45 protein-coding genes and 2 pseudogenes are annotated in these 56,908 nt (G+C 71.8%); 24 read left to right on the top strand and 23 right to left on the bottom strand.

From position 1 onward, the window contains the following. Nucleotides 1-55 precede the first annotated feature (55 nt). Complete coding sequence (locus tag ABTZ54_RS33095) at nt 56-1,087, bottom strand: hypothetical protein (protein ID WP_351670653.1); 1,032 nt, start codon at nt 1,085-1,087, stop codon at nt 56-58. Between the two features lie 317 nt (nt 1,088-1,404). On the opposite strand from ABTZ54_RS33095, the gene ABTZ54_RS33090 reads away from it, so the two are divergent. From ABTZ54_RS33090 to ABTZ54_RS33045, 10 genes are all read left to right on the top strand, one after another. Then, nucleotides 1,405-4,776 carry an ALF repeat-containing protein gene (locus ABTZ54_RS33090; protein ID WP_351670650.1) on the top strand — a complete coding sequence of 1,124 codons (3,372 nt, stop codon included), beginning with the start codon at nt 1,405-1,407 and terminating at the stop codon, nt 4,774-4,776. 100 nt (nt 4,777-4,876) lie between these two features. Further along, nucleotides 4,877-5,257, top strand: coding sequence for a hypothetical protein (locus ABTZ54_RS33085; protein ID WP_351670648.1), 381 nt, complete (start codon nt 4,877-4,879; stop codon nt 5,255-5,257). 65 nt (nt 5,258-5,322) lie between these two features. Continuing rightward, nucleotides 5,323-5,823: a hypothetical protein gene (locus ABTZ54_RS33080; protein ID WP_351670646.1), complete on the top strand. Its 501-nt coding sequence runs from the start codon at nt 5,323-5,325 to the stop codon at nt 5,821-5,823. Between the two features lie 70 nt (nt 5,824-5,893). Then, the gene (locus ABTZ54_RS33075) at nt 5,894-7,405 is read left to right on the top strand and encodes an FG-GAP-like repeat-containing protein (RefSeq protein ID WP_351670643.1); all 1,512 of its coding nucleotides are present in this window, start codon (nt 5,894-5,896) and stop codon (nt 7,403-7,405) included. A gap of 213 nt (nt 7,406-7,618) precedes the next feature. Continuing rightward, nucleotides 7,619-8,950, top strand: coding sequence for a serine hydrolase domain-containing protein (locus ABTZ54_RS33070; RefSeq protein ID WP_351670640.1), 1,332 nt, complete (start codon nt 7,619-7,621; stop codon nt 8,948-8,950). A gap of 74 nt (nt 8,951-9,024) precedes the next feature. After that, nucleotides 9,025-10,650 (top strand): PucR family transcriptional regulator, encoded by a 1,626-nt coding sequence (locus tag ABTZ54_RS33065; RefSeq protein WP_351670638.1) that lies wholly within the window; start codon nt 9,025-9,027, stop codon nt 10,648-10,650. 161 nt (nt 10,651-10,811) lie between these two features. Then, a complete protein-coding gene (locus ABTZ54_RS33060) occupies nt 10,812-12,386 on the top strand; it encodes an ABC transporter substrate-binding protein (protein ID WP_351670635.1) in 1,575 nt (524 codons plus the stop codon). Between the two features lie 4 nt (nt 12,387-12,390). Further along, nucleotides 12,391-13,401 carry an ABC transporter permease gene (locus ABTZ54_RS33055; protein ID WP_351670632.1) on the top strand — a complete coding sequence of 337 codons (1,011 nt, stop codon included), beginning with the start codon at nt 12,391-12,393 and terminating at the stop codon, nt 13,399-13,401. Further along, nucleotides 13,398-15,260 carry a dipeptide/oligopeptide/nickel ABC transporter permease/ATP-binding protein gene (locus ABTZ54_RS33050; protein WP_351670629.1) on the top strand — a complete coding sequence of 621 codons (1,863 nt, stop codon included), beginning with the start codon at nt 13,398-13,400 and terminating at the stop codon, nt 15,258-15,260. Before ABTZ54_RS33055 ends, ABTZ54_RS33050 begins: the two co-directional genes overlap by 4 nt. Further along, complete coding sequence (locus tag ABTZ54_RS33045; protein ID WP_351670626.1) at nt 15,257-15,955, top strand: ABC transporter ATP-binding protein; 699 nt, start codon at nt 15,257-15,259, stop codon at nt 15,953-15,955. Before ABTZ54_RS33050 ends, ABTZ54_RS33045 begins: the two co-directional genes overlap by 4 nt. Nucleotides 15,956-16,025: 70 nt before the next feature. Here ABTZ54_RS33045 and menC (ABTZ54_RS33040) read toward each other — a convergent pair whose 3' ends face one another. The 3 genes from menC (ABTZ54_RS33040) to ABTZ54_RS33030 are packed head-to-tail and all read right to left on the bottom strand — an operon-like array spanning nt 16,026 to nt 19,068. Next, the gene (gene menC, locus ABTZ54_RS33040; RefSeq protein ID WP_351670623.1) at nt 16,026-17,126 is read right to left on the bottom strand and encodes an o-succinylbenzoate synthase; all 1,101 of its coding nucleotides are present in this window, start codon (nt 17,124-17,126) and stop codon (nt 16,026-16,028) included. Next, nucleotides 17,123-18,034 (bottom strand): GNAT family N-acetyltransferase, encoded by a 912-nt coding sequence (locus tag ABTZ54_RS33035; RefSeq protein ID WP_351670620.1) that lies wholly within the window; start codon nt 18,032-18,034, stop codon nt 17,123-17,125. The genes menC (ABTZ54_RS33040) and ABTZ54_RS33035 overlap by 4 nt, the downstream gene beginning before the upstream one ends. After that, entirely contained in the window at nt 18,031-19,068 is a 1,038-nt protein-coding gene (locus ABTZ54_RS33030; RefSeq protein WP_351670617.1) for a dipeptidase, read from the bottom strand. Before ABTZ54_RS33030 ends, ABTZ54_RS33035 begins: the two co-directional genes overlap by 4 nt. A 286-nt stretch (nt 19,069-19,354) precedes the next feature. On the opposite strand from ABTZ54_RS33030, the pseudogene ABTZ54_RS33025 reads away from it, so the two are divergent. The 7 genes and pseudogenes from ABTZ54_RS33025 to ABTZ54_RS32995 all read left to right on the top strand — a co-directional run. Then, a pseudogene (locus tag ABTZ54_RS33025) lies at nt 19,355-19,738 on the top strand (ATP-binding cassette domain-containing protein); the annotation flags it as partial. Then, on the top strand, nt 19,735-20,949 hold the full coding sequence (locus tag ABTZ54_RS33020) for a M20 family metallopeptidase (RefSeq protein WP_351670614.1): 1,215 nt from the start codon (nt 19,735-19,737) through the stop codon (nt 20,947-20,949). The pseudogene ABTZ54_RS33025 and the gene ABTZ54_RS33020, both read left to right, overlap by 4 nt. 105 nt (nt 20,950-21,054) lie before the next feature. Then, complete coding sequence (locus ABTZ54_RS33015; protein ID WP_351670611.1) at nt 21,055-21,927, top strand: MurR/RpiR family transcriptional regulator; 873 nt, start codon at nt 21,055-21,057, stop codon at nt 21,925-21,927. A 196-nt stretch (nt 21,928-22,123) separates the two neighbouring features. Next, nucleotides 22,124-22,393: a hypothetical protein gene (locus ABTZ54_RS33010; RefSeq protein WP_351670609.1), complete on the top strand. Its 270-nt coding sequence runs from the start codon at nt 22,124-22,126 to the stop codon at nt 22,391-22,393. Nucleotides 22,394-22,592: 199 nt separating this feature from the next. Next, the gene (locus ABTZ54_RS33005; protein WP_351670606.1) at nt 22,593-23,219 is read left to right on the top strand and encodes a 2OG-Fe(II) oxygenase; all 627 of its coding nucleotides are present in this window, start codon (nt 22,593-22,595) and stop codon (nt 23,217-23,219) included. Continuing rightward, a complete protein-coding gene (locus ABTZ54_RS33000; protein ID WP_351670603.1) occupies nt 23,216-23,956 on the top strand; it encodes a hypothetical protein in 741 nt (246 codons plus the stop codon). Before ABTZ54_RS33005 ends, ABTZ54_RS33000 begins: the two co-directional genes overlap by 4 nt. After that, entirely contained in the window at nt 23,953-24,873 is a 921-nt protein-coding gene (locus ABTZ54_RS32995) for a glycosyltransferase family 2 protein (RefSeq protein ID WP_351670600.1), read from the top strand. Before ABTZ54_RS33000 ends, ABTZ54_RS32995 begins: the two co-directional genes overlap by 4 nt. 17 nt (nt 24,874-24,890) lie before the next feature. Here ABTZ54_RS32995 and ABTZ54_RS32990 read toward each other — a convergent pair whose 3' ends face one another. From ABTZ54_RS32990 to ABTZ54_RS35760, 15 genes and pseudogenes are all read right to left on the bottom strand, one after another. Beyond that, complete coding sequence (locus ABTZ54_RS32990; protein WP_351670597.1) at nt 24,891-26,570, bottom strand: PucR family transcriptional regulator; 1,680 nt, start codon at nt 26,568-26,570, stop codon at nt 24,891-24,893. Then, on the bottom strand, nt 26,567-27,484 hold the full coding sequence (locus ABTZ54_RS32985; RefSeq protein WP_351670594.1) for a serine hydrolase: 918 nt from the start codon (nt 27,482-27,484) through the stop codon (nt 26,567-26,569). The genes ABTZ54_RS32990 and ABTZ54_RS32985 overlap by 4 nt, the downstream gene beginning before the upstream one ends. Beyond that, on the bottom strand, nt 27,481-28,587 hold the full coding sequence (menC, locus tag ABTZ54_RS32980) for an o-succinylbenzoate synthase (protein WP_351670591.1): 1,107 nt from the start codon (nt 28,585-28,587) through the stop codon (nt 27,481-27,483). Before menC (ABTZ54_RS32980) ends, ABTZ54_RS32985 begins: the two co-directional genes overlap by 4 nt. Further along, on the bottom strand, nt 28,584-29,459 hold the full coding sequence (locus ABTZ54_RS32975; RefSeq protein WP_351670588.1) for a GNAT family N-acetyltransferase: 876 nt from the start codon (nt 29,457-29,459) through the stop codon (nt 28,584-28,586). The genes menC (ABTZ54_RS32980) and ABTZ54_RS32975 overlap by 4 nt, the downstream gene beginning before the upstream one ends. Next, a complete protein-coding gene (locus tag ABTZ54_RS32970) occupies nt 29,459-30,535 on the bottom strand; it encodes a M20 family metallopeptidase (RefSeq protein ID WP_351670656.1) in 1,077 nt (358 codons plus the stop codon). The genes ABTZ54_RS32975 and ABTZ54_RS32970 overlap by 1 nt, the downstream gene beginning before the upstream one ends. 94 nt (nt 30,536-30,629) lie before the next feature. After that, nucleotides 30,630-32,006, bottom strand: a complete 1,377-nt coding sequence (locus ABTZ54_RS32965) for a serine hydrolase domain-containing protein (protein WP_351670585.1) — start codon at nt 32,004-32,006, stop codon at nt 30,630-30,632. A gap of 208 nt (nt 32,007-32,214) precedes the next feature. Next, the gene (locus ABTZ54_RS32960) at nt 32,215-34,242 is read right to left on the bottom strand and encodes a S9 family peptidase (RefSeq protein ID WP_351670583.1); all 2,028 of its coding nucleotides are present in this window, start codon (nt 34,240-34,242) and stop codon (nt 32,215-32,217) included. Continuing rightward, complete coding sequence (locus ABTZ54_RS32955; protein ID WP_351670580.1) at nt 34,239-34,997, bottom strand: ABC transporter ATP-binding protein; 759 nt, start codon at nt 34,995-34,997, stop codon at nt 34,239-34,241. Before ABTZ54_RS32955 ends, ABTZ54_RS32960 begins: the two co-directional genes overlap by 4 nt. After that, nucleotides 34,994-36,892: a dipeptide/oligopeptide/nickel ABC transporter permease/ATP-binding protein gene (locus tag ABTZ54_RS32950; RefSeq protein ID WP_351670577.1), complete on the bottom strand. Its 1,899-nt coding sequence runs from the start codon at nt 36,890-36,892 to the stop codon at nt 34,994-34,996. Before ABTZ54_RS32950 ends, ABTZ54_RS32955 begins: the two co-directional genes overlap by 4 nt. 2 nt (nt 36,893-36,894) lie before the next feature. Beyond that, nucleotides 36,895-37,980 (bottom strand): ABC transporter permease, encoded by a 1,086-nt coding sequence (locus ABTZ54_RS32945; RefSeq protein WP_351670574.1) that lies wholly within the window; start codon nt 37,978-37,980, stop codon nt 36,895-36,897. Nucleotides 37,981-37,984: 4 nt separating this feature from the next. Further along, a complete protein-coding gene (locus ABTZ54_RS32940; protein ID WP_351670571.1) occupies nt 37,985-39,574 on the bottom strand; it encodes an ABC transporter substrate-binding protein in 1,590 nt (529 codons plus the stop codon). 126 nt (nt 39,575-39,700) lie between these two features. After that, entirely contained in the window at nt 39,701-41,062 is a 1,362-nt protein-coding gene (locus tag ABTZ54_RS32935; protein ID WP_351670569.1) for a serine hydrolase domain-containing protein, read from the bottom strand. Between the two features lie 231 nt (nt 41,063-41,293). Then, a complete protein-coding gene (locus ABTZ54_RS32930) occupies nt 41,294-41,575 on the bottom strand; it encodes a hypothetical protein (protein WP_351670566.1) in 282 nt (93 codons plus the stop codon). A 1,167-nt stretch (nt 41,576-42,742) separates the two neighbouring features. Beyond that, a pseudogene (locus tag ABTZ54_RS32925) lies at nt 42,743-43,072 on the bottom strand (IS256 family transposase); the annotation flags it as partial. Between the two features lie 581 nt (nt 43,073-43,653). Continuing rightward, the gene (locus ABTZ54_RS35760; protein WP_502997356.1) at nt 43,654-44,850 is read right to left on the bottom strand and encodes an eCIS core domain-containing protein; all 1,197 of its coding nucleotides are present in this window, start codon (nt 44,848-44,850) and stop codon (nt 43,654-43,656) included. Between the two features lie 2,510 nt (nt 44,851-47,360). Between ABTZ54_RS35760 and ABTZ54_RS32910 the strand changes: the two genes are divergently transcribed. After that, nucleotides 47,361-48,641, top strand: a complete 1,281-nt coding sequence (locus tag ABTZ54_RS32910; protein WP_351670563.1) for a helix-turn-helix domain-containing protein — start codon at nt 47,361-47,363, stop codon at nt 48,639-48,641. Between the two features lie 45 nt (nt 48,642-48,686). Here the strand turns inward: ABTZ54_RS32910 and ABTZ54_RS32905 are convergent, their stop codons facing one another. Next, nucleotides 48,687-49,013 carry an NUDIX domain-containing protein gene (locus ABTZ54_RS32905; protein WP_351670561.1) on the bottom strand — a complete coding sequence of 109 codons (327 nt, stop codon included), beginning with the start codon at nt 49,011-49,013 and terminating at the stop codon, nt 48,687-48,689. A gap of 442 nt (nt 49,014-49,455) precedes the next feature. On the opposite strand from ABTZ54_RS32905, the gene ABTZ54_RS32900 reads away from it, so the two are divergent. From ABTZ54_RS32900 to ABTZ54_RS32890, 3 genes are all read left to right on the top strand, one after another. Beyond that, nucleotides 49,456-50,166, top strand: coding sequence for a hypothetical protein (locus ABTZ54_RS32900; protein ID WP_351670558.1), 711 nt, complete (start codon nt 49,456-49,458; stop codon nt 50,164-50,166). Between the two features lie 526 nt (nt 50,167-50,692). Then, the gene (locus ABTZ54_RS32895) at nt 50,693-50,830 is read left to right on the top strand and encodes a hypothetical protein (RefSeq protein WP_351670555.1); all 138 of its coding nucleotides are present in this window, start codon (nt 50,693-50,695) and stop codon (nt 50,828-50,830) included. A 263-nt stretch (nt 50,831-51,093) separates the two neighbouring features. After that, the gene (locus ABTZ54_RS32890; RefSeq protein ID WP_351670552.1) at nt 51,094-51,726 is read left to right on the top strand and encodes a hypothetical protein; all 633 of its coding nucleotides are present in this window, start codon (nt 51,094-51,096) and stop codon (nt 51,724-51,726) included. Between the two features lie 551 nt (nt 51,727-52,277). Here ABTZ54_RS32890 and ABTZ54_RS32885 read toward each other — a convergent pair. Together ABTZ54_RS32885 and ABTZ54_RS32880 are read right to left on the bottom strand one after the other, a co-directional pair. Then, nucleotides 52,278-52,823 (bottom strand): hypothetical protein, encoded by a 546-nt coding sequence (locus ABTZ54_RS32885; RefSeq protein ID WP_351670549.1) that lies wholly within the window; start codon nt 52,821-52,823, stop codon nt 52,278-52,280. Next, entirely contained in the window at nt 52,823-53,371 is a 549-nt protein-coding gene (locus ABTZ54_RS32880) for a zinc metalloprotease (protein ID WP_351670546.1), read from the bottom strand. Before ABTZ54_RS32880 ends, ABTZ54_RS32885 begins: the two co-directional genes overlap by 1 nt. 1,055 nt (nt 53,372-54,426) lie before the next feature. Between ABTZ54_RS32880 and ABTZ54_RS32875 the strand changes: the two genes are divergently transcribed. The 3 genes from ABTZ54_RS32875 (at nt 54,427) to ABTZ54_RS32865 (ending at nt 56,347) form a co-directional block, all read left to right on the top strand. Continuing rightward, nucleotides 54,427-54,768 carry a hypothetical protein gene (locus tag ABTZ54_RS32875; RefSeq protein WP_351670543.1) on the top strand — a complete coding sequence of 114 codons (342 nt, stop codon included), beginning with the start codon at nt 54,427-54,429 and terminating at the stop codon, nt 54,766-54,768. Nucleotides 54,769-55,169: 401 nt separating this feature from the next. Continuing rightward, the gene (locus tag ABTZ54_RS32870; protein ID WP_351670540.1) at nt 55,170-55,727 is read left to right on the top strand and encodes a zinc metalloprotease; all 558 of its coding nucleotides are present in this window, start codon (nt 55,170-55,172) and stop codon (nt 55,725-55,727) included. A 2-nt stretch (nt 55,728-55,729) separates the two neighbouring features. Further along, on the top strand, nt 55,730-56,347 hold the full coding sequence (locus ABTZ54_RS32865; protein WP_351670537.1) for a hypothetical protein: 618 nt from the start codon (nt 55,730-55,732) through the stop codon (nt 56,345-56,347). Here the strand turns inward: ABTZ54_RS32865 and ABTZ54_RS32860 are convergent. Next, on the bottom strand, nt 56,242-56,703 hold the full coding sequence (locus ABTZ54_RS32860) for a hypothetical protein (protein ID WP_351670534.1): 462 nt from the start codon (nt 56,701-56,703) through the stop codon (nt 56,242-56,244). The genes ABTZ54_RS32865 and ABTZ54_RS32860 overlap by 106 nt on opposite strands. Nucleotides 56,704-56,908: the final 205 nt, after the last annotated feature.

Genomic DNA, 56,908 nt, shown 5'->3' with positions numbered 1-56,908 from the left:
GCGAGCTCGCGGGGACCCACCGGTTCCGCATCCTCAAGATGCGGCGCGCCGCCGCCTACTGGATGCTCCACCGGTGCGGGTGGCCGGGCTCCTGGGGGCAGGCGAAGACATTGAGTTCGCCCCACCGCCCCACCGTGACCTCGGTGGGCCGGGCGAACAGGTGCGTGGGCAGCCCCAGTTCTTCCACCGGCTTCCAACTGCCGCTACCGCCGTCCCACTCCGAGCTGTCGACGGTCAGCAGCAGACGCATGGGCGTGGAGCAGTCCAGGCAGTTCATGGCGTACGGATCGGTGGCATGCCACGAGGCGAAGCCGCCGGCGCGCCACCCCGGCGGGATGGACAGGTCGTACTGATAGGCCACCGAGGCGCCGCCGTCCTCGTCCTCCGACTCCTCGGCTTCCTCCTCCAGCTCCTCCTCCCAGGCGTCGATCCGGGCGCACAGGTCCTCCGGGAGGAGCCCGGCGAACGGATAGGTGGTCACCTGCTCCGGATGCAGCACGCACGGCTCGGGCACGTACCCCTCGTAGCCGACGACCTGCGGCTCCGGGGGAGCGGTCATCACCTCGGCGACCTCCCACGACCGGCGCCAGCGCAGGTCGAGCAGCATGCCGTGGCCGGTCGGGCCGTGGGCGTCGAAAGGACACCAGAACACCTGGAGTAGATCGCAGTCGTCCGGCCCGGCCGGCAGGTCGGGAACGTCCCTGCGATACAGCTGGGCAAGCCCGATCAACGGCAGAGGACCATCCGCGGCAGCCTCCGGGACACGGTGCTTCCGCCCCAGCCGCTCCAGCAGCTCCCGCTCCTCATCGGTAGGACCGGGGTCGGACTCACGAGACCACGCCGCAGCGAGCACCTGCCGCTGCCGATGGACATCCGCCGGGCGCACGCCACGCGTGGCGCCGTGGGCCTCGGTGCACACCGGCCACGCTTCGCCGGCCGGCCACAGCAACGGACCACCCACGGAACTCTCCGCCACGCCGGGGCGGCCCGGGCGCGGATGGAGCCGGGTGGTGGTGCCCCGGTAGGCAGCCAGATCCGGGAAGAGCGCCTCGACATCGAGCGGGCGCGGCGGCGTGGTCCTCGACATGCCCCGACCCTAAGACACCCCCCCGACCACCGTGACGCACCCCCTCGTGAGCCCGCTCGGTCGCGCAGTCGGCGCAGACATCCCCGTGGCGTCGAAAGTCCTGTTGTTGGCGTGGCCGGTCCTTGGCCGTGTGGTGGTCGACTGCGTAGTTTCTTGATCGTTCTCGGGTCGGCCGGATCGGGATGGTCGGGACCGGCCGGAACAAGGTGCTCCGCCGCGCCATCCGCCCGTCTTCCGGAGCGATGCGACGCCGCGGCGGATCCGTAGCCCTGAGCCGTTCTGCATGTCTTGCTTGGCCTATTCCTGTGGGGGGAATCATGAGAGAGTCACCGCCGTCGTTCTGGAGCCGGCGCCGGATGGTCACCGCGCTGGCCGGAGCGGCAGCCGCCCCGGCCCTGCCGTCGGTCCTCGGCTGGGGAGCCGCGCCCGCGCACGCCGCCGAGGGGAGCGCGACGAGCACGGGCAGCCTGCCCGAGACCGACCGCGGCAAGGCCGTATGGGCGTACAAGACCGGTGGCCGTGCCGTGCGTGAGGCCGCGGCCGCCGCGCTCGTCGGTTCGCCCGCGGCGGTGTCGAAGTTCCTGACCACCGACCTGCCGGTCGCGAAGGCGGACGACAACCGCTTCGCCCTCATCGCCGCCCTCCCGTTCGCGGACAAGTCGGTCCGTGAGTCGGCGAGCAACGCCCTCTCCGCCGGTGACGACGCGATCGCCGCCTTCGTGCGCGACGGATTCGTCCAGCCGGTCGCGACGGACCTGCGCGCCGCGGTGTTCACCATCTTGAACAACAGCGGTCCCGGGGTGAAGCGCGAGGCCCAGCGGGCCCTGGACGCGGGCACCGACGCGGCGCTGCGGAAGTTCCTCGACCAGACCCAGGTCACCGCTCAGCAGGAGGACGAGCGCGTTGCCGTGTTCACGATCCTGGGTACCGCGTCGCCCGAGGTGAAGAAGTACGCCGAGCGGGCGCTGAGCGACGGGTCGCCCGCCGCGATCCACCAGTTCCTCGTGTCCGGGCAGTTCATCGCCCGTGCGCGGGACGAGGAGAGCGCCACGATCGACCAGCTGGTCGCGATCGTGGAACGGGAGGGCAAGCGGGCCAAGCTCCAGACGGAGCAGGCCGTGGTGGCGTCCAACCGCGCGAAGGAGGCCGCCGAGCGGGCGAAGGCGGCGGCGGTGAAGGCGGCGGCGGAGGCGGCCGCGGCGCAGAACGACGTGGCCAAGTCGGCGCAGGCCGCGAACGATGCCGCGAGCGCGGCTCAGGGCGCCGCCGACGCGGCCAACACCGCCATATCCGCGTCCCGTACGGCGCAGTCGGCGTCGAGCCGGGCCGCGCAGGCTTCGCAGGCGGCGGCAGCGGCGGCGGCTTCGGCGGGCAGCGCCGCGTCGCGTGCCTACAACGCCGCCATCGCCGCCTCGAAGGACGCCTCCAAGGCCTCCGCGGCGAAGCAGGCGGCGCAGGGCGCCAGGGACGCGGCCGGCCGTGCCCGTACGGCCGCCGCGGCCGCCGACCAGGCGGCCATCGCCTCCCAGGAGGCGTCCTCGGCCGGCTCAGCCGCCGCGAGCGCGGCCCAGAACGCCGCCGCGGCCGCGAACGCGGCGGCCTCCGCCGCTGCCTCCGCCGGTGTGGCCAAGACCCAGTCGGCGCGGGCGAAGCAGGCGGCCGCCGAGGCCGACGCCGCCGCGGCGCGGGCCACAAAGGCCGCGGGCACCGCCAGGACGCTCGCGGACCGGGCCGCGAGCGCCGCCCGGCTGGCGAGGGACGCGGCCAACAGCGCGGCCACGCACGCGGAGAAGGCAGCCGACGCCGCGGACGACGCGGCCGCGAACGCGGGCAAGGCCATCGAGTACGCGAAGCGGTCCACCGCCTACGCGGAGGCCGCCGTGCAGGCCGCGACGACGGCCTCCGACGCCGTCAAGGAAGCGCAGGCCGTGGAACAGGCGGCCCGTGCGGCGGAGACGGCCCGGATCGCCGAGGACACCGAGCTCGGTGTCCAGGAGGCCCGCCGTCAGGCCCAGTCGGAGGCGGAGGAGCTCAGCCGGGCCGCCAGGGAGCGCACGCAGGCCGACAGGACCGGCAGCGAGATCAAGGACCTGATCGCCGCCGCCGGTGTGGCCCTGCGGGACGGGGACACGGCCACGGCGGTGACGAAGGGCCGTGCGGCGGCCATCGGACTGCTCACCTCGCAGGGCACGTGGTCCCGGCAGGCCGCCGAGTTCGCCCTGGCCGGCACGGACCACGACGTCGTCAACTGGGTCGACGCCGATCGTCTGCTGGCCGAGCGCCAGGACGACCGGGAGACCGTCCTGGCGCTCGCGAAGGCGGGCACGGCCGACATCGCCGAAGCCGCCCACGCGACGCTGGCGAGCGACGCCCCCGACGCGGCACGCGACTTCCTCACCACCGGTGTCATCGAGGCCGCCGCCACGCAGAACCGTGTCGCGGTGTTCGCGATCCTGAACCAGTCGCCGGGCAAGGCCGTGAAGGCCAAGGCGGACGCGGCCCTGGCCGACGGCAGCGCCATGGCGCTGCACCGCTTCCTCACGCTGGATCTGGCGGAGGCGGTGAAGGAGGACGACCGCACCGAGGTGTTCACCCTCCTCGACGCGGGCGGCCCCTACATGAAGTCGGCCGCGCAGATCGTCCTGGAGGGCACCGCCTTCATGCGGCGGAACTTCGTCATCCGCGACAAGTTCAACGTCGCCCGGCTGGACGAGGACCACGCCACCCACGTGGCCGCCATACGCGCCGCCATCGCCCACGCGGCCAGGGTCGCGTCGCGGGCGCTGGTGGACGCGGCGCTCGCCTCCAAGGCCGCCGCCGACGCCCGCCAGGCCGCCGCCGACGCGTCGTACTGGGCGGCGAAGGCGGACGGATACGCGCAGGACGCGGCGGACTCCGCCACCCTGGCCAAGCAGCACGCCGACGCGGCGGACGCCTCGGCGGCCGCGGCGGCCCAGTCGGCCGCGAAGGCCGCCAAGGCGGCGTCCGTCGCGCAGGGGGCGGCCCGCTCGGCGAACTACTCGATGCGCCAGGCGATGTCCTCCGCGGTGCAGGCGGTCTCCTCCGCGACGTCCGCGCAGTCCTCGGCCAGCAAGGCGCAGGCCTCGGCCGCCCAGGCCGGGCAGGACGCGCAGGCGGCGGCGGCCGCGGCGAGCGGCGCGCAGCAGATCGCCGTGGCCAAGCGCAAGGCGGAACTGATCGCGGCCGCACTGCAGGCGGCGCAGCAGGCCCGCAAGGACCAGTCGAGCGGCACCTGCCCTTCGCAGACGCCCGAGAGCGACAAGCCCTGGTACGTGGACTGGGGCCTGTGGCCCGGGGACACTTCCAGCGACGCCGACTGGGCGTCGGTCACCGGTCACTGGAGCACGCTCGCCGGTTCGGCCTCGATCGCTCTCGGGGCCGCGGCACTGGTCCCGTCGCCCGCCTCCCCTGTCCTGGGGACGGGGGCGGTCGTCTTCGGCGGTGCCTCCGTCGCCCTCCAGGGGACGAGCGCGTACTTCACGGGGCAGGCCTACGGCTGGGACGACCAGCGGTTCCACACCGCGCTCGGCCTCACGGTCCTCGGCGGGGCGTTCTTCGGAAAGGGCCGGCTGCTCAACAAGTTCGGCCTCGCCGAAACCGTCGGAGCCAAGGTCTCCGGCCTGGCCGAGGACATCACGACCACGGTCATCGGCTGGGTGACCTGGTAGCACGGACGCGCGCCGCGCGAGGCGGAGCCGCACGGGGGGCTCCGCCTCGCCGGCCGGGCCTCGCGGCCTGGCGGCGGCCCCGAACAACTGTGAGGTCCCCATGCTGACTTCCTCCCTCCCGGTCGAGGGCTGGTGGGCGGTCGCCGTACTCTCCGGCACCGCGCTCGGCATCGCCGCCGCCTCGCTGACCGTGACCTGGAAGCACAGGATCGCTTCGCTGGCCGTCCCCGTGGCGACCGCGGCAGGCATGGCCGGACAGGCCGCCGCACGTGGCTACGAGGCCAAGGAAGCCCTCTTCCTCTTCACGCTCCTGTCCCTGACGCTCACGGTCATGCGGCTCGTCTTCGCCCCGTGGATCACACGCCAACGGGCGCTGCAACGGGCCGGCGTCCAGCCCGACGGCAACGTCAGGAAGCAGACGGCCGTCTTCCTCGCCACCTTCGTCGCCGTCCTGATCGCCGTGGGCTTCCTCCTCGGCTGACGGCGACCCCGTCCGGCTGCCTCCAGCCCCCCTTCTCGTATTCATTCTCGTAAGGAAGAAAAGAAATGAAGCTCATTCATCGCGTCATGGCCATGGGTGCGGTGGCCGCCGCATGCATCACCGGCGCCGTCACCGTGGCCCACGCCACGGAGCGGACGGATTCCGTCGCCGCCGTCGCCGTCGACGTACCGCCCAGCGCCGTGGAGAACTTCGGCTACCCGGACGCCGCGAGGATCGAGACCGAGCTCGGCATCGTCCTCAAGAGCGGCGACGGGCACATCACGCTCGCCGACTGCTCGTCCGCCACCGGCCTGCTCGAGGTGTACTCGCGGACCAAGGGCAAGATCTGCTTCAGCACGGTCGGGTCCGAGGGCCGCCTCGTCCTGGAGATCCCCACGGTGTACGGGATGAAGGGCAGCTCCTCCCACCAGGCGCAGGTCTCCCTGACGGCCGACAACAGCCGGCAGGACATCACCGTGGCGGCGGACGAGTGGAAGGCCGTGGGCGAGAGCGCGGACCCGCAGCGCCGCGACCACGTGCTCGTCGGCATCACCACCTCCCGGTAGCGACACGCCGCCGCGGCCCGGCCGCCGGCACCACGTCGCAGCCACCCCGACATCTTCCGAAGGAACATCCATGACCACCAAGCGTTCGCGCTCGATGTGGGCCCTCGGCGCCGTCGCCGTGCTCGCCAGCACCGCGGCCATCGCACCCGCCAGCGCCCTCAACGGAACCGACGCCCCGGCGCAGCTCAACTTCACCGCCAAGATCAACGTCGGTGACGACGTCGCCTGCACCGGCGTCCTCGTCTCCCAGCGCTGGGTGCTGACCGCCGCCACCTGCTTCGCCGCCGACGGCAAGCCCGCGGCGGGCAAGCCCGCCGTGGCCACGACGGTGACGGTCGGACGCACCGACCTGACCCAGACCACCGCCGGTGGCACCCGAACCGCCGTCGAGCTCGTCCCCCACGCAAGCCGGGACCTGGTCCTGGTGAAGCTGAACACCGGCATCGCCGGCGTGAAGCCGGTCGCCCTCGCCGCCACCCCGGTCACCGCCGGCGAGAACGTCCAGGCGGCCGGATTCGGCCGGACCAGGACCACCTGGGTACCCGACACCCTGCACACCGGCGCCTTCACCGCCGACGGCGACACCACGGCGAACGTCTCCCTCACCGCCTCCGGCGACGCCCTCGTCTGCCAGGGCGACGCCGGCGGGCCCGTCCTGCGCACCACCGGCCAGACCACCGAACTGGTCGCCGTCACCAGCAGGTCCTGGCAGGGCGGCTGCCTCGGCACCCCGGCCACCGAGACCCGCACCGGCGCCGTCGCCACCAGGACCGACGACGTGAGGGCCTGGATCACGAGCACGGCGACCCCCGTGCCGGGCGACATGAACGGCGACAACAAGCCCGACCTCGTCGCGATCGAGGACACCGGCAAGCTGTGGCTGTACCCGGGCACCGGCACCGGCGCGCTGGGGGCGCGGGTGCAGATCGGCAGCGGCGGATGGAGCGGCGCGTCGGTGACGCACCGCGGCGACTGGACCGGTGACGGTGTCGAGGACGTCGTCGCCGTCGTCGCCGGTGAACTGCGCGTCTACCCCAACCGCGGCGACGGCACGCTCGCGGCACCGATCAAGATCGGCACCATGTCCACCGCCGCCAGGATCGTCGGCGTCGGCGACACCGACCGCGACGGACAGCCCGACCTCGTGGCCACCTACGACGACAAGCTGTACCGGTACAAGGGCACCCGCGGCCCCGCGCCGGCCGTGGCCGCCCCGGTCCTCATCGGCACCGGCGGCTGGAGCCAGATGACCCTGACCGCCCCCGGCGACGCCGACAAGGACGGCACGGTCGACCTGCTCGCCCGCGACACCACGGACGGCGTCGTACGCCACTACATGGGCCAGACGAACGGAACGTTCGCCAGCTGGACCGAGTACGGCCACGGCTACACGACCACCACCCGCCCCCTGATCGCAGGCGCCGCCGACGCCAACCGCGACGGCATCGCCGACATGTGGGCCACCACCGACGAGGGCACCCTGAGGTTCTACAAGGGCGGCTCCTCGATCCACGGCCCCATCGACGGCCCGAGCGTCGAGGTCGGCACCGGCGGCTGGGGCACCATCAAGTCCATCAGCTGACACAACCTGCCGCCCCGCCGCCGCGCCCCGGTCCTCCCGAGGCGCGGCGGCACCGCGAGAGCCAGGGATCGGCCCCCGGGGCGCGGCCGGACCGAAGCGCTTCGTCCGGCGGCACGAACGGGGCAGGTCCGCTTCGTCGTCGCGGCCGGATCCAGGGCCTGATCGGCTGCCTAGGCTGGTCGTACGCTCAGCCGACGACCAAGGACGGTTTCCATGACGGCAGCAGTCGAACCCGCGCGTTGGCACCATCTGCTCAGCGCGTCAGCGGCCAAGTACGGCGTCCCCGGCGCGTCGCTCGCCTTCTTCCACGACGGCAAGATGCACGAGTTCGCCACCGGTGTACTCAACCGGGACACCCAGGCCCCCGTCCGCACCGACTCGCTCTTCCAGATCGGCTCGGTCACCAAGGTGTGGACGGCCACGCAGATCATGCTGCTTGTGGAGGCGGGCCGGCTGACCCTCGACACTCCTGTCGTCGAGGTCCTCCCGGACTTCCGGGTGGCGGACGCGACCCTCACCAAGTCCGTGACCGTACGGCATCTGCTCTCGCACACCTCCGGCATCGACGGCGATCTCTTCCTCGACACCGGCCGGGGTGACGACACCCTGGAGAAGTACGCCGAGGCGTGTCGCGAGCTCACCGCGATCCACCCGCTGGGCGCGACCCAGTCGTACTGCAACTCGGGCTTCTCGGTGCTCGGCAGGATCATCGAGCAGCTGACCGGCAAGGTCTGGGACACGGCACTGCGCACGCAGATCATCGAGCCGCTGGGGCTCACCCACACCGTGACACTCCCGGAGGAGGCACTCCGCCACAGCGCCGCCATGGGACACGAGCAGGACGGTTCCGTGGCCCCGGTGTGGGGTCTGATGCGTTCCGTGGGACCCGCCGGGCTGATCTGCGCGCGGGCATCCGATGTGGTCAGGTTCGGACAGGCCCATCTCACCGACGGGCTGCTCCGCCGACCCGAGGCGATGTGGGACGCGCAGGTCACCGTGCCGTGCCCGATGCCGTTCGCAGCCGCCTGGGGTCTCGGCTGGATGCTGGACACCCTGTCCGGTCACAGGGTCGTCTCGCACGGAGGGAACACGATCGGCCAGTCGGCCATCCTCTGGGTCGTACCGGAGCGGGACTTCGTCGCCTGTGTCCTGATGAACGGCGGAGACTCCTCGGGGATGCAGCACGCGATGGCGACCGGACTCTTCGGCGAACTGCTCGGCATCGAGGTCCCCGCCGCCCGCCGGCCCCCGGCCACCCCGGTCGCCGTCGACACCGCGCGGTACACCGGGGTGTACGAGAGCGTGGGCAGCAGGGTCACGGTGAGCGCGGCCGGCAGCGGCGGGCTGCGTCTGCGGATGGAGGCCAAGGGGGCTCTCGCCGGTGTGACGCCGGTCAGGGAGTGCGATCTGGTCGCCGTGGGCGAGGGAACCATGATCGCCCAAATGCTCGACGGGGGGCCCTGGATGCCCATGGCCTTCTACGAACTGGCCGACGGCTCGCCCTACCTCCACCTGGGCGCCCGGGCCCTGCCCAAGACGGCCTGAAGCGGTAGTGCGCTGACCGGTACTCCTCACCACGGGCAGGCGTGATGTCTGGATACGCGCATTACCGCGACCTCATGACGAATCGGCCGCACCCCTCGCTGCGACGGATCGTCGAGGACCTGGGCAGCACCGTGCTCGACGTCGTGGTCGCGCCTCCCGGTGATCTCGAAGCGGCGATCACCGGTGTGCACATCTACGATCCGCTGGACGAACTGCGGGTGAGTCCCGGCACGCTCCTCCTCGCCCTCGGGGTCGAGGGCGGCGAGCGGATTCGCGCCCTGACGAGGGCGGCGGCACCCGCCGCCGCCCTCGTCGTCAAACAGCCGGTGGAACCGGACGAATCGATGCGCCAGGCGGTGGCCGATTCCGGAGTCGCCGTGCTGGGCCTCGCTCGTGCCGCCTCCTGGGCCCAGATCGCCGCCATGCTGCGCGCCCTGCTCTCCGAAGGGGATGTCGCCGACCCGGACGACGGCCTGCCCGGCGATCTCTTCGTGCTGGCGAACGCGATCTGCGCGCTGCTCGACGCACCGGTCACGATCGAGGACCGGGCGTCCCGGATCCTCGCCCACTCCGGCCGTCAGGAGGAAGCCGACCCCAGCCGGGTCGCCACCGTGCTCGACCGCCAGGTGCCGGAGCGCATCCGCCGGATCCTCCACGAGCACGGCGTCTTCCGGCAGCTCGACCAGCGCAGGGAACCCCTCTTCGTCCACCTGGAGGAGGAGGGCATCCGGCGGACCGCGATCGCGGTCCGCTCGGGCGACGAGATCCTCGGGTCCATCTGGGTCGCCTCACCCGAACCCCTGGACTCCCAGCGCGCGAGCGCGCTCACGGACGCGGCGAAGATCGTGGCCCTGCGACTCCTGCGCGAACGGGCCGGTGCCGACACCCGGCGACGGCTGCGGGCCGACCTGCTCTCCACCGTCCTCGAAGGCGGTCCCGGCGCGCCCGGGGCCGCCGCCCGGCTCGGTATCGCCGACGGCGAGCCGGGCGGCGTGTGCGTACTCGCCGCCCAGCTCGCCGATGACGGCACCGCGCACACGGACGCCGACCGGCAGCGCTTCTGCGACGCCCTCGCGCTCCATGTCGGCGCCATCCATCCCCGTTCGGCCGCCGCCGTCATCGGCACGGTGGCGTACGCCGTACTGCCTCTGCCGCAGGGCCGGCCGGACGACGAAGGCACCGAGCGCAGGGCCGTCCGGGTGGCCGCGAACTTCCTGGCCCGGATCGGCGTCAGGTACGCCGCCCGCATCGGTGTCGGCCGCCCGGCCGCCACACTGGCGCGGGTGGCCCGCTCCCGCGCGGACGCCGACCGGGCGCTGCGCGTGCTGACCTCGCACCAGGACCCCAACGCGGCCGCCGGCTACACCGAGCTGCACATCGAGTCCCTCCTGCTCCAGCTCGGAGACCTCGCGACGATCCAGGAGCATCAGCCCGTCGGCCCGTACCGCACCCTGCTCGCGTACGACAGCGAGCACAACAGCGATCTCGTCGCCACGCTCAGCGCCTACCTCGACGCCCTGGGAGACGTCCCGACCGCCGCGGCGCGCATGCATGTCCACGCGAACACGTTCAGGTACCGGCTCAAAAGGGTTCTGGAGATCAGCGGTCTCGATCTGGACGACCCGCGGCAACGGCTCGGTGTCATGCTCCAGATCCGCATCTTCGGTCCCCGGCGCTCCGACCGGGAAGAGGGCCGGTGAGCAGTCGCCCCTGAATCTCAACCCACAATTCCCGCCACGTTGGCCGGAAGGACAGACGGGCCTCCGGCTTTTGTGCTCCGGCACGAATACCGGGGGACCGGGATCGGACAGGGTGATGCATCACTCCCACCCATCCTGAAGTTCCGCTTCTGGAGTCCTCGATGAAACACACCCGAACCACCATGGCGGCGGCCCTGTCCCTGCTGCTCGCCACGACCGGTTGCGCCACGACCGGCGGCTCCGCCCCGGACGGCGACACCTTCACCATCACGTCGTCCCTCGCCCCCGGCGCCCTCGACCCCTCGAAAGCGATGGCGGGCGGCACCAACCTCCTGCTGTCCATCGGCTACGACACCCTGGTCTCCAGCGACGAGCAGGGCAGAACCGTACCGGGGCTCGCCGAGAAGTGGCAGGTGACGCCCTCTTCCGTGACCTACACCCTCCGTAAGGGCATCACCTGCTCCGACGGGTCACCGCTGACACCGAGCACGGTCGCCGCGAACGTCGCCTACGACACCGACCCCGCCAACAAGTCGCTGCTCTACGGCGTCGTCGTGCCCGTGGGCCTCACCGCCACGGCCGACGACGCCGCCCGCACCCTCACCCTGGCCACGCCCCAGCCGTTCAGCTTCATCCTGGAGAGCTCCGCGATGATGTACATCGTCTGCGGCAAGGGCCTCACCGACCGCAAGCTGCTCGCCCAGGGCATGTCCGGATCCGGCCCGTACGAGCTCGCACAGGTACGGCCCGGCGACCGGTACACCTTCCGGCTGCGCAAGGACTACGCCTGGGGTCCCTCGGGCGCCACCTCGGCCGGCATGCCGGAGAAGCTGGTCGTCAGGGTGGTCGCCAACGAACAGACCTCCACCAACCTCATGATCGGCGGTGCCGTCAACGCCGCATTCGTCCAGGGGCCCGACCGGGCCCGGCTCAAGGCCATGCCGGACATCCGGACCAAGGACGTCTACAGCGGCAATGCCCAGTTCCTCTTCCAGCAGAGCGAGGGCAAGCCGACCGCCGACCCGGCCGTCCGCAAGGCGCTGTCGATGGCGCTCGACGTCAAGGACCTGGGCCTGATGGCGTCCAGCGGCAGCGGCACCCCGCCCAACGGCATGGTGGCCGAGCCGCGCCCCTGCCCCAGCGTCGACTTCTCCCGCTATCTCCCGCGCTACGACGTCGCCAAGGCCAAGGCCACCTTGGACGCGGCGGGCTGGCGGGAGGGGGCGGGCGGCGTACGGGTCAAGGACGGGCGCAAGCTGTCACTGACGCTGCTGTTCCCCCTCGCTCAGGGGGAGGCCGGTACGGCCACCGCCGAGTACGCCGCCGCCGAATGGAAGCGCGTCGGGGCCGAGGTCAAGCTGCTCGGCGTCACCGGCGGCCGGCTCGACGACGCCATCAGCGGCACCCTCGACTGGGACATCGGCGCCCTGCCCATCGGCGTCCAACTGCCCTCGATGCTCATGGGCATCCTGTCCGGCCCCACCCCGCCCGACGGCGGCAACTTCACGCATCTGAGGAACGAGCGGTACGAGACACTCACCGGCCAGGCCCTCGGCACCCCGGGCGAGCCCGGCTGCGCGCTGTGGAACAAGGCCGAGGCATCGCTCGTGGAGAACAACGACATCATGCCGATCGTCAACCTCACCACCACGCTGGCGACCAGGAACGGCTCCCTGCGGATGCTCCCCGGTCTGCTGTACCCGACCACCATCCGGCTGCAGACGGAAGGCGAGTGACCCCATGTCTCCGAACAGTCAGGCCCAGCGCGCCCCGCGCGTCGCTCGACGCCGGCTCCCTATCGTCTTCCTGCTCCGAGCCGTGCTGCGATTGACGCTCTCGCTGGCCGTGCTGCTGGTGGCCTCGTTCCTGATGCTCCAGCTGATGCCCGGGGATCCCGCGCGCGCCGGCCTCGGCCCCGCCGCCCCGCCCGAGGTGCTCGCGAGGAGACGGGAGGCACTCGGTCTGGACGATCCGCTCCTGCACCAGTTCCTGGACTATGTCCGGCAGGTGCTCAGCGGGCACCTCGGGACCTCGTTCCTCACCTCGGAACCGGTGGGCGACGTCATCGCCGACCGGCTCCCCAACTCCGTCTCCATCGCCCTGCTTGGCGCGGCGCTCGCGCTGTGCGTCGCGATCCCGCTCGGGATGTGGGCGGCCGTGCGCACCGAGAACGGCCGCCGTCCGCTCACCCGGACGGTGTTCTCCGGCGTGACGGGAACGGCCAACTCGATCCCCGAGTTCCTCTACGCGATCGGTCTGGTGACGGTCTTCGCGGTCGGCCTGCGCTGGCTGCCGCCCGCCGGAATGGCAGGCCCCTCCTCGTACGTCCTCCCCGCGGTCGCCCTCGCGATCGGCCCCGCGGCGCTGCTCGCCCGTGTCTCCCGCGTCGAGACCCAACGCGAACTGGGCAGCGAGTACATGCGGCTCGCCCGAGCCAAGCGCCTTCCCGCCTCCCGGCTCTATCTGCGCCATCTGCTGCCGAACACGCTGACCGCGACCCTCACCATGGGAGGACTGCTGCTCACCGCGCTGATCACGTCGGGTGTGCTGGTGGAGAGCGTCTTCGCCTGGCCGGGGCTGGGCCAGCGCACGGTTGAAGCCATCACCCAGCAGGACTACCCGGTCGCCCAGGGCGTGGTCCTCGTCTACGGGGTGATCGTGCTGGTCGTGAACTTCCTCGTCGACCTGCTGATCGGCTTCCTCGACCCCAAGTCCCCCCTCAACTCGGCCCTCACGCCCGAGGAGGCATGATGCGACGCCTGCCCCGTACCGCGTCCGGCTGCGCCGGCCTCGCGATCGTCACCCTGATGGCGCTGCTGGCCGTCTTCGCCCCCATGATCTGGGGGGACGACGCCACTCGCTTCGACCCGTCGGCGATCGGCGAGGGCGCCTCGGCCGCCCATCTCCTCGGCACGGACGCGCTCGGCCGTGATCTGCTGGCCCGTACGCTCGTGGCCACCCGTTTCACCTTGCTCCTCGCGCTGCTGGCCACCGCCATCGGCACCGGCATCGGGCTCGTCCTCGGCACGCTGCCGTCCGTACTGCCACGGCGCGCCGGGCAGTCGGTCACCTCGGCCGTCAACGCCCTGGTCGCCTTTCCCGGGCTGCTGCTCGCGATGTTCACCGCGGTGATCGCCGGCCTCGGTGCGACGGGCGCGGTCCTGGGCATCGCCGTCGCGGTCGCGCCCGCGGTCGCCCGGCTGACGAACAATCTGGCGGTGTCGATCGCCACCTCCGACTACGCGCTCGCGGCCCGGATGATGGGCGTGCCCCGCCACCGCATCCTGCTCCGGCACGTCGTGCCCAACGTCGGCGAACCCCTCGTGATGACGGTCGCCCAGGCGATCGGCGGGGCGCTGCTGGGACTCGCCGGACTGTCGTTCCTCGGGCTCGGGGTGCAGCCTCCGTCGTACGACTGGGGCAGGCTCCTGTTCGACGCCTTCGGCCCCATCTACGTCACCCCGGTGGTGGCGGTGGGCCCGGCCGCGGCGATCATCCTGGCGGGACTCGGCTTCGCCCTGCTCGGCGACTCGTTCTCGGACGCCGCGGCGCGGCAGTCCGCGTCGGCCGGCGGCAGCGGCAAGGCCGCGGCGAAGGCGGAGGTTCCCTCGGCCGTACCCCGGGAGGAGGACCGAGAGTCGGTCGACGGCGAACCGGACGCGGCGCTGGACGTCCGGGGTCTGAGCGTCACCTTCCCCAGCGGGGCGCGCCCCGTGCGCGATCTGTCGCTGACCGTCCGGCAGGGCGAGATCGTGGGCCTGCTCGGGGAGTCCGGCAGCGGCAAGAGCCTGACGGCGGCGGCGATCGGCGGCCTGGTCCCGTACCCCGGCCGCGTGGACGCCCGTCGGCTGCGGCTGCACGGCCAGGACGTGGACGCGCTGCCGGAGAAGGAGCGCAGGAAGCTGCTGGGCACCTCACTGGCGATGATCTTCCAGGATCCGATGGCGTCGCTCAATCCGGCCCTCAGGATCGGTGGCCAGCTCGCCGAGGTCTCGGTCGTCCACCAGGGCGCCACCCGCACGGACGCGTGGCAGCGGGCCATCGACCGGCTCGGGCACGTCGGGCTGCCGGATCCGGAGCGGACGGCCCGGATGCATCCGCACCAGCTGTCGGGCGGCATGCGGCAGCGTGCCGTCATCGCGATGGGTCTGATGGGTGCGCCCCGGCTGATCATCGCCGATGAGCCGACGACGGCCCTGGACGTGACCGTGCAGCGCCAGATCCTGAGGCTGCTGCGTGAAGTGACCCGGGAGACCGGCGCGGGCGTGCTCTTCATCACCCATGACATCGCGCTGGCGAGCGAACTGTGCGACCGGGTCGCGGTGATGTACGCGGGGACGATCGTGGAGGAGCTGGAGACCTCCCGGCTCGCGGACGGCGCTCTGCACCCGTACACCCGGGCGCTGCTGGGCTCGGTGCCGACGATGGACACCGACCGTACGGTTCCGCTGACCGGCATCCCCGGCACTCAGCCGGCCCCCGCCGATCTGGGGCCGGGATGCACCTTCGCGGACCGCTGCGCGTCCGCGACCGATCAATGCCGCACGGAACGCCCGGTGCTCGTGGAGCACGCCGCGGGCCATCGCGCGGCCTGCTGGGAGGCGTCGTGAGAATCACCGATCTGACCGTGCGGTACGGCTCGCGCACCGTGGTGAAGGGGCTGGATCTGGAGATCCCGCCGGCGAGTGTGGTCGGTCTGGTGGGCGAGTCCGGGTCGGGCAAGTCGACGGTGGCTCGCGCGATCACCGGGCTGGTCCCGTACCAGGGCACGATCGAGGGTCCGGACCGGCGCAAGGTCCAGATGGTGTTCCAGGATCCGTACGGTTCGCTCGATCCCCGTATGAGGGTGGGCTCCTCGATCGCCGAAGGGCTGGCGGACCGGTTGTCCCGCGCGCAGCGGGCGGCGGAGGTGGAGCGGCTGCTGTCGCTGGTCTCGCTGGCCCCGCAGTACGCCGGCCGCTATCCGCGGGAACTGTCCGGCGGCCAGCGGCAGCGGGTGGCCATCGCGCGTGCGCTGGGGACACGGCCGGAGCTGCTGATCGCGGACGAGATCACCTCGGCGCTGGATGTCTCGGTGCAGGGCTCGGTGCTCAACCTGATCCGCTCGCTCCAGGCGGAGCTGGGCCTTTCCCTGCTGTTCATCTCGCACAATCTCGCGGTCGTACGGTACGTGTGCGATCGCGTCGCGGTGATGCACCGGGGACGGCTCGTCGAGGAGGGGCCGGTGGAAGAGGTGATGGCAGCCCCGAGCCAGGCGTACACGCGGGCACTGCTGGACGCGGTGCCGAGGCCGGCCACCGCCTGAGGCGGGGCGACGACATGAGCCGCCTGCCCGGACCGGGCAGGCGGCTCACGTCGTTCCTCTTCGCTTTCGCTCAGAGGGCGATCCACTCGGTGGAGGTCGTCACCTCGTCCAGGATCGCGGGCACCGGCTCCACGCCGATTCCGGGTCCGGTGGGTACGTCGAGGTGGCCGTCGGAGAGTGCGAACGGCGGGGTGATGTCGGTGGTGTCGTAGCGGCTGGACGCCGAGGTGTCGCCGGGCAGGGTGAATCCGGGCAGGGCGGCCAGGGCGACGTTGGCCGCGCGGCCGATACCGGTCTCCAGCATACCGCCGCACCACACGGCGACGCCGTGGGCCCGGCAGAGGTCGTGGATCCGGCGTGCTTCGAGGTAGCCGCCGACGCGACCGGGCTTGATGTTGACGATGGAGCAGGAGCCCAGCGAGATGGCCGCGGCGGCCTGTGCCGCGGAGTCGACCGACTCGTCCAGACAGACGGGGGTGGCGAGCCGGCGGGACAGCTCGGCGTGCTGGACGAGATCGTCGTCCGCGAGCGGCTGTTCGACGAGGAGCAGGCCGAACTCGTCGAGCCTCTCCAGGTGGCGCGCGTCGGCGAGCGTGTAGGCGGCGTTGGCGTCGACCTGGAGCAGCAGACCGTCACCGAAGCGTTCGCGTACGGCCCGTACCGGCTCCACGTCCCAGCCGGGGGCGATCTTCAGCTTGATCCGGAGGTAGCCCTCCGCGATGAACCCCGCGACGGCGTCGAGGAGTTCGGGAACGGAGTCCATGATGCCGACCGAGACGCCGCTCGGCACCCGGTTCCTGGTGGCGCCGAGGTAGGAGGCGAGGGACCGGCCGCTCGCCCGCAGCTCCGCGTCGAGGACCGCGCTCTCCAGAGCGGCCTTCGCCATCTGGTGGCCCTTGAACGGTTCCAGCGCGGCGGCCACCGTGTTCGCCCGGACGTCCCCCGGCAGCGCGGGAACGAGGAAACGGCGGAGTGCGGCGGCGGCGCCGTCCACGTACTCGGAGTTGTAGCGGGGCTCCGCCATGGCGACGCATTCGCCCCAGCCCTCGCCGTCCGGTGTCTCGACACGGAGCAGCAGGATGTCGCGGGCGGTCTGTTCGCCGAACGAGGTGCGGAAGGGAGCCTTCAGCGGCATCGCGATGCGGCGGAGTTCGATTCCGTTGATCTTCATCGGTTCTGTGACTCCATGGGGGGCAGGTGTTCCGGTCGGGAGAAGGACGCCGACGCCGGTCGGAGAGGGGCGCGGTCGACCACATAGCCGGTTCGACCGTGCAGGCCGGTGACCCGCGCGCCGTCGGCCAGCAGGCCGCCGAGCACCTCGCGGACCGCCAGCCGCCAGGAGGTGGCGGCGGCGGGATCGGTGCGGCGGAGGGCCTCGATGTCGGGCGGCAGCTCGACCAGTACGGTCGAGGAGTCCGTCGACAGCAGGAGCGGACGGCCGTCGCGGCCTTCGGCGAGTACGGACACGGGGGCCTCGGCGACGGCGACGCCGTGCCCGCTGACGCCGTGCCTGCTGACGCCGGGCCCGGTGGTGCGCACGCCCGAAGCCGCGGCGCTCACGTGCGGCGCGTGGAGATCCCAGCGGGCGAGCACGCGGTCGGAGTCGTCGCCGCCGTTGATCGCGTCCCGCATCCTGCCGTAGAAGCCGGAGTGGTACTCCTCCAGCGTCGCCCCCAGCTTGGTGAGGTTGAAGTACGCGTTGCGGCGGACCAGGGGGTCGAAGGTCCAGGTGATCCGGTCCAGGCCGCGGGCGAGGGCCCAGTCGCGCTGATGCTGCTTGAGGGCGAAGCCGATGCCCCGCCCCTGGTCCGCGCCGGTGACATGGGAGTGCAGTGCCAGGCCGGGAGGAGCGGAGAGGAATCCGACGGAGGCGCCGACGAGTCGAGTGCCGCGGTAGGCGCCCGCCACGTAGTTGCCCGCGTGGGACAGCGCGCGCATCAGTTCGACTCCGATGGGACCCTCACCCGGCGGGTACTGCCAGATGCGGCCGAAGAGCCGGTCGATGTCCCCGAGCTCCTCCACCCGGTGAACTTCGCGTACGGTCAGCTCACCGGGAATCGGGCCTGCGGCGGGCGTCATCGGGCACGCCCCAGTTCCGCGCGGAAGAGACGGTGGACGTTGCCGCCGAGGATCTTGCCGATGTCGGTCTCGGTGTGGCCGCGCCGGACGAGTTCCGCCGTCACCAGGGGCAGGCCCGCCGGACCGTCGAGCCCCGGCAGGGTGACGAGCGGGTCGATGTCGCCGAGATCGAGCTCCTCGCAGCAGGGCGGGGTGACGTCGAGAAGGACCTCGCGTACGAAGTCGGGCCCGATGCCGACATGGTCGATGCCCGCGACGGACGCCACGTGCTCGATGTGGTCCACCAGCTTCTCCAGGGTGCGGTCCTCCTCGGCCTCGGCGAGGAAGCCGGGGAAGAAGTTGACGCAGACGACGCCGCCCGTGGCGGCGACTCCCCGGAGCTGGTCATCGGTCAGATTCCGGTGGTGATCGTGGAGTGCGCGGGCCGACGAGTGGGTGGCCAGGAGCGGGCGGGTGGCCAGTTCGAGGACGTGGGCCACCCCGGTGGCGCCGAGGTGGGAGATGTCGAAGATCATGCCGAGTCGTTCCATCTCCGCCAGGGCCCGGACTCCGGCGGCCGTGAGCCGGGAGCCGGTGGCGTCCTCTCCGCTGCCGTCGGCGAGCGGGGTGCGGCTCCAGTGCGCGATGGAGGCGACGCGTACACCGAGGCGGTGAAGGGTGTGGAACAGCTCGACATCGGCATCGACGCCCGGCGCGCTCTCCAGGGCGAGCACGAGTGCGATCTTCGACGCGGCGAGAGCGGCGTCGATCTCGTCGCCGTCCACGCAGAGGGCCACGGTGTCCGGGTTCCCCTCGGCCAGGACGTGCGCGGTCTCGATCATCCGCAGGGTGCGGCGCAGCGCGCCTTCCGGGCGATAGGGGTCGTCGATGAAGACGGGCAGTACCTGGACGTCCACGCCTCCGGCCTGGAGCTGCGGCAGCCAGCGTTCGCGGAAGAAGTCCGCCCAGCGATGCGGGGGCCGCGCCGACACCGCCATCAGCAGATCGTTGTGGGTGTCGGCGACGACGGAGCGTCGGTGGAGATCAGCGGTCATGTCGGAGCCTTCCAGTGAGAGTTGGCCCTGACGCTAGGACGGCCGATGGGCCCACAGTTCATCCACGACGACGAAGAAAACGACCGCCTTCGTCGTCCGGACCGACGAGAGACGTCGAGATGTAATGGCTGTTACATCTAGCCATCGCGCTACTCGATATGTAACATCTGGGATGTCGGCGGAGATGATTCCGCTCGCTTCGGACGTCCGAGAGGGAACGACGTTGATCGACATCTCTGCGCCCCGCCGCGGGGCGACGGCGGTGCTGGCATCGTGCCCGCCCGCCAGGCCGGCAGATTCGGTGGGGCTCGCGACCCGGGAGGGTCACTACCCGGCCGAGCGCTCGGGCGGCCAGCAGCAGCGCGTCGCCATCGCCCGCGCCCTCGCCATGAAACCGAAACCGAAACCGATGCTGTTCGACGAACCAACATCGGCGCTCGACCCCGAACTCGTCGGCGACGTCCTCGACGTCCTCGACGTCATGCGCCGGCTCGCGGACGACGGCATGACCATGGTCGTCGTCACGCACGAGATCGGCTTCGCCCGCGAATCCGGTGACCTCGTGGTCTTCATGGAGGAAGGTGTCGTCGTCGAATCCGGTGATCCCCAACGGGTCCTCGCCGAGCCGGAGCAGGAGCGCACCCGTGCCTTCCTGGCGAAGGTCCTGTGAGCGCCCCGCTCCGGCAGCAGCGCCTCGACGAAGCGCTCCTGTCCCTGTCCCACGCGCACCAGGCCCGGTACCTGGAAGACCTGGCCGAACTCGTCGCCATCGACTCCGGCTCGTACAGCGCCGAGGGCGTCAACCGGGTCGCCGACCTGGTCCGTGCCCACCTCGAACGGCTGGACTTCTCCGTGGAACGCGTCCCGCTGCCACCGGCCCACCGGCACCGCACCGGGGATGTGCTCATCGGCCGCAAGCAAGGCCGCCTCGCCGTCGCCGACGGAGGCCGCAGACTCCTCCTCGCCGCGCACATGGACACCGTCTTCGACGACGGGGCAGCCGCCGAACGCCCCTTCTCCCTCAGCGGACCCCTCGCCCACGGACCCGGCGTCAGCGACGACAAGGGAGGCCTGGTCGCGGGCCTCGCAGCACTGGAGATCCTCGCCTCGGCAGGCATCGAGGACTACGCGGAACTCGTCTTCCTCGCCACACCCGACGAGGAGATCGGCTCACCCGCCAGCAGGCCGGTCACCCGGCGGGCGGCCGAAGGGGCGCACTACGCCCTCGCCCTCGAATGCGCCCGGGAGAACGGCGACCTGGTCATCGCGCGCAAGGGCGTGGCCGACTTCAGGGTCACCGTGACCGGTCGCGCCGCGCACGCGGGCATCGAACCCGAGCGCGGAGCGAACGCGGCCCTGGCCGCCGCCCACCTCGTCATCGCGATCCAAGCGCTGAACGGCACGTGGGAGGACGTCACCGTCAACGTGGGCGTCGTGCGCGCGGGCAGCCGCTTCAACATCGTCTGCCCCGAGGCGGAACTCCTCGTCGAGATCCGCTCGGCCACGGACAGGGACATGCGCGCGGCCACCCTCGCCCTGGAGGAGGTCGCCACGCGGCCCGTCGTCCCCGGCACCCGTGCCACCGTCGAGGAGGTCGCGTCCTGCCCGCCGATGGAAGACACGGCCGCGTCCCGCCGGATGTTCGAACGGGCCCAGGACATCGGCGTACGCCTGGGCCTGGCCTTCGGTGCCACGGCGACAGGCGGCGTGGGAGACGCCAACACCATCGCCGGCACAGGGGTCCCGACACTGGACGGCCTGGGACCGGTCGGCGGCGCCGACCACACCCCCGAGGAGTGGCTCGACGTCCGTACCGTCCCTGCCAGGGTCGCCCTGCTCGCCTCCCTCATCGCCGACCTCGGCGACAGCCGCGGCGACTGAGGCCGCCGCCATCGGGGCGCGGGGCCGCGAACGTGGCTCAGGCGTTCGGCGTTAGGCTCGGCGCGCGGGCGGCACGCCCGCCGACGACCCAGAAAGGAACCCGCGATGGCCTCCGGCGCACTCGCCGACGTGATCCGGCAGAAGCTGGGCGACCTCAGCCCGGCCGAGCGCAAGGTCGCCCGCGTCCTTCTGGCCAACTACCCCTCCGCCGGCTTCGAGACCGTCGCCGTCCTCGCCGAACGGGCGGGCGTCAGCGCCCCCACCGTCATCCGCTTCGTCAACCGGCTCGGCCACCGGGGCTTCCCCGACTTCCAGACCGCCCTGCGCGAGGAACTCGACGAACGCAACGCCTCACCCCTGTCCCTGTACGAATCCGCCGACCGCACGCGCACCGACGAGGCACCGGACGGCGAAGCGTCCCTGCTCGAACAGGGCGGCAGACTGTTCGGCGGCGCCGTCGCGCAGACCCTCGCCGAACTCCCGCCCCACGACCTGGAACACGCCGTCGCGCTCCTGGCCGACGGCAAACGCCGCATCACCCTGACCGGCGGCCGCTTCACACATCTCCTCGCCCAGTACCTCGGAACGCACCTCATGCAGGTGCGCGGCGACATCCGGCTCCTGCCCACGGGCGACGTCGAGCGGACCGCGCTACTCGGTATGCTCACCCGCCGCGACGTCCTGGTCGTCTTCGACTATCGCCGCTACGAGCAGGACAAGGTCACCATGGCCCGACTCGCCCTCGAACAAGGCGCGAAGGTCGTCCTGTTCACCGACCGATGGCTCTCCCCGGTCTCCGCGCACGCCGAGGTCGTCCTACCCAGCCTGGTCACGACACCCTCACCGTACGACAGCTTCGTCCCCACCCTCGCCGTCGTCGAGACCGTCGTCACCGGAGTCGTCACGACCCTCGGCGACGACGGCCTCGCACGCCTACGGCACACCGAGGAGATCGCACGGCGCCTCGGGCTGCAGTGACCCGCGGCACCCTTGTCGGTCTGACCCGCCACCGGCCTTGTGCGTACGGCGACTCAGTTGCCGATCCGGTCGGTCACCGGCGTGCCGCACTCGTCGTTGCCCAGGCCGGGCCCAGTGGTGCAGACCCAGAGGGTGATGGTTCCGTCACGGTGCTCGGCGCGCCTTCCTCCGCGCGCTCGGCATCCCCGGCGGTGCCGTGCCCGCGGAGCTGACGGACCGCGTCCATCTCTACCGCACGCTGCTGGCGGGCCAGCGGACGCTGGTCGTCCTGGACAACGCCGCCGGAGTCCACCAGGTGAGCGACCTCCTGCCCAGCGGGGTGCGCTGCGCGGCCATCGTCACGAGCCGGACCACCATGGCCGAGCTGTCCTGCCGCAGGCTCCCGCTGGGCGTACTCGACCACGCCGCCGCGGCCCGCGCGCGCGAGGAGGCGGACGCGCTGCGAGCCGGGGCAGCCGGTCCGTAGCCCGCGTCGGCACACGCGACCGCGTCGTAGCCCTCCCCTCGCCGAAGCGGTCCGGGCGTACCCGTCGATCGGACTACCCCGTCGATCGGGCTACCCCGTCGATCGGGCTACCCCGGCGTGCGGGTCGCGGTGGCCGGAGGTTGTCTGGAGAAGTCTCGTGCCACCCCACGAGACGCTCGCGACCGGGAGGCGCCAGGACATGCAGCCCCAGTTCAGGACGCGGAACATCGCGTCGGCCCGTGGATTCCTCTCGGTCGCCGAATGCGCCGACGTCATCGGGGCCATGGCACGGGCGCCGCGCGAGCCGGCCCAGATCGTCCGAGCGGGCGAGTCGATCCTGGACGAGTCGCTGCGCCTGTGCTTCGACCACCACTTTCCGGAGGACTTCAAGCGCCGCGTCGGCGAGCGCATGGCCTCCTATTTCGACGAGCATCGCGCGGCGTTCGACTCGGACGCTGACCATTTGTACGGCCCGTACTTCATGTCGTACGAGAAGGGCAGCTACTTCCGCGCGCACCGGGACGTGGCCAACCACAAGGACGATCCGCCCCGGCTGGCCGCCCACCGGTGGTCGCTGCTGCTGTACCTCAACGGGCGCGACGGCGGCGAGGCCCTGCCGACGTTCGACGGCGGCGCGCTCACCGTCTACGAGACCGACCCGGGGCTGCGCGACCGACGGGTGGTCGTGGTGCCCGAGCCCGGCATGCTGCTGATGTTCCGCTCCTCCCTGATGCACGAGGTGGCCGGCGTGCGCGACGGCACGCGGTACGCCGTCGCGGGGTGGATGTCCCGTGCCGACTCCCCGGCTCTCGGAGGCCCGCGATGACCCACCACGCTCCCGCGAACGAGTCGGTCCGGCTGGCGGTGACGAAGGAGCCCGACATCGAGACGCGGATCGCGCTCGCCGCGTTCTGCCGACGCAACCGGTATCCGTACCTCTATACCGAGGTCCTCGAACCGCTGCTGTCCCGGGGCGGCCTGGTGCTGGCCCTGGCCACGACGGAGCGGCCGTGGCCGCCCAGGGGCATCGGGTCGCGGACCGTCGAGGCCGTGGGCATCGCGATGATCGGCAGCGAGAACCGGGCCCATCTCACCCCCGTGCTGACCGACCGGCGCAACGCCACCAACATCGGCCTCGTCGGTGCCGTGACCAAACAACTGCTGGAACACCTGCGCGAGGCGAACGCGCCGTCGGCCGGATATCTGGTCCGCCAGGGCGACCGGGCCCTCGAACGCGCGCTGGAGCGGGCCGGTTTCACCGAGGCCGACTTCCAGTCGTCCACCGACTTCGCCGACTACCTGGAATTCGCCGCGGCACCCGGGCAGGTCCTCGACGCCCTGAGCCTGGGCCGGCTGCGGCTCGGCGACCTCCTGGCACTCGTCCTGGACGGCGGCGAGCTCGACCGGCTGAGCGCGTACCACTTCGCACTGAGCGCCGGACTCACGGCCTATCTGCAGGACTCGATCCGGTACGCGGCCCTCCTGCCGGGGCTGATCGACCTGATCGCCACGTCTCCTCCCGGAGGCGTTCCGCCCGGCACGCCCGGCCCCCCGGTGGAATGATCCGCACGGCGTCCGGCGCGGAGCGGGGGCCGCTCGGGCGCCCGGTGACCGTGTCGCTCGTGATCGCGAGCCTGGACGAGGGCGCGGAGCTGCACGAGACCCTGAGGTCCCTGTTCGCCGGGTCGGACGTCGCCGACGAGACCATCGTCGTCGACGACGGCGGCACCGACGGCAGTTGTGCCGCCTTGGAGACGGAGGAGTGGCGCGCGCGAGGGGTCGTGGTGCACCGCATCCCGCGCGGCGGCGTCGCGGCGGCCCGCAACGCGGGCGCCCGGCTCGCCCGGGGTACGCACCTGGTGTTCCTGGACGCGCACTGCCGGCTGGAGCGGGACTGCCTCGGCCGGCTGCGGGCCGCGCTGGCCACCGGACCCGATGCCGTCCTCGCACCCGCCCTGCGGGACTTCGGCGCCACGGAACTGGGCTGCGGCGCCCGCCTCGTCGACGCCGATCTACGGGTCCGCTGGCTGCCCCCGGGGCCGGACGGAGCCCCGTACCCGGTGCCCATCGCGCCGGGCGGCTGCCTGGCGGTGCGGCGGGCGGTGTTCGAGGGGCTGGGCGGCTTCGGGGCCTTTCGCGAGCTGGGCCTTGAGGACGTCGACTTCAGCCTGCGGGCGTGGCGCGCCGGGATCGACGTACTGGCCGTCCCGTCGGCACGGCTGGAGCACCGCTTCCGCGCGTACCCGCCGTACCGCCTGAACTCCGCGAGCCGCGCCTACAACGTGGCGCGGCTGGCCCTCGTCCACTTCGACGGCTCGCGCCGCGAGGAGTGCCTGCGCAAGGTGATCGGTACGCCCAGGGCCGCCGAGGTGCTCGTCGAGGCGTTCACTGGCGACTGGGAGGCGCAACGGGGCGTCGTCACGGCGACGAGCGTACGTTCCGCCGAGGCGTTCTTCGAGAGGTTCGGCGACTGGAGGTGAGGCAGGCCCTCCGCACGTCACGGCCTGGCGGCCTCCGTCTCCCCCGGCCCCTTCCGCTGGTGGCGTGCCGCTGGGGCGGGACGGGACGGAGCCGCTCCGGGCGGCGCGGGCGGTGTCAGGCGGAGGTGGAGCATGGCCTCGAAGCGGGCCGCCGGGTCGGTGGGATCGAAGCCCGACACCTGTACGAGGCGTTTGAGCCGGTAGCGGAAGGTGTTGGAGTGGACATGGACCGCGGCCGAGGCGGCGATGACATCGCCGAAGTTGTCGAGCCAGGCGGCGAGCGTCTCGGTGAGCGCGCTGTGGTGTTCGGCGTCGTAGGCGCGGAGACGGTTGACGGGATCGTCGGACGGATGGGCGTCGATGTGGACCTGGTCGGCGAGATCGAGGAGCAGGGAGGGCAGGTAGACGTCCTTGAGCGCGGCGGAGCGGTGGGGAGTGCCGGCGGCGGTGAGCACGCGCAGGGCGCGGTCGGCGTCGGCGCGCGAGCGGGGAAGGTCGCTCGGGTCCGCGGCGAGCCGGCCGATCCCGATGACGGCCGGGACTCTGCTGCCCGCCCGGGAGAGGAACGCGTCGGCCACGCGGGTGGCCGTCTCGACGGAGCTGCCCGGCAGCACGGCGTACGTCACATCGCCGAGGTACGCCGTGGCGGTCCGGGGATGGATCGCGGAGAGGTGGAGCGCGAGCGCCTCCGCGGTGCGACGCGCCGTGGCGAGCAGGTCGGCGGCGGCGATGTCGTCGCCCAGCAGCGCGAGTGCCAGGACGCAGGACGGCTGGTGGGTCAGGCCGAGCCGGGCCGCGGCCCGCGGCGCGGCGGCACCGCCTTCGAGGACGGTGGCCACGAGATCGGCGCGCAGCCGGTGGCCGACGTCCTCACCGGCCCGGCGGCGCAGCAGATGCAGCGCGGCGACGTTCGCGGCCTCGGCGAGGGCGCGTTCGCCGTCCGGGCCCAGGCGGTCCCGGATGATCACCCAGATGGAGCCGAGGATCTCCCCGCCGGCCCGGACGGCGATCGCCGCCCGTGGCTTGTCGTGCGGTCCGGCGACGTACAGCACACCCTCGTTGCGGTAGAGGGCGTGGAAGGCGCCGCGCGCCTCCAGATCGCGCAGCTTGTCGGCCGGCACCTGGCGGTCCAGGACCGTCGTGATCCGGGCCGGGTCGCCCTCGTCCTGACGGCTGGAGAAGGCGAGCACCTTCCCGCCGCGGTCCTCCACCGTGACCGGACCGTCGAGGAGCGCGGCGATCGCGTTCGCCAGGGCGAACAGATCGCCCGAGAGGGGGTCGCCCCACGCCGCGTCGCCCGGCTCCTCGTCCGCGAAGTCGTCGACGGCCAGCAGGCCCCGGAGCAGCGCGGCCGCCTGGGCCCAGGAGGCGCCCGGGGTGAGGCCGAGGACGGGGACTCCGGTGTCCTCCGAGGCCGCCGTGACCGTGTCGTCGACGGCCACGGGGGACCGGACGACGACCGCCGCCGCACCGAGCGCGGCCGCCTGCCGCGTCAGCGCGGCGACCGAGGCAGCGCCGGCGACACCGACGCCGAGGACGACGGCACCCGGCCACCGCGCGGGTTCCTCCAGAGGATCGTGGATGAGTACGCCGCGCACGGGACGGGACGGGTCCGGGGTGCCGGCGGCGAGTTCCACGAGGGTCGACCCGAGATCGGTCAGGACCCGCCCGAGGACGACCGGGGCCGCCGGGGTCATCGTCCAGCCCCCGCGGAAGCACGGAGCGCGTCGACCGCGATCCGGGCCGCCCGGCCGATGGCCCGGTCCGCCTCGGGATCGATCTCCTGGGGTGTCGCGGCCCGGGTGAACACCGCGACCGCGTAGCGGCCGCCGTCGCGGTGCTCGACGACTCCGGCCTCGTTGCGCCAGCCCGGCAGGGTGCCCGTCTTGCCCGCGACCCGGTAGTCGTCGCCGAATCCGGACGCCAGCCGGTGCGGCCAGATCTGGCGTGCCATCACGTCCCTCACCTCGCGGCAGGCCGCGGCCGGGCCCGCCTCGTCCCGCCAGATCTGGACCAGGAGCGCGGCTGTGTCACGGGCGGTGGACCGGGTCGTGCGCCCCGGCACGCACACCGAAAGGCGCATGATCTCCTCGGCCGGAAGAGCGGCGAGAACGGGCTGGGCCTCGGCCAGGGAGGCGGCGCCGAGATCGGCGAGCAGTGCCCCGACGATGTCGGAGCAGCCGCCCACCAGGTGGGTGTCATGGCGACCGAGAAGGGCGAGGAGCTCGTTGACCCGGTCGAGCCCCACGCGGCGCAGGACGACGTCGGTGGCGGCGTTGTCGCTCATCGTCAGCATCATGCCGACGAGGTCGCGCAGACTCATCTCCACCGGGTCCGCGCAGCCGGAGACACCGATGCCGCCGTCGCGCAGCCCGAGGGGTACGGGGTGGCGCTCGGTCCGGTCGAGCCGGCCGGCCTCGGCCTCGCACGCGTACGCCAGGGCGATCGGGATCTTGAAGACCGAGGCCAGTGCGACGGGGGTGTCCTCGTCGAGTCCGACGGCCGCCGGGCCGTCGATGTCCCGGGCGAAGAGGTGTCCCCGGAGGCCGGCTTCCGCGAACATGGTCCGCAGTTCCCGAGGGGCGGTCGCGGTCGTGCGGACGGTGCTCATGGCGTGATCCATTCGGTCGACACGGTGACGTCGGCGAGAAGACCGGGAACGGGCGTGACGCCGAGCCCCGCGCCGTGGGGGACGTCGAGGTGTCCGTCGCGCAGGACGAACGGTTCGGTGATGTCCGTACGGAAGTAGCGGCCCGACGCCGAGACGTCGCCGGGGAGGGTGAAGCCGGGGAGGGCGGCCAGCGCCACGTTGGCCGCCCGGCCGAGCCCCGTCTCCAGCAAGCCGCCGCACCACACCGGCACACCGTGCGCGGTGCTCACGTCGTGGATCCGACGGGCTTCCAGGTAGCCGCCGACCCGGGCGGGCTTGATGTTGACGACCGCGCACGCGCCCATGGCGATGGCGTCCGCCGCCGAGCGGGCGGACACGACCGACTCGTCGAGGCAGACCGGGGTGCGCAGCTGTCGCGCGAGCTGGGCGTGCGCACGCATGTCCTCCTCGTCGAGCGGCTGCTCGATCAGCAGCAGGCCGAACTCGTCGAGGCGGGCCAGATGGGGTGCGTCGGCCAGGGTGTACGCCGTGTTCGCGTCGACCTGGAGCGGCACGTCCGCGCCGAAGCGCTCGCGTACGGCGCGTACGGGTTCGATGTCCCAGCCGGGCTGGATCTTGAGCTTGATACGGCGGTAGCCGTCCTCCAGATACCCCTCGACCGCGTCGAGGAGCTCGGGGACGGAGTCCATGATGCCCACCGAGACGCCCGCCGCGACGCGGTCGGCGGTGGCGCCGAGCCACGTGGCGAAGGACAGCGAGCGGGCTCGGAGCCAGGCGTCCAGGACGGCCATCTCCACGGCGCTCTTGGCCATCCGGTGCCCCTTGAAGGACGCCAGCGCCGGGGCGACGGTCCACGGCGTCACCTCAGGCTGGGCGAACAGGGCGGGCAGCAGGTGGCGGCGCAGGACGTCGGCGGCCGCGGCGGTGTACTCGGCGGAGTACACCGGGGAGGTCATGGTGGAGCACTCGCCCCAGCCGTCCCCGGCGGTGGTCTCGATCCGCAACAGCAGCAGGTCACGTGTGGTCTGGGTGCCGAAGGACGTCCGGAACGGCGACACCAGGGGCATCGCGATCCGGCGCAGTTCCACTCCGGTGATCTTCATGCGTCAAACTCCAGACGTGGTGACAGGACGTACCAGCCGTCCCGGGTGAAGGTGGTGACGGTGTGTCGCCCGCCGGCCATCAGGCCGCCGAGGACGTCGCGCACGGCCAGCCGCCAGGCGGTGGCGGCCGCGTCGCGGCCGGTCCTGCGCAGCGCTTCGATGTCGGGCGGGACGCGGACCAGGACGGTCCTGCGGGACCAGTCGCCGGGACGTTCACCCCGGACGGGCCGGCCGTCGGTGCCGATGTCGAGGGCGACCACGGCCGGTTCTCCGGCGCGCTCGCCGCCCGGGGCGGGGCGGGCCGCCGGTCCGGCGGTGAGAGCCCAGCGCACCAGCAGCCGGTCGGAGTCGGTGCCCGCGTTGACCCCGTCCCGCATGGCACCGTAGAAGTTCGGCAGGTACTCCGTGGGCACGGCGCCCAGCTTGCGGAGGTTGAAGTAGGCGTTTCGGCTGATCAGCGGGTCGTACGTCCACGTGATCGTGGTGATGCCGCGGGCGAGCGACCAGGCACGCTGGTGGAGTTTGAGCGCGAAGCCGATGCTGCGGCCCCGGGCGCCGTCGTCGACGGCGGCGACGTGGGAGTGGAGTCCGGCCGTGGACAGCAGCCCCAGGCACGTGCCGATCGTCCGGCCGTCCTGCTGGACGGCGACGACGTAGCTGCCGGAGTGCGCCAGCACCAGCAGCAGTTCCGGAGTGATCACGGGGTTGTCCGGTGCCGGGCGCCACACCCGGTGGAGCAGGTCGCGCGCCTCGCGCATGGCGTCGAGGTCGTGCAGCTCGCGGAGGGTGACCCCGGCGGCCAGCGCGGCGCGCTCGGCGAACAGCACGGCGGAGCCCAGCTCCTCCGTGGAGGCGGTGCGCGGGCCGGCCATCACGACCACCCGCGCAGCTCGTCCACGAGCGCGGCCACCAGAGCGGCTCGTGCCGGGATCTCGGCGACGACGACGTGCTCGTCGTCGGCGTGCGCGCCGCCGCCGACCGCGCCAAGGCCGTCCAGGGTCGGGGCGCCGACACCGGCGGTGAAGTTGCCGTCGGAACCGCCTCCGACGGCCGCGCCCCGCAAGGCGCCCAGGCCGAGGGCCGTGTTCAGTTCCTCGGCCAGGGCGAACAGCGCGGCCGACGAACCGGCCGAGAGCGGTGGCCGGTTGAGGCCGCCGTTCAGGATGAGCCCCGCGCCGTCCAGCGTGCACGCCAGGCCGCGCAGGGCGGTGTCGACCCGCCACTGTTCCCGCTCCGTGCGGGCGCGGACGTCGATCTGGAGGGACGCCGTGTGGGGCACGGTGTTGCGGGTCGTGCCGGCGCCGGCGACGGTGGGCGTCACGCTGGTGCCGGCGGCCCGGTCGGTCAGAGCGTCGACGGCGAGGATCTGATGGGCCAGCTCCGTGGTGGCGTTGACTCCTCGCTCCGGCTCCAGGCCGGCGTGCGCGGCGCGCCCGGTGATCGTCAGGTCGTACAGGGAGGCGCCCTTGCGTTCCGTCTTCAGCGCCCCGTCCTCGGCGGCCTCCAGGACCAGGACCGCGCCGGTGCGGCGGGCCTCGTCCTCGATCAGGGCGCGGGAGTCGGCGGAGCCGCCCTCCTCGTCGGAGGTGACCATGACGGTGACCCCGTCCAGGTCGTCGAGGCTCGCCAGGGCGTGGAAGAGCTGCACGAGACCGGTCTTCATGTCGAAGCAGCCCGGCCCGGTGAGGATGCCGTCCGTGACGGCGAAGGGGTGGGTGGCCAGGGAGCCGACCGGCCAGACGGTGTCGAGGTGGCCGAGCAGCAGGACCCGGTCGCCGCTGCCGAAACGCCAGCGCAGGTGCGGTCTGCCGGTGTCCTGGAGCCACTCGGGCGACTGGCCGGTGAGCCGGGTGCCGAGCGCGGCGAGGACCGTGGCGCAGTGGACGACGGCGGCCAGGTCCGACGTCGGGGATTCCGCGGTGACGAGGGCCTCGATGTCGTCGATCATCTCGGGGAGCCGCGCCCGCAGCCGGGCGACGGCGGCCGGTGCGGCGGAGCGCGGGCGCGCGGGGGTGTGGGGGCGGTCGGTGGAGGGGTTCATCTCAGCTCACCTTCGGAGTGGCACGGCCGCCGTGGTGCACGAAGCGCGAGCCGTCGGGCAGGGTGAAGAACGCGACCGGCATCCAGCCGCCGTCGTCGGGGCGTCTGGCCACGAAGGTCCCGGCCGCCAGGGGCCGCAGGCGCAGCTCGGTCTCGGGCCGCTCGGCGAGACCGGCCAGGATCCCCGTGAAGCGGTCGCGCAGGAGCAGTCCGCCATCCTGCTCGACCACCTCGATGCGGGTGGAGCTGCGCTCGTACACGCCCGTCACGTCGGCCGGGGCCGCGGCGGAGTGCCCTTCGGCGGGGAGCAGGGGAGCCGGCATGGACACGCCCGCGAGGTCGCGGGTGATCTCCCGGAACAGCTCCGCGTACAGGGCGCCGGTGCTGCCGCCGTTCGCGAACAGGCAGATCGCGAGCCCCACTTCGGGCAGCACCCGCAGATACGCGTTCTGCCCGATGGTGCTGCCGTCGTGCCCGTACACCGCGAGTCCGTCCCACTCGTCGAGCGCCCAGCCCAGACCCCAGGCACGGCCGGACGGGTAGGGGCAGGGCAGTTCGACCTGCGGGCTCTGCATGGCCCGCACGGAATCGCGGCTCAGCATCCGGGTGCCGTCGCCCGCGGAGCCGCCGCCCAGATGGAGACGGACGAAGGACAGGACGTCGGCGGTGGTGGAGCAGATCAGACCGGTCGGGCCGGTGGAGCGCCCCATCGCCCACTCCGCGACGACCCGCGGGGGGTCGCCGTAGTGTCCCGTCGCGGCGCGGTGGCGCAGGACGTCCTCGGCCAGGGTCGCGGTGTGGGTGAGGCCGAGCGGCCGGAAGAGCCGGTCGCGCATCAGCGCGTCCCAGGTGATGCCGGTGACCCGTTCCATCACTCGGCCGATCAGCGTGTATCCGGCGTTGCAGTACGACATGGTGGCGCCGAGGGGATGGCTCGCCGGCAGGTCGGCGAGCAGCTCGGCGTACCGCTCCAGACAGTCGTCGCCCCGGCCGGTGTCCGGGAAGAAGTCGCCGTCGATGCCGCTGGTGTGGGAGAGCAGATGGCGCAGCGTCACGTGTCGGGTCAGGTGCGCGTCGCCCAGGCGCAGCTCGGGCATGACCTCGATGAGGGGGCCGTCCAGGGTCAGGGCCCCCTCGTCCACGAGACCCATGGCCGCGGTGGCGGTCCACACCTTGGTGAGGGAACCGATCTGCCACAGCGTGTCGGTGGTCGCCTCGATGCGGGCCCCGGCGTTGGCGAGGCCGGTGACGGCCTCGATCTGCCGCCCCTGGTACCAGATGCCCAGGCCGGCTCCGGGGACGGAGTGGCGGGCGGCGAGTTCGGTCAGACGTGCGCTCCAGTGGGCTGCGTCGGGCGGGTTGGTCGGTTTCACGGTCACGATGAACTCCTGTGGGGCGCGCGGATGGCGCGGAAGACGGGTGCCGGTCGCGGGTCCTCGGGCCCGGTGGGGTGGTGGGCCGCGACCGGCGGTGTGGCGGCCGGCCGGGTGGGGCCGGGTGCCGTACGGGGGTGGGGCCGGTGATCCTTGTGGGGTCCGGCTCCGGGCTCGGCGGAGTCGAGGCCGGTGCTGCTCGACGAGCCGAGGGTCAGGGGCCGGGCGCCGGTGGGGCCGGAGGCCGGCGGAACCCGGCGGGTTCGGGGGCCGACGTGGCGTCGGGGACCGGACCGCCGAAGGGGCGGAGGGTGTGTCCGGTGACCCAGTCGACGACACGACGGGAGTAGTCGGCGCGCTGCGACGGCCGGCCGTTCAGGACGAACAGGTGCGAGCCGCCCGGGTAGAGGACCATCCGGACGGGCACCCCGCGGGTGCGCAGCGCGTGGAACCACTGCTCGGCCTGGCCCGCCGGGCAGACGTCGTCGGCCAGGCCGTGGAGGATCAGCGTCGGGGCCCGCACGTCGTCCGCGTGGGTGAGCGGGGAGAGCGCCCGCCGTCGGTCGGGATCGGTGATCTCCTCGTACGCGATCCTCAGGCCCTCGGCGGAGGTGGCGACCAGCGACGGCAGGTCGGCGATCAGTCCGCCCGGCACGACCGCGGCGAAGAGGTCGCTGCGGGCGGAGAGCCAGCAGCTGAGGTAGCCGCCGTAGCTGTAGCCGGTGAGGGCGATCCGCCCGGGATCGACGAGCCCTTCCGCCACCAGCGCCGCCACCGGCTCCAGCACGTCCCGCTCGTCGCCCTCTCCCCACGCGTCGAGGGCGGCGGTGAGGAAGTCCTCGCCGTAGCCGTCGCTGCCGCGGATGTCGAGGGCGAGGATCGTCCAGCCGCGGCCGACCAGCTCCTGGTGGTAGAGATGGACGGGGTCGGCGTGCGGGGCCCAGCAGTTGTGCGGCCCGCCGTGGAGATCGACGAGCAGCGGCCCGCCTACGGGCGCCCGGGGGTCACGGGTGATCAGCCCGTGCACCCGGGTGCCGTCCGAGATAGTGAACTCGCGTGGGGCGACGGGCGCGAGCGTCACCTCGGGGAGTGCCTCGGCCATGTGCGCGGTGAGCCGGGTGAGTTCGCCGGTCTCCAGGTCGAGCAGCTCGATCTCGCCGTACGAGGAGCCGTCCGCCACACAGAGCGCGGCCTTGCCCGCCGCGACGGAGCAGCCCGACACGCCGCTGCCCGTGGGCAGCGCAAGCTCCGACGCCTGGGCGCTCCCGAGGCCGGGCCCGTCGTTCAGGAGAAGCCGGTACAGCCGGGTGGCGCCTCGGTCGCGGGCGCAGAAGACGACGCTCGCGCCCTTCGGGCGGTCGAACTGGGGGAGGGCGCCCGGATAGCCCGGGCCGCCGGGCATGACGTTGCGGTCCAGGCCGGCGGCGAGCGCCGTGGGTGCCGAGCCGTCCAGTGGTTGGAGCCGCAGGGTGTCGTGGCCGGCCCCGTGGGTGGTGCGGCCGGTCAGCAGCAGGGCCTTGCCGTCCGGGTGCCAGGCGACCGCGCGGACCGGCCCGGCGGCGGGCCCGACCGGGGTCGGCAGGGCTGTCGGGCCGAGGGCGTCGACGACATGGGCGGCGACGGCTCCGGTGAGGTCGTAGTCCCTGCCGACGACGGCCGGGAAGGCCAGCTCGGTGCCGTCCGGCGACCAGGCGGGCGTACCCGTGACGTGGAAGTCGCCGAGGGTCAGCTGGGTGATCCGGCCCGAGGCGGTCTCCACGACGAACAGCTGGGTGCGGCCGGTGCCGCGCATGCCCCGGCCGTCGACCTTGCCGAGGCGGTCCACGACGACGGGTTCGTCCGGGGCCTGACGGTGCACCTCGGCGGTGACGGCGATCCGTGCGCCGTCCGGGCTCCACACGGGTGTCGCCGTGCCGTGGTCGAGCTCCGTCAGCCGGCGGACCCCGCCGCCGTCGCCATCGAGCAGATGGAGTTGCCCGCCACGCAGGAACGCGACCGTCGTGCCGTCCGGGGACCAGCTCGGGGTGTGGTCGTCCGGGCCGCAGGTGAGGCGGTGGGGGGCGGGGCCCGTCGGCCCGCCGCCGGCGGCGGCGAGCCACAGCGATCGCACCGGCCGGTCCAGCCCGGCGTCCTGGGTCGTCAGGGTGTACGCGACGTGGCGGCCGTCGGGCGCCAGCGCAGGCTGGTCGGGAATCGCGAACCGGTACAGGTCGTCGACGCGCAGGGGCCTGGTCGTGGTCACAGGGACTCCTCCAGGGTCGGTACGCAGGACAGCAGGGACGCGGTGACCGCGTGGCCCGGGGTGTGCAGGACGCGGTCGGCGGGCCCGTGTTCGACGAGCCGGCCGTGGTCCATGACGGCCACGTGGTCGGCCAGGTAGCGGACGACGGCGAGGTCGTGGGAGATGAAGAGCAGGGAGAAGCCCAGTTCCCGTTGGAGTCGCCGCAGCAGGTTGAGTACGGCGCCCTGGACGGACACGTCGAGCGCCGAGGTGATCTCGTCGGCGATCAGGACACCGGGCCGGGCCGCGAGCGCCCGGGCCAGGGCGACCCGCTGCCGCTGGCCGCCGGAGAGTTCTCCCGGGGTGAGCTTCGCCCGGGCGGGATCGAGGCCGACGAGGTGCAGGTAGTGTCCCGCCTCCTCGGCCCGGGCGCGTGCCGAGGCCCCGTGCCGAGGGGACCACCGCGACGGCGGCAGCGCCTCCGCGACGGCCGCGCCGACGGGCATCCGCGGGTCGAGCGAGGCGTACGGGCTCTGGAAGACGAGCTGGACGGGGCCGCGTCGGGGCCGGCGGGCCACCGGCGTCCCGTCGACCAGGATCTGGCCCCCCGTCACGGGTGCCAGTCCCACCGCGGCGCGGCCGAGCGAGGACTTTCCGCAGCCCGAGCCGCCGACCAGCCCGGTGATCCCGCCGTCCGGGACCAGGAGGTCGACGCCGTCGACGGCGGTGAACCGGCCGTAACGGACCCGCAGTTGACGCAGTTCGAGGGAACTCATGCGGTGGCCTCCTCGGCGGTGGACGCGTCCCGGTCGTTCGGGAGCGCGTTCCCGGGACCCGGCGTGGCCGGGGCCTGCGGGTGCCAGCAGGCGACACGGGCCGCCGTCCCGTGCGGGACGAGTTCCGGGGCGTCGGTGCGGCAGCGGTCGTCGGCGTGCGCGCAGCGGGCGGCGAAGGGGCATCCCGGGTGCGCGTCGTCGGGTTCCGGAGGCAGGCCCGGGATCGTGGCCAGTTCCCGGTCCCGGTCGGTGGTCAGGGTCGGGACGGCCTCGATCAGGGCGCGGGTGTAGGGGTGCGCGGCCCGCCGGGCCAGGTGCGCCACCGGCAGGTCCTCGACGATCCGGCCGGCGTACATCACCAGCACCCGGTCGCAGACTCCGGCCACGATCGCCAGGTCGTGGGAGATCAGGAGCAGAGCGGCCCCGGACTCCCGGCGGACCTCGCCAAGGAGGTCGAGCACCTGCCGTTGGACCGTCACGTCCAGCGCCGTGGTGGGCTCGTCCGCGATGATCAGCCGTGGTGTGCCCATCAGCCCCATGCCGATCATGGCCCGTTGGCGCATGCCGCCGGAGAAGGCGTGCGGCCGCTGCCGTGCCCGGCGCTCCGCTTGGGGGATCCGGACCGCGCGCAGCTGGTCGACGGCGCGGGCCCAGGCCACGGGGCGGGCGGCGCGCTCGTGGACCTCGACGACCTCCGACAGCTGCCGGCCGACGCTGAGCGCCGGGTTGAGCGAGGCCATCGGATCCTGGAAGACCATGACCAGGGCCGTACCGCGGGGCCGCTCGGTGAGCAGGTCCCGGCCCTCGAAGCGGAGCGTGCCGGCCTCCACCAGGCCGGGGGACGGCACCAGGCCGGCCACGGCCTGGGCGGTCAGGCTCTTGCCCGAGCCGGACTCGCCGACCAGACCGATCGCCTCGCCCTCCACGACGCTCAGGGAGACGCCGCGCACCGGCCGCCGCCCGCCGGGAAAGGTGACCCGCAGGTCGTGCACCTGGAGCAGGGCCTCGTCGGCGCGGCCGGGCCGCGGCGCGGGGCCCGGCGCGGCCACGACACCGTCGTCGGCGGGCCGTGCCCGCCGCCCGGCCTGGGCGAGCACCTCGCCGACCAGCGCGAAGACCACGCCGGTGAGGACCACGGCCGCGCCCGGAGCGAGCGCCGCGACCGGGTTGAGGTAGAGCCGGCCCAGCTGTTCGTCGAGCAGCCGTCCCCAGTCGTACGCGGGCGCCTGCACCCCCAGGCCCAGGAAGGACAGTCCGGAGAAGGCGACCAAGGCGCCCGCGGCGGCCTGGGCGGCGAAGAGCAGGCAGGGTTCCGCGATGTTGGGCAGGAGGTGGCGGCTGATCATGCGCAGTCTGCCGACTCCCAGGATCCGGGCCGCGGCGACGTACTCCGACCCGGCGACCGAGGCGGTCAGGTTCTGCACCAGCCGTGCCCCGGGCGGAACCATGGCCAGCCCGACGGCGAGGACCGCGCCCGTGGCCCCGACGCCGAACACGGTGGCGAGGAACAGGACGAACAGCAGGCCGGGGAAGCTGATCAGGACACCCACGAACGCCGTCACCGCACGCCCCGCCCGACGGCCGAGGACGGCGGGTGCCACGCCGAGGAGCAGGCCCCCGAGCACGCCGATCGCGGTCGCGGCCAGCGTGAGCCCGAGAGTGATCCGGGTCGCCACCACCACGCGGGCGGCGATGTCCCGGCCGAGGCTGTCGGTGCCGAGCAGATGGGCGGCGTCGGGCCCCTGGAGGATGGCCCCGGTGTCCACCCGCTCGGCGGTGGGGCCCAGGACGACGGGACCGAGGAGGGCGACCAGAGCGAGCGCCAGGACGCCGGTCAGGGCGGTCAGTCCCACGGGGGTGCGCAGGGCGTGCCGGAGTCGGCGGGCGTACGGCATCGTCAGCTCCCTCGGACGGTGGATCGGGGATCCACGACGGCCACGGCCACGTCGACCGCGAAAGTGATCAGCAGCGCGGCCGTCCCGTAGACCAGGACCACGGCCTGGACCATCGGATAGTCCTTCTCGGTGATGGCCTGGACGATCGTGGTCCCGAGGCCGGGCCATGCGAAGACCTTCTCGACCAGGACGGTGCCGGTCAGCAGTGCCATCAGCGTCAGGCCGCCGACGGTCAGGGAGGAGGCCAGCAGATTGGGCAGGGCGTGCCTGAGATAGCGCAGCCGGGCGGGCAGCCGTTTGGCGGCCGCGGTGCGCATGTACTCCTCGCCCAGGACCCGCAGTGTCTCCACCCGTACGATCCGGGCGAGCGCGGCGGCGGGGACGACGGACAGCGCCACGACGGGCAGCACGTAGGAGTCGAGGCCGCCGCGGGAGGCCACGGGAAAGAGGGGGAGGGCGACCGCGAAGCAGGCCACCAGCGCGACGGCGAGCAGGAATTCGGGCACCGCGGCGAGAGCGCCGGTCACGGAGCCGAAGGCCAGCTCACCGCGGCGACGGCGCCCGTCGCGGGTGAGGACGGCGGCCCACATGCCGCCGGGGACGGCGGCAAGGAGCACCACGAGGAAGGCCGGAAGGGCGAGGGACAGGGTCGCCGGCAGCCGGGCGGCGATGACGTCGGAGACCGGGAGCCCGGCACCGATCGACTCCCCGAGCCGGCCCTGGAACAGCTCGGCGAGGTAGTGCCCGAACTGCTGCGTCACCGGGCGGTCCAGGCCGAGTGCCTGTCTGCGGGCCTCGACCAGCGCGGGATCGGCGGTGGGGCCGAGCGCCGTGCGGACGGGGTCGCCCGGTATCAGATGGATCATGGCGAAGGAGGCGGTGACGAGGGTCGCGAGCGAAACGACGAGCCGTCCCGTACGGCGCAACGTGAACGCGGTCCACGGTCCCGGCGCGGTGCGGGGGCCGGCGGCCGGAGCGGCGGCCGGGTCCGCCGCCGCGCCGCCCTCGGCCGCTTCGGCGGTGGCTCGGTTCGTCTCGGCGCCGGCTCGGGCGCGCGCCGGATCGTGGGGCACAGGCGTCTTCCGCATGCCGTCACCCCCTGCGCAGACTGCCGGGGACGATGCCGCCGCCGTCGACCTCGAAACGGACGCCCTTGCCGAACGTCCGGACCGTGCTGTCGACGATCGGTGTGACATCCGTGCGCCGGATCAGCGCGGCGTCGGCCCGGTCCCACAACGGACAGCCGTCCCGACCGGGGCGGGCGGCGGCCTCGGCGGCCAGCCGTCGGTACTCCGGGTTGTCCACGGAGCCGAGGTTGCTGCCCGCCGGCGGGGGAGGACCGTCGAAGAAGCGGGTCAGCTGGTCGGGCAGCGGCACGCTGATCGGGCTCCAGGCCACGTCCCAGTCGCCGCGCGTGAGCACGGCGAGCAGGCCCGAGCCGTCGATGGGCTTGGCGGTGGCCTTCACCCCGAAGGCGTTCCACTCCTTGACGGTCAGCTCGACCGCCGCCGACACCTGGGGCCCGGCGATGACCGGATGCACCAGGGTGACGGAGAGCGTCCGGCCGTCCTTCTCCCAGAAGCCGCCGTTCTTCCTCCAGCCGGCACCGGTCAGTTCGGCCTCGGCCTTCGCCGGGTCGTGCGGAGCCACGTTCCCGGTCACGGTGTCGCCGGTGCACGGGGTCGGAGGGGTCTCGCCGAGATTGGTGGCGGGTGTTCCGGTGCCGCCGGTGGCGACCGAGCCGAGCCGCTTCAGGTCGAGGGCGCCGACCAGGGCCCGCCGGACGGCCTGCGCGGTGGTGGGCCGGGCCGGGGACTCGTTGAACAGGAGCTGGCCCGTGGGTGTCCGGGTGCCCTTCCACGCGACGCCGGCCGCGAGCAGACGTTCCGCGTCGGGCCCGCTGACCTGCCCCGCGTCGATCTGTCCACCGAGCAGCAGGTTGGCGGTCGTCGACTCGTCGGCCACGACCTTGAAGACCAGCTTCTCCGGCCCGGCGGCGTCCGCCGGTGCCGGGCGCGTCCCGGCCGGAGGCGTTCTGCGCACGTAGGTGTAGTGGTCGCCGGGGACGGCTTCCACGAGGCGGTAGGCGCCCGTGGCGGCCGTGGCCCGGGAGAGCCGGGACGGATCGCCGAGGCTCTTCCGGCACACCAGCGGCAGCAGGCGGGCCATCTCCACGAGGAACGGAGCGGAGCCCGAGGTGGTGACGGTGACCGTCCGGGTCGCGTCGTCCGCCGACGCCTTCGCCCCCGCGTCGGCGGGCACGGCGAGACCGAGCAGCGGCGACTGGTTCGCGGGGTCGGCGACGTGGTTGTAACCGGCGGCCACGTCGGAGGCCGTGAGCGGACCGCCGTCCTCACAGGTCAGCCCCGGCCGCAGGACGAAGCGTACGCGCCCGTCGCGGACCGACCAGCTCTCGGCCGCCCCGGCGGTCGTCGACCCGTCGGCGGCGGCGCGTACCAGGGTCGCGTAGGCGAACCTGTTCATCATCAACGCCGTGCTGTTGACGGTGCCCAGGGGACTGAGGCTGCCCGGGTCGGCGCGGATGGCGAGGGTGACCGTCCACGCCCCGTCGCCGGACGCCCCGCCGCCGCAGGCGGTGGACATCAGCGCTGTCGCCGTGACCACGGCGAGCGCACGGGCCGCCCGGTCGCGTCGTGCGGCGGCCCTCCTCGGTGAGGTCATGGTGTGTCTCCTTACTGATGACGGACGCGGAGCCCGTCGGCCGGGCGGGGAGGAGGTGATGGCGCGGCGGCCGGCCCGGGCCCGCCGGCGGAGGGGCCGGTGGGCCCGGGTGCGGTGCGCTCTCGTTCAGGCGCGGGGGATGGCACGGGTCGCGTGCAGGAAGGCGGCCCGGTCGCCGTCCCCGAGGAAGGTGATGGTCGGGAACTCGCCGTGCTCCCGCGCCGTGCCGATGAGCGTGTGCGCGTCGAGCGGGACCATCGTCACGTCGCTCAGCGGATCGGTGCCGTGCAGCTCGGCGCTCGGGCCGAGCGGCCACAGGACGAGCCGCAGACCGTCCTCGGTCTCGGTCACCTCGGCCCGCTGGGTGACCGACTCGTACCGTCCGGCGAAGTACCGGGCGTCGACCGAGGCAGGCTCGGCCGGTGGCGTGGGCATCGGGGGGACGGTGACCCCGGCGAGTTCGGCGAGGAGCTCCGTGACGAGCCCGTGCAGGCCGAAGAACTCGCCGCCGTTGAGGAGGATCGCCACCGCCACGTCCTTGCCCGGGACGACGCGGAGCAGGGCGGTCTGCCCCATGGTGCCGCCGTCGTGGCCGATGACCGGACCCCCCTCCCAGTCGAAGATCTCCCAGCCGAGGCTCCAGTGGCCGCCCAGCCGGCCCGTGCCGGGGACGACGACCTCGGGGCGCCGCATCGCGGCGACGGACGCCTCGCTCAACAGACGGGTACCGTCGGGAGCCAGACCGCCCGAGAGGTGGAGCCGGGCGAAACGCAGCTGGTCACGGGCGGTCAGGGCCAGGGTGGCCCCGGCCGGTGCGTTGGAGCGCGGCATCTCCCAGATCGGCGCCTTCACCGGCTCGCCATCAGGCCCGGGGACGTGCCCCATCGCGACCCGGTGCCGGATCGCCCGCCCCGGCGAGGTGACGGCGTGGGTCATCCCGAGGGGAGCGGCGATCCGCTCGTGCAGGGCCGCCTCCCACGTCAGCCCCGTGAGCACCTCGATGATCCGCCCGAGAACGACGTAGCCGCTGTTGCAGTACGAGAACATCTCACCGGACGGGAAGAGCTGCCGGGCAGGGATCGGCAACGCCGCCACGAACCGCTCGACGGCGTCGTCACCCGGACCATGATCGGTGAAAATATCACCCTCGAACCCCCCGGTATGACACAACAGTTGACGCACCGTCACCGATTCCGACGTATGGACATCGGCGACACGGAACCCCGGCAGATGGTCGGCGACCGGGGAATCCAACGTGAGCAGCCCCTCGTCGACCAACTGCATGATCAGAGTGGCCGTCCACACCTTGGTGATCGACCCGGTCTGGAACACCGAATCGGTCGTCACGGGGTAGCCGAAGTCCCGGTCGAGCACGCCATAGGCGGCTTCGGTGACCTCGTCACCATGCAGGACGGCGATGCTCGCGCCCGGGATGCGGTGACGCTCGGCGACCTCGGCGAGCCGTTCAAACAGATCCTCGGAATTCATGGGATTGCCTCCGATGGAGAGGGAGCCGCTCGCGATCGAGCGACGGAGAGAGAAAGGGGGGACGGAAACCGCAGTCGGATCCCGCCGTACCGCGTGAACCGTTCGGGGTGATGGGCGATGGATGAACGGTAGGAAGCAGGCACCAGGCCTGTGATCGTCGCGGAACACGAAGGAACGCAGCCCCTGTGGTGCCCCCGTCCGAAGACGAACGCACCCGGAACACACGGCCCCCTACTCGACCCGGGACGAGCCACGCCGACGTAACAGCCGCCGTACCGGCAGCAGGCCCGCCGACAGACAGACCAGGCCGAGGAGGGCGCCGCGGACGGCGGGGTACACGGACAGCACCGACAGCCCGGTCACCGCGAGGTCGAAGACCGGCAGGGCCAGCGCCGCCACGAAACCGATCCGCTCGCGGTCGCGCAGCCCGCCCATGCCCACGTCGCCGAGCGGGACTGACCTGTGCGTGGGTCGGCCGAGACCGCACTGAAGCCGCCGGTACGAAAACTCCAACTCACCTGCTCCACCGAGGTCACCCCGCCGCAGAACTGGGAAACCTGCTCCAAGGACATGGCGTACGGCGTATCCCCGCCCGTCGTCATCCGTCGCATGATGTGGCCCTTCGACGCCGTTGGCCGGTCATGATGAGGCTTCGAAACTAGGCTCGGGAGAGGCGCGGCAGGCAGGGGTCACACCCCCGCTCCGCAGGTGTAGCCCGCTCCACCCCGAAGGTGGACCGAGCAGGCATGACAGGAGAATCAATCGCGACGCACCGTTGCGCCCCCCCCATAGACCCGAAGCGGCACTGCCTGGGCGCTCCGCACCCTGCGTTCCCCGGCCGACGCATGCTCCCCGCGTGTGCGGGGGATGGTCTGGCTATCGCTGGTACGGCGTCGGGTTGGCGGACCGGATCGCGGAGGCGGCGTGAGAGCTGGCGGACGCCAAGGTCGGGCACGGCTGCGCACCGCAGCCGATCGCGGCGGCCGATGAGCGTCCGCGCCCGTGCGGACCGGCTCGGCGGCAGCCCCGGCTTCGGCCGCGCCCAGCGGGTCCGCCGTCCAGGTGGAGGCCGGTCGCCATCGGACGGGTAGCGCCGCGCGCTTGCTGGACACCTCGTCCGGCAACGGAGAGACCAGGCCCGGCGCCACGTGCGCCGGACCCCCTCTTGCTGTCGGGGGGCATATCGGAAGGGCGCCTGGAGGGCGTACCGCGTGCCGACCCGTGCTGCGCTGGCGCACGCACGCCGCGGCCGACCAACAGAGAGCAGTAGCCAAGACCCATGGAGCGACGGTTGCTCAGCTTCGCGCTGATCTGATCCGGGTGAGTCCCCCGACCGCCGAGAGTCCGGCGTTGAGGGCCTCAGCGGTGGCTGGTGAGGTGATGAGCAGGAGTACTGAGACGTGGGGGTGCTCGTCCTCGTCGAGATCGTCTGCCCCGTCGTCACCGGGAATGGCGTTCGGCTGAACCTGGAGACGGGTCGTGAAGGCGAGGATGGCCTGGAGGTAGACGCCGCGGTACTCGTTCGTCGAGCCGTTTGGCGAGCAGGTGGGCCAACTCCTTGGCCGTGTGGGCGTTCGTGCCGTAGATGTCGAAGACGGTCGTCTGGGCATTCTCATCGGGCCGCGTGGCTCTCGGTGCGTTTCGCTACCGGACCGTTCTCGAAGCGGGCGCGCGCGGACGAGCGGGGCGCCCGCCAGCGCCGCGGGTGACCTTCGTCCTCAGCTTGACCGTGGAGAACGTCGACTCGATGGGGTTCGTGGTCCGCAGGTGGACCCAGTACGCGGCCGGGAACACCTCAACCAGCGCCTTCCAAAGGCCCATCGCGCCGTCACCGACGACCGACTCCGGGTCGTGCATGCCCCAGCGGCGGGCCCACGACTCGGTGGACGCCCGCAGCCCCTCGGTCAGCGCGATGAGTTCCTTGATGCCGTCGAGGGGAACGCCGAGCAGGACCTCCGGGTGCGCCCGGTCAGCCACACGGTGCACGAAGTCACGGTCCGACAGGTCCCGTCCGGGAAGGCTGCGTGGTCGTCGGACACAACTTCGTCTGCCGGGTCACCGTCGCGGGCGAGAGCCCTGCGGTCGAGCAGGGGCAAGACCTCACTGCCCTTCGGGGACTTCCGGCACCGTCCGCCGCGGTGGCGGCTGTTGCGGACCACCGGACGGCGGCCGGCCTCGTCCCGCTCGCCTGCCAACTCGGCTATGTACCGGTTGACGTCGGCCTCTAGGGCGCCGGCGAGCATCCGCCGGGCGCCCTCACGGACGATCTCGTCCGCGCTGCAGGCGGACCTACTAGATGACCAGAAGTCGATCACTCGGTGAGGTAAACCCTCCGCGCTCCACGAAGCATCTCTCCCGAGACCGATCCACAGGTATTGAGCATTGCTCACCAACGATCGCCCACGGCTGCATCGCCCGGTACCCGCGCAGCACCTGTTCCCAAGGTCGTTCGTCGCGACCGTGAAGCGCTTCGTGGGCCTCGGGCATTGGGATCGGCTTCACTCGCGGGGCCGCGCCCTCGGCGGCGAGGCGGTCGTCGGCCGGCGGGACAGGCCGCCCTTGCTGTTTCAGGTCAAGGCAGGCCGATACGGTCAGATATCGAACAGGAAGAAGTCCTGCGAGTTCGGGATCTGGAGAGCGATAGGTGTCTGATTTGTATTCACCATGCTTGCGGTGTTCATGTTCGGGACATCAGAGCTCTGCAGTAGCGGCCCCGAGCTGAATGCGTGAACCTCGGACACGGCAGTTTCGGTCAGGAGCGTCCACACCTGCTCTGCTTGCTGTGGATCCACGAAGGACACCATCATGTTGTTCGGCAGGGGGGTCGTTTGATAACCGTGTGAGTCGTACACCTGTGACGTGTCGACGATGTTGCTGTTCTGGTTCAGCAATCGCGGAGGGCCGGTCTGAATAAAGTCAAGTCCCGACTGGATGGAGCTGTTCGTGTTGCCATGGCCGACGCGAAGGTTGGCAGGGGAGTTGTTGAGGGCCCTGATCAGATCGTTTGCAAAAGTGTTCGCACTGTTGAGCACTGCCATATTGCGGGCCGGGTTCGACAATAGTTGGTACAGGCCCAGCGCCGCCGCGTTGGCATTCGCCATCTCTCGCAGGTTTATGTTCTGCAGAGTTTGTACCTGTGGATGATTGAGATGCCAACTGGGCAATGCTCCTTGATTGGGGAATATCGACCTCACCAATCCCTCCAGGTAGCCGACATTATTGAAATTCGTTGTGGCTAGGGATTCGTTTACTGCATTGATCACGCCCTCGGATATCGTTTCGTACGAGATTGTGTGACAGCGGGCTTCGTTCGCACCTACGGACAATGCGGTCTGGAGGTCGTTTGCGAATGGGTGCCGACCCCTTTTGATCAGCATCGTGCCCTGTACAACGGACATCCTCTGCACCGATCCCGTGCCAGGTGTCGGGGCGGCCTCGGCGGGACTTGCATCCGCCGTCGAAACCGAGGGAGCGAGGGCCATCGCTCGCGTCGCATTGGCCTCGGCCTCGCGTTCGAAACGGTCGGATGGATCGCTGATGCTCAGGCCTTGGCCGTTACCGGTGCCAGCCACGGGTCCTGTGCGCTGTTGGATGACGTGGGTCAGCTCGTGGGCGAGGGTGTGCTTGTCAGCACCGCCGTCGCCGATGACGACATGGCTGCCAGAGGTGTAGGCGCGGGCGCCGATCTCCATGGCGGAACCCCTTGCCGCTGCGTCGTCGTGAAGACGGACATCAGAGAAATCAGCCCCCAAGCGCGCCTCCATTTCGGCACGGATGGTGTCGTCCATGGGGCGGCCGGGAGTGCGGAGAACGTCATGAACAGCGGACCGCTGCACGGAGGGGTGTGCCTCGTTCTCGACACCGGTGCCGTTCTGGTGACTACAGCCAGGGCCGTGCTGATGCTGCGATGGTTGGGCCCATGGGTGACCAGCCTGGCGGAGCAGCTGGATCATGGCCATGTTTCCCGCCGTCCGCTGGATGTTCAAGAAACCCGGTGGGGGCAGGGGCGCTCGCGGAGTCGTGTGGCGATGTGAGTGCTCCGAGCCGGAGATTCGGCCATGCTCGTGCGTCATGCGGAGTGCCGCCTTTACCAAGGAACCGGGCAGGAAGTACCACGACAACGCCTCGATGGCCTGGAGAGAAGGACGGTCGGGGCAGAGCCAAGGGCACGCTCGGCTGCCCGTCCAACCAACCCCCGCCTGGGTCCTGAACGAAGAGATCACCCAGTACCGCCACGACGACTGACCGGTGTCCCCTGAGCGGTGGACGGGAGGACACAAGGGGGCGGGGATTTCGCCCGTGGCCTGGACTGCTGTTCACCTGCGCCACAGCCGCCCGGCGGGCCAGGACAGAGGCGGAGCGAGGGGAGGGCTCATGCCACAGCGGAGACCGGGGGCCACTGGCAGCAGCGTTTCAGATCGGGGCCGTTGGCCGAGCTGACCAAGAGCTGGTTCCGGCGGGTGGAATGCCCGGCACGCGGCGCGACCGTCGGCCGGGCATGCCGGAGCCCCGCACCACAAGTCCCGCCGCGAAGCCACCGGAACGCCTCCGTACAAGGAGTGTCGCGCCCAGGGCCCCACCGAGACCCCGGAGCCATGCCCGGCCACCGCCCTCGACCAGCCCCCAGCGACACCGTGGCGCTGGTCCGCCGTTGCCTGGCTGACCGGGCCGGCCTGGCAACGGTGAGCGAAGAAGTCCTCGACCACTACGACCACGAGGTGTGCGCGCTGCTCCTGGCCGTGCACACCGAGGCGGTGACCAAACAGATCGCATACACCGACGCCCACCAACCCCTTGAACGCCTCCTCTCCGACTTTGAGAGCGAACAGACGAAACCAAAGGACGGAAGGCCGGTACCCCCCTCACGCCCCTGAGCCTGAGCGGCGCTGGTCCGGTGCCAATGCCAAGTGCAGCGTCCGGGTCCCGGTCGTCGGCGCCGCACCGGATACGCAGCGGCCGAGAGCATCTCCGCGAGATCTCGGCCCTGGCGGACTCGGCGCCGTCGAGCCCTCCGTTGCATGTCGCACCTGTGGCGCAGACGAAGGAGTTCTTGGCGGCTTCCGGCCGGATGCCCGAAGCGGTACCCGGAGCGGCCCAGCGGTCAGACCCAGGTGTACGTGTGCCTGGTGACCGCTTCCAGGGAGGCGTCGGTGATGGCGGCGCGGCGGTCGGGCAGGGCGGCGAGGGTGGCGCGGACCTAGGGGATGATGTGGAAGCGGTAGACCATATGGAGCTTGCGCGGCGGCGGGGCGGGGGCGCGTGACGCGCTGGTCGACGACCCACATCAGGCCGCCGCTCTCGGCATGCTCGACGCCCCCGCCGGGCGGGGCGTAGTAGGCGGAGCCGGGATGAGGGCGATGTCGTCGCCACAGAGCCGGTCCGGACTTGATCCGTGAGAGCAAGGCTGGGGACCGGAGCTTCGGCTGCGCTAGTTATGGGCCGGACGGACCTGGGCCTGGCACCAGCGCCGCATCGCTGCCGGACACTTCGTCCGTGGCCTCCCCTACGGCGCTGGCCCCGCCGCCGCCAGCCGCAGCGGCTGATCGTTCCAGCAGCTCCTGCAATCCTCACGCACGTCTACCCACCACCACCATGGTCGTAGGGCGCGACGGCCGTGAGCCGCTCGAGCCCGGCGCGGCGATCGATCCGGGCCAAATGAGGACGGCGTCACGGGGGAGTACTGACCTTGTGATGGCCTCGCCGTTCAACGAGGCCATTTATGCCGATCCGGGTTGTTCTCCTGCATCACAAGCACGAGAAAGTCATCACGGCCTCCCGGCCCGGTGGGTGAACGTCCATGAACCTGCTCAAAATGTGTCCGGCCAGCCAATTGCACCGCACGGTAATCGGCACTCCATTCCTCGCCCATGTCGTCACAGCGGTGGCATCGCCACTTGAATGGCCCTCGGTTCACAGGCTGTCGACCTCTCCGTTTGGATCGGTTGCGCCGATAGGGGTGGGCGGGCAATCACGGAACTGGGGCGTAACAACGACCCCAGCCCCCCATCTTGGCAGGGTAGACGATCGACGTCTGGCGTTCGTCGTTTCCGGCCTGAGGCGTCGGTATCGAGACGGGCGCCGCTGGACGGCGGGGGTGTACGACGCGCGCTGCGATCGCGGATCTTGGGCTTGCCTGGGTGAAGGCCAGCGGCCGGTTGGACGCCGTGCCAGCCACGGGAGGCGCGTCAGGTGCCTGCGACGGTTCCCGGACTGAGGGTGCGGCAACGGCGAGGGAGCTTCAGCCGGCTTCCCCGATCTGGGCGCCCTCTGCGGTGAGCCGCAGGTCGCCGGATTACCCATGGGCCCGAGCAGTGACTTAGGCAGGATCTTTCGAAGCGCCCGCCAGGCGCTGGATCTGAAGCAGGGTGAGGTCGGCAACGCGGTCGGCTACTCGGCGTCGGCGATCTCGCGGATCGAGCGCAACAAGATGCGCATCGACCTCGACACCCGCCTGCGCCTGGCCCAGGTACTCCGCATGCCTCCCGAGCGGGTCAGCGGGTTCCCCGCCCCTGCGCACCTGGTGATCGATACCGCGGGAAACGCACCTGTGCCGGACGAGGACGACGCGATGCGACGCAGCACGACACTGCTGGGGGCGCTCGCCGCCGGTGCATCGGCTGCTGTCAGCGCAGGCACGGCCGAGGCCCTGCCCGCCCTGGCCCTGGACGACGCACTGTTCCCTCTCCCACGCACCGGACCCGCACTCCTACGGACGCTGGCCTCCGCGACGCCGGCCGCACGGGAGACCTTCACCGCCGCACGGTACAGCGACCCCAGCCAGGACCTGCCCAGCCTCCTCGCCGCTGCCGAAGCAACCAGGGACGCAACCGCCGGCCAGGCCCGCCAACAGGCCAACGGCATCCTCGCCCGCGCCTACGTCATGGCCGCCGAACTCGCAGCGAAACAGCACTCAGACACCGCATGGGTCGCGGCCGATCGCGCCCTCGCCGCCGCACGCGCCACCGGCATGCCCATCCCCACCGGAGAAGCCTCCCGCGTACTCGCCATCACCATGCGCCGCGCCGGCCGCTGCTCCTCCGCCGTCCGCCTCCTCACCCACGAAGCAGCCCAACTCGACCCCGCCGAACTGCGCACCGGAGCCGTGCGCACCACCTTGATGCTCACCGCGGCCTACTCGGCAGCCGCCGGACACGACCGCACAACGGCGCTCGCCCTGCTCGACGAGGCAGCCGAGTCCGTTGAACGCCGCACGCACGCCGCCCCCGACGGGCTCTTCACCGTCGAGGCCACCAAGACGCAGGTCGACGTCTACCGCATCGGAGTCCACAACACCCTCGGCACCCCCGACGAGGCCGTTCAGATCGCACGCGATCTGAACATCGACCTCATGTCGACCGCCGAACGCCGTGCTCGGGCCTGGACCGACACAGCGCGGATGTGGCAGGCGCTCGGCAACAGGCAGCAGACCTTCGCCGCCCTGCGCCGCGTCCAACAGGAAGCAGCCCAAGAGGTCCGCCGTCCCGCACCGCGGGCGCTGACCGCGAACCTCCTCTTCGGTCCGACGCGTCTCCCCGGCCTGAGGGAGTTCGCCGTCCGCACGGGGGCCGTGCCCGCCTGAGCGGACCGGCTCACCCCGTCTCCTAGAAGCGGGGACGGCGCGCGGTCACGGCGCCGGGATAAACGAGGCCGCAGGCTCGTCCTTCTCGACCATCGCGATGATCTCCCGCATCCGCTTGCTCATCGGCGGCAAGGCCTCCAGCGAGAACCGGTCAACCTCGACCGACTCGTCATCGCAGACCCGGGCCGCTTGACCCGGGTCTGCCGGGCGGCATGCGAAAACGATCTCCAAGCACTGTGTCCGGTCTCCGTTGCGGTGCTGTACCGGCGGCGAGTGCATCACCGCCGCCAGACGTTCGATCACCACCCGCACTCCGGTCTCCTCTTCCACTTCCCGCGCCACCGCAGCAGCCGGGGCCTCGCCCGGCTCCACGATCCCGCTCAGAGGCGTCTACGGGCCGGCAGCAGACCGACGTTGCAGCAGCACCTGCCGGTTCTCGTCGCGGGCAACCGCGACCACCCCGGGAAGCCACAGCAGATGGTTGGGGCCGACGGCCCGCCGAAGATCTGCCACAAAATCAGGAACCGTGGCCCACACCCTGGGACGCCCCGACTGCAGCTGGAGCACGTACTCCTCCAGCCCCTCGTGCCGTCCGCTGCCTCGGGTCCGCCGCCAGGGTCGATACGAAGGCACTCCGCCCTGGACGGGCCGACTGGCGAGCAGCACCGTTCTATCGGCATGGTTCGACGGGCAGGTCCCTGTTGCCCGCCCGACGCGGCGGCGCGTCCGGCCGTGCGCCGTGTAACCGTCGCTTCCATTGGCCGAGGTCTGCGAACTCCTGACACGACCTTCAAGGCAGCCCTACCGTGACTCCATGAGCGAAGAGAGTAACACTCTGTCACCTCGCGACGAGTCCCGGCTGGACCTGGCCGCCTGCGCCCGCACTCTGTCCGAGAGGTCCGCCCGTCTGGTCGCCGTCGAGATCGACCCCGAGCCCGGCACTCTGATCATGCAGGCCAGGGAGATCCAAGCTATGGCGCAAGAGCTTCTCAGCGCGGCCGTCGTAGCGGAGCGGGAGCGGTACACGTCGCCGGAGCAGGTTGTGGAGGCCGCTGGGAACGCGCACTGGGAGCAGACGGTCCTGGCCTGGGCACGGGACGGCCGGCGTAACCGAGCCGGCCTGCCCGGGCTGATGCTCGCCAGAAGCCTCGACGAATGGGTTGCCAAGCACAACCCGGACGTCTTGGACGCTGTCACCTGCGGGCTGGACGCCACGCGCTTCCCCGGTTCGGCGGCGTTCGCGGCCTACGAGCGCGAGCGCGTCGCCGCGCTGTACGCGGCGCTTGAAGAAGCGGAAGAGGCCCGGGAGGAGGTGTGGAAGGAGCTCAATGCCCTGTCAGAGAAGGAGGACAGTGTTGATCACCCGACCAATCTCCGCGTGGTGGCGGCCCTGCGCCGCCTGACTCAGCTCTACACCGACTTGTCTGTGGCCGACCCGCCTCTCGCCGTCGAATACCGCAGCCGGGCCACTTGGAACTCGACCGCCGCCGACCGCTTCGAAGAGCACGGCCCCATGGGGGGATGACGTCACGATAGCCGCAGGGGGCGGACGCGGGCCCGTCCCCGGCGCGCCCGACGTCGTCGCGGACGACGCGTCGGCCCCCGATCGGTCAGGGCATCGCCGAGTCCTGACGGCGGGGCGGCGGGGGTACGGTGGGGATCTGGCGAGGTGGGAGCCGAGCTACTTCCAGGCGCGCGACATCGCGGTCCGGCGCCTGGTCTCCGCGCACCCCGACGAGTACGAGCGACTCCTGAAGGACGCCTTCGGTGCCCGAGTTCGTCTCCCGGAGCCGTTCGGGCTTGAGCTGGACACCAGCGAGCTGGCCTGACAACTGTGCGCTCGGAGCGTCGGCCTGTCACCTGAACCCAACTCTCACGGGACCGGCCCGGCTCGAGCGGTATGGGCCGGAGCGCCTCTCCGCCCGCCGGGGACTGGTACCCAACCTAGGAACGGTTCCTAGGCGCGGTTCCCCTCCGGGGCAGTTACTGAATTCAGCAACTGCCCCATGTCGCCTCAGCCTTCCTGACCCGCCAGCGGGCGCCCGGTCAAGGTGAGCACCGACCAGGCCGTCGAGCTGGTGAGACATATCGTGACCGGCCTGAACATCCGCGACATCGCCGCAACCCTGACCACCTGGACCTCCCACGCTCAGCGCCGACACCGCGTCGTCCTGGTCCGCCGACCGTGAGGCGCCCGGCGCGAACGTCCTGGGGCCGTCCGCGCTGTCAACACGGTGCCGCACCCACTGCCTTCCGGGTCGGGGGAGAGGTGGTTCCGGCCCGGGCGACGGCTGCCGCGCCTGCGGCCGCACTGACCACCTTCTCGGTCAACAGTCGTGGACTTTTCAGTCATTCCGATCGAAAGGCTCTGCCGCAGGGGCGCGGACATCCCACCGTGACAGGGAGTCCGCCCCGGAACGGGGTGATCGAAGAGCACGGAGGAAGGGAAGCCATGGGGGTACGTGCACGGTTGCGCGGGGGCGCGGTGTCGGTGGGAGCCGCGGTGCTGGCGGTCGGGGCGCTGGGGGTCGGGGTGGCTCCGGGGCAGGCGGTGGCTGCCGACCAGTGGCGGCCGCAGCCGGGGACCCTGTACATCTCCGACTTGCCGAGGACCGAGTCGTGGCGCGCCAACCCGACCGTCCGGGGGTGGGGCAACGATTTCGACTGTCCGGCGGGCTGGCCTGCCGAGCCGGCCGAAGTCAACGTGTGGAACAGGGAGTTGACCACGGCGGAGACCGCGTTCGCCCAGCAGAAGGTGGCGGTTTTCGGCACGGAGGCCGAGGCCATCGCCTTCGCGGACAAGGCCCGGCAGGACTACTTCGCCTGCGCGCACGCCCCGCAGCGGCCGGGTGTGACCGCGACCTACCGCGATTACGGGGTGATCAACGTCGAGGAGGGCGCCACCCTTCAGGGGTTGCACACCTTCGACTCCAACGCCACCGAGCGTCCCGACTTCAACTACCTGTGGGGTGTGGGCCGTGACGGCGACACGGTGACGCTGGTCCTGTGGCAGAGCTACTGGGGCGATCCGCCCGTGATCCCGTGGAAGAACACCCTGAACACCGCGGTGAAGAAGCTGTACTGAGCACCCGCCGCCGGCTCATCGCCGCGGGTCCCGGCCGGAGCGGGCGTGGCGGGCCGCGGCCAGATCGAGCACGTGGCCGGCGCCGCTCCCCGCGGGACTGTGGGGCCGGGCGGTGTGGCCGCGGGACAAGGAGATCAGGTGCCGGCTGACCGACGGAGCCTGGTCGGGGATCCCCCGCTCGATGCGCACGGTGTGCCCCCGTGGGGCCGCCGTGCCGGACGCCGATCAAGTCAGACGGGCCCCAGGCCGAGACTCGGGGGGGGACCACCGGCCGAGCCACCTGGGGTCCCGTTGGGCGCTGCGCCGCCTCGGGTCGACTGGTCCAGCCCCTGCTGGCGGCGAGCATCTGGTGGGCGGCGGCGAGCGCTGCCCGAGGGACAGACGTTCCGAAGAACGACTGACCGGCGGTCTGCCAGAGCGGCGGGCCCACCACCACCCACGCCGCTCCAAGCGCCCCCGCCGACCTGGGCGGGCGGCGATCTCGGGCCGGGCGTGCTTGCCCCCGGGGGCAAGCACGGGGGATTGCGACACGCCCCTGGCCGGCGCCTCGCCTACGGCACGTTGACGACGTCGTTGCAGGACGGGGCGATGCGCTTCGCGGTCTGGTGGGCGACCGCGGTCTTCCAGCGGGTGCGCTCCTTGCCGAGCTGGGCGCCGTCGGCCGGCGTCGAGAAGTAGACCTCCCGGAGTCTGGGGCTCGTGGTGCTTCCCCAGTCGTCGATGCCGATCACGTACCGGTGTCCGGCGGTCAGTGGTGCCCGGTGCGGGCCGGTGGCCTTGATCCCGCCGCCGGGTACGCGGAAGACGACCTGGTCGACGGTCGCGCCCGAGGGCAGGGTGCCCTTCAGGGTCTTGTCGACGCGGACCATGGAGAAGATCTCGACGTTGACGTCGTTGGGCTGCTCCTTGACCGTCTGGTCGACCGTGACGACGGCCACGTGATCGACGATGCCGGCCTTGTCGCCGTCGGTCTCGTCGACCGGGAGGCAGATCGCGTGGACGGTGACGTCGTCGTCCTGGGTGGCGAGGACGGCGGCGGTAGCGGACCCGGCGAGCACGACGGCTCCGGCGAGCGACAGCACAATGGTGCGTTTCATCATCCCCACAATCGGGTGTAGTTGGCCTGGTCGACGGCGGTCGGCTTGTCGACGTCGCTCTTCCTGTTCCACATCACCGACAGGTAGTGCCCCGACTTGTGGCACAGACCCAGCGCGTGACCGAGCTCGTGCACGAGGACGTTGCGCCGGAACGCGGGTCCCATGCCGTCGAGGTTGTGCTTGTTCAGGTAGATGTAGTCGGTCTGGGCGATACCACCCCGCCGTTCCCAGTACCCGCCGATGGTGTCGGGCTTGCTGTAGTCCCGGAACTCCAGGTCGTTCACGGTGTTGACGGCGTCGGGTGCGATGCTGATCTTCCGGAGCTTGTTCCACTCGGTGATGGCGTGCGCCCTCTCCGAGTCGTACTTCGACGACTCGGTCCACCGGATCTCGCCCTCGTCGACCGAGGGGTCCGTCCTGGACTCGGTGTCCCCTTCCTCGCACGGTGCGGCCGCTGCGGTCGGCGCGGCGGCGTACGGAGCGTTCGAGGTGGCGAGCGAGAGCAGCACGGCGGCGACCAGCGAGAGCGTTGCCTGGCGAAGCGTCATGGGCATCCCTGGTCGGACGGGCGAGTGGCCAGACGCTAGCGGCCAGCCAGGACGGCACGCGAGGTCAGAGCGGGACTGTCACCCGATCCGGTGGCCCGCGAGCCGCGTGGCACACCGACGTTCACCGTGCGCACCGAGTGCTTGGCCTTGTCGGTGAACACACCGACGGGCAGGCCATGGGGGTGAGGGTGACGTCGTCGGCGAGGAGCCCGGCTCGGGCCGATCAGCGGCGGCCTTGGAGAACCAGCCCCAAGGAGACTCGGCAGTTCCTGACGCTGGATGCTGCGCGAGGCCCACCGGACGCTCGACGCTGACCGGCTACGGGCGGCGGGCCGACCGCAGAACCAGCTCGTCACCGCGTTCTCCCGTACGGCCGCCACTCTGGCCGAGAAGCCAGGCAGCCGGGAGCGACTCGGTGCTGCACGAGATCGAGCAGTCCCTCGGCGGCGTACTCGCCCACCCCGGTGTCGCCGAGCTGTGGGCCAGGGCCGGCCGGTGAAGGTGCCCGAGCACGGGCGCTCCTTTGAGCCCGGCGTCGTCGCGGACGACGCGCCGGCGCCGATCGGTCAGGGCACCGCCGAGTCCTGACCGCGGGGCGGCGGGGGTACGGTGGGGATCTGGCGAGGTGGGAGCCGAGCTACTTCCTGGCGCGCGACATCGCGGTCCGGCGCCTGGTCTCCGCGATGCACCCCGACGAGTACGAGCGCCTCCTGAAGGACGCGAAGGTCGATGTGCCGGCCGAGCCCTGCGTGGAGCCTGTACTACCTCCGCGGCCAGGGGCTCGGCACCGGCGGCCTGGAACGCGTCCATAACCGGCTGGCTGCGCCGCCTGGAGCGAGATCGGCCCTGGCGGGGACTCCACGCCCCTCGCGAAGCCCCGCCGACGCGGGGCTGCCCGCTGCTCTGGCCGCTGGCGTAGGGCAGGAGCAGGCCAGGCACGAGGTCGCCGAGCAGGTCCTGCACGGCAGGGGGTGTCGCAAGGGGGCGGGGCACCATGGCCGTCATGACGACACCGTCCAGAGAAGACGAGCCTCTCGGCCTGGTTCACGATCCGAGTGCACTCGCCTTGTTTCCTCTCGGCCCGTATCCGCCAGGCCGAAAGGCACGCCGACAAGGTCGCCGCGCTGGAAGAGACCGGCGGCCAGTTCGAGGCGTACCTGTCTTCCGCACACCTGCGCGCCGCCGCGGCGGCCAACGCCGGCTTGCTGGAGATGCACCCGGGCCCCACGAACCGCGACGCGTACTGCCAGGGCTGTGTAGGCCCCTACGACGTCACCCCCGTGCACCACAAACACTGCCCGATCGAGCTGCTAATCGCCCGCATCTGGGAAGGACACCCCGACTTCCCCGCCTGGGCCCTGAGCGAAGAGATCACCCAGTACCGCCACGAGGACTGACCGGCTGAAGGCCGGTACCACCCCCAGGCCCCAGAACATGAGCGGCGCTGGACCGGCACCGGTGCCGTGCGCAGGTCAGCGGCCAGCCGAGCGCCAATCAAGATCCAAAAGCAATCTGTCTTCCCACCCGGCGACAGGCCGGGACCTGTCAGCATCCTCGGGATGGCCCAGGCGCACCGGTCCCGAATCCCGGGCGCCGCCGGCCGCCCTGTCCCCACCACCCACGGGGGCGGAAGCGCAGAGGTCCCGGTCACGCCCCCCAGGGTTGGCCGGGGCCTTGCTCTCGTCCGGCACCGCAGGCACCCGTTTCTCGTATGGGTGATCCGAGGCCTCTGGGCGGGCGTGGCGCGGCGCACTGCCGCTATCGTCGGCGTCTTGCTCGCCCACGACCAGGGATGCCCATGACGTTTCCGCAGGTAGCGGTCACGTTGGCCACGGCGACCGTGCTCGCCTTCGCGACCTCGAACGCTGCCTACGCGACGGCGGCGGCCACAGCAGCGCCGTGCGTGCGGGGCGAGTCGGAGAGCCGCGGAAACTCGGCCGTCGACGAGGGCGAGATCCGCTGGACCGAGGCGACGGAGTACGACGTCGAGCGTCAGCACGCGGCCGCCGAGTGGAACAGGCTACGGAAGATCAACATCGCGCCGGACGGGGCGAGCACTGTCAACGACCTGGAGTTCAGCGACTTCAACGACAAGGACTCCTCGGCCGCCGGCTACTACGAGCGGCACGGCGGGATCGCGCAAACCGACTTCATCTACTTGAACAAGCATTTTCTGGACGTCGTCTACAAGAACGAGCCGGAGTTCCGGAAGAACATCGTCCTCCACGAGCTCGGGCACGCTCTGGGCCTCTGCCACAAGGCGGACACCGTCGACTCCGTCATGCGAACGGACGCGAGCCTCAAGGTCGTACCAACCGCCGTCGACCAGGCCAACTACAAGCACATCTGCGGATGATGATGCCTCGCACCGCACTCCTCGCCATCGCCGGGATCCTCGTGCTCGCCGGCTCAGCGACGACCGCCGCCCTCGTCCTCCAGGACGACGACGTCACGGTGAGCGCCTCTTGCGTGCCGATCATGGACACCGACAGGGACAAGGCCGGCGTCGTCGACCACGTCGCCGTGGTGACGGCGACCGAGCAGTCCCCGGCCCCGCGTACGGCCGACGGCCGGGACCGGGTCACCGTGCAGGTCCGGGTCGACGAGGTCCTCAAGGGCGCCCTGCCCAAGACGATGCCCATCGACCAGGGCGCCCAGGAGACGGCCAACGCCGAGTACGAGCATCAGGCCCTCGTGCCTGGCCACCGCTACGTCATCGGCGTGCACAACTGGGACGCCGAAGGCGGCTCGACGACCGTCGGCCGCGGTGCGTTCTTCGCGACCAGCGCCGACGGCGGACAGCTCCAGCGCAGACGGCAACCGCCTCCAGAACGCGCTACAGCGCGTCTCCTGAGACCCTGCTGCCGCGGCTATCGCGGGACGAGCGTTCCCTGGTCCTCCCAGAAGTTGAGTCCGCGGCGAATGTCCTCGCGGGTGTACGGCATCGGCGGGAAGCCTTCAACGGTCAGCACGTAGTTCTCAGACGCGCCGGGCACCTTGAAGGAGTAGGAGAACTCGCACGACTTGAGGGTGGAGCCGAAGGCGAAGCCGGTATCAAGCCTGTCGGTACCGAGGACCTTGCCGTCGCTGTCCGTCACGCGGACTTCCGCCCCGGCCTTGACCTTGGAGTCTGCCGGGACCGTGCACGGCTTGCCGACATCGGGACCCGTACCGTCAGTGGACGACTCCACGGCGACCCTTCCGTTGATGGCGAGAGCCACAGCGGACGGAGTTGCGCTGGGCGCCGCGTTCTTCGAGTCCTCCGTCGCGCCCGAGCATCCGAGGAGACCGGTCATGCCCAGTGCCAGGCCGCAGGCCCACAGCTTTCTCATGCTTCCCACCCCTTGTGACCTGCTGCGGCCGAGTTCGTCGGGGACGGAACACCCCCGCTCGCGCAGGGACAACGACCGGGTCCTGGAGCGCGACGGCGACCGCGCCGGAGCATTCCTGCTTGCGTGGGGGCGACAGGCTCTGGGCTGTTTGTGGCGGGTTCGTCGTGTCTGCCGTTTTGTTCTTGTCTTTCAGCGGGTGGCGTTC

The organism is Streptomyces sp. NPDC094032, assembly GCF_040303965.1.
Taxonomy (GTDB): Bacteria; Actinomycetota; Actinomycetes; order Streptomycetales; family Streptomycetaceae; genus Streptomyces.
This window is presented reverse-complemented; position numbering and strand designations above follow the sequence as displayed.

Excerpts from the sequence above, each read along its gene's own strand:
- ABTZ54_RS33095 (WP_351670653.1), bottom strand. The coding sequence starts at position 1,087 with ATGTCGAGGACCACGCCGCCGCGCCCGCTCGATGTCGAGGCGCTCTTC.
- ABTZ54_RS33090 (WP_351670650.1), top strand. The coding sequence starts at position 1,405 with ATGAGAGAGTCACCGCCGTCGTTCTGGAGCCGGCGCCGGATGGTCACC.
- ABTZ54_RS33085 (WP_351670648.1), top strand. The coding sequence starts at position 4,877 with ATGCTGACTTCCTCCCTCCCGGTCGAGGGCTGGTGGGCGGTCGCCGTA.
- ABTZ54_RS33080 (WP_351670646.1), top strand. The coding sequence starts at position 5,323 with ATGAAGCTCATTCATCGCGTCATGGCCATGGGTGCGGTGGCCGCCGCA.
- ABTZ54_RS33075 (WP_351670643.1), top strand. The coding sequence starts at position 5,894 with ATGACCACCAAGCGTTCGCGCTCGATGTGGGCCCTCGGCGCCGTCGCC.
- ABTZ54_RS33070 (WP_351670640.1), top strand. The coding sequence starts at position 7,619 with ATGACGGCAGCAGTCGAACCCGCGCGTTGGCACCATCTGCTCAGCGCG.
- ABTZ54_RS33065 (WP_351670638.1), top strand. The coding sequence starts at position 9,025 with ATGACGAATCGGCCGCACCCCTCGCTGCGACGGATCGTCGAGGACCTG.
- ABTZ54_RS33060 (WP_351670635.1), top strand. The coding sequence starts at position 10,812 with ATGAAACACACCCGAACCACCATGGCGGCGGCCCTGTCCCTGCTGCTC.
- ABTZ54_RS33055 (WP_351670632.1), top strand. The coding sequence starts at position 12,391 with ATGTCTCCGAACAGTCAGGCCCAGCGCGCCCCGCGCGTCGCTCGACGC.
- ABTZ54_RS33050 (WP_351670629.1), top strand. The coding sequence starts at position 13,398 with ATGATGCGACGCCTGCCCCGTACCGCGTCCGGCTGCGCCGGCCTCGCG.
- menC (WP_351670623.1), bottom strand. The coding sequence starts at position 17,126 with ATGAAGATCAACGGAATCGAACTCCGCCGCATCGCGATGCCGCTGAAG.
- ABTZ54_RS33035 (WP_351670620.1), bottom strand. The coding sequence starts at position 18,034 with ATGACGCCCGCCGCAGGCCCGATTCCCGGTGAGCTGACCGTACGCGAA.
- ABTZ54_RS33030 (WP_351670617.1), bottom strand. The coding sequence starts at position 19,068 with ATGACCGCTGATCTCCACCGACGCTCCGTCGTCGCCGACACCCACAAC.
- ABTZ54_RS33015 (WP_351670611.1), top strand. The coding sequence starts at position 21,055 with ATGGCCTCCGGCGCACTCGCCGACGTGATCCGGCAGAAGCTGGGCGAC.
- ABTZ54_RS33005 (WP_351670606.1), top strand. The coding sequence starts at position 22,593 with ATGCAGCCCCAGTTCAGGACGCGGAACATCGCGTCGGCCCGTGGATTC.
- ABTZ54_RS33000 (WP_351670603.1), top strand. The coding sequence starts at position 23,216 with ATGACCCACCACGCTCCCGCGAACGAGTCGGTCCGGCTGGCGGTGACG.
- ABTZ54_RS32995 (WP_351670600.1), top strand. The coding sequence starts at position 23,953 with ATGATCCGCACGGCGTCCGGCGCGGAGCGGGGGCCGCTCGGGCGCCCG.
- ABTZ54_RS32990 (WP_351670597.1), bottom strand. The coding sequence starts at position 26,570 with ATGACCCCGGCGGCCCCGGTCGTCCTCGGGCGGGTCCTGACCGATCTC.
- ABTZ54_RS32985 (WP_351670594.1), bottom strand. The coding sequence starts at position 27,484 with ATGAGCACCGTCCGCACGACCGCGACCGCCCCTCGGGAACTGCGGACC.
- menC (WP_351670591.1), bottom strand. The coding sequence starts at position 28,587 with ATGAAGATCACCGGAGTGGAACTGCGCCGGATCGCGATGCCCCTGGTG.
- ABTZ54_RS32975 (WP_351670588.1), bottom strand. The coding sequence starts at position 29,459 with ATGGCCGGCCCGCGCACCGCCTCCACGGAGGAGCTGGGCTCCGCCGTG.
- ABTZ54_RS32970 (WP_351670656.1), bottom strand. The coding sequence starts at position 30,535 with ATGATCGACGACATCGAGGCCCTCGTCACCGCGGAATCCCCGACGTCG.
- ABTZ54_RS32955 (WP_351670580.1), bottom strand. The coding sequence starts at position 34,997 with ATGAGTTCCCTCGAACTGCGTCAACTGCGGGTCCGTTACGGCCGGTTC.
- ABTZ54_RS32950 (WP_351670577.1), bottom strand. The coding sequence starts at position 36,892 with ATGCCGTACGCCCGCCGACTCCGGCACGCCCTGCGCACCCCCGTGGGA.
- ABTZ54_RS32945 (WP_351670574.1), bottom strand. The coding sequence starts at position 37,980 with ATGCGGAAGACGCCTGTGCCCCACGATCCGGCGCGCGCCCGAGCCGGC.
- ABTZ54_RS32940 (WP_351670571.1), bottom strand. The coding sequence starts at position 39,574 with ATGACCTCACCGAGGAGGGCCGCCGCACGACGCGACCGGGCGGCCCGT.
- ABTZ54_RS32935 (WP_351670569.1), bottom strand. The coding sequence starts at position 41,062 with ATGAATTCCGAGGATCTGTTTGAACGGCTCGCCGAGGTCGCCGAGCGT.
- ABTZ54_RS35760 (WP_502997356.1), bottom strand. The coding sequence starts at position 44,850 with ATGGACGACACCATCCGTGCCGAAATGGAGGCGCGCTTGGGGGCTGAT.
- ABTZ54_RS32910 (WP_351670563.1), top strand. The coding sequence starts at position 47,361 with ATGGGCCCGAGCAGTGACTTAGGCAGGATCTTTCGAAGCGCCCGCCAG.
- ABTZ54_RS32900 (WP_351670558.1), top strand. The coding sequence starts at position 49,456 with ATGAGCGAAGAGAGTAACACTCTGTCACCTCGCGACGAGTCCCGGCTG.
- ABTZ54_RS32890 (WP_351670552.1), top strand. The coding sequence starts at position 51,094 with ATGGGGGTACGTGCACGGTTGCGCGGGGGCGCGGTGTCGGTGGGAGCC.
- ABTZ54_RS32885 (WP_351670549.1), bottom strand. The coding sequence starts at position 52,823 with ATGAAACGCACCATTGTGCTGTCGCTCGCCGGAGCCGTCGTGCTCGCC.
- ABTZ54_RS32880 (WP_351670546.1), bottom strand. The coding sequence starts at position 53,371 with ATGACGCTTCGCCAGGCAACGCTCTCGCTGGTCGCCGCCGTGCTGCTC.
- ABTZ54_RS32870 (WP_351670540.1), top strand. The coding sequence starts at position 55,170 with ATGACGTTTCCGCAGGTAGCGGTCACGTTGGCCACGGCGACCGTGCTC.
- ABTZ54_RS32865 (WP_351670537.1), top strand. The coding sequence starts at position 55,730 with ATGCCTCGCACCGCACTCCTCGCCATCGCCGGGATCCTCGTGCTCGCC.
- ABTZ54_RS32860 (WP_351670534.1), bottom strand. The coding sequence starts at position 56,703 with ATGAGAAAGCTGTGGGCCTGCGGCCTGGCACTGGGCATGACCGGTCTC.